This is a genomic window from Stappia indica, assembly GCF_009789575.1.
Classification (GTDB): domain Bacteria; phylum Pseudomonadota; class Alphaproteobacteria; order Rhizobiales; family Stappiaceae; genus Stappia; species Stappia indica_A.
On the sequence record NZ_CP046908.1, the window covers coordinates 793,013 to 848,326 of the forward strand.

The following is a 55,314-nucleotide window of genomic DNA, read 5'->3' on the forward strand; positions in this document are numbered from 1 at the left end:
CGCCGCTTCTTCTCGCTGCTCGGCGAGAGGCTGGGCGAGCGGGTGCTGCTGGTGATGGCCCGGCGCGAGGGACGCTACATCGCCGGCGCGCTGAACCTCGTCGGCTCGCATGCGCTGTTCGGGCGCAACTGGGGCTGCATCGAGGAGCACCCGTTCCTGCATTTCGAGGTCTGCTACTACCAGGCCATCGACCATGCCATCGAGCACGGCCTGCCCCGCGTGGAGGCCGGCGCACAAGGAGCCCACAAGCTCGCGCGCGGCTATCTGCCGAGCCTGACGCGCTCTGCCCACCACATCGCCCACCCCGGACTGCGGGACGCGGTCGCCGACTATCTGGAGCGCGAGCGCCGGGCGGTGGAGCAGGAAGGCGCCTATATCCGCGACGAGCATTCGCCCTTCAGGAAAGCCTGAAGACCTCCCGCCATCCGATTCTTTCGACTCGTCTTTTCGCCCTCGTTGAATCGGGACGCGAGGCGGCCCGGACTGCCCCCGGGCCGCACCCCGAGCCACCGTTGAATCGTTTTCTCAGCTTGAATCTGATTCTGAACTTGAACGCAGGCGGCGGCTGTGCTGCCAAGAAGGCAACGCGTTCGCCCGCCAGGGCCCTACCGGAGACCACCATGCCGATCGAAGCTGCTGCCTATGACGACCAGAATGTCTTCGCCAAGATCCTGCGCGGCGAGCTGCCCGCCCAGAAAGTGTACGAGGACGACAAGACCCTCGTCATCATGGACATCATGCCGCGCGGCGACGGCCATGTGCTGGTGATCCCGAAGACCCCCTCGCGCAACATCCTCGACATTGCCGAGGACGATCTCAACGCGGTGATGAAGACCGTGCAGAAGATGGCGCATGCGGTGGTGCGCGCCTTCGACGCCGACGGCACCACCATCCAGCAGTTCTCCGAAAGCGCGGGCGGACAGGTGGTGTTCCACACCCATGTCCATGTCATCCCGCGCTTTGCCGGCGTCGCGATGCGCCCGCATACCGGCGAGATGGCCGACCAGGCGGTGCTGGCGGCCAATGCCGACAAGATCCGCGCTGCCCTCGCCTGAGCGAAGGCGCGGAACCTCAGTTGCCGCCGCTCGCCTTCGCAGCGGCGGCCTCATGCGCCGCATCCAGCCGGCCTTCGTCCTGGAAGACGCGCTGGAAGCTCGGCCGGGACGTGATGCGCTCGGCATAGTCGGTGAAGACCGGCAGGTCCGGCACCAGCTTGAACATCAGCGTCCAGCGCAGCGTCGAGCCCCAATGGATGTCGGCAACGGTGATCTCGTCGCCCAGAAGATAGGGCGCCTTGCCGAGCTGCTCGGCCAGGGTCTCCATCACCTGGTCATAGGTGCCATAGGGCGACTGCGGGCCGGGATCGTGGCCGAGCGCCTTGTCCACCACCGCCGGTTCGAAACTGGCGGCATAGAACACCATCCAGCGCAGATAGGCGCCGCGGCGCGGATCGCCGATGGCCGGGGTCATCCCCGCCTGCGGGAAGAGATCGCCGGCATAAAGGGCGATGGCGACGGACTCGGTCACCACCGTGTCGCCATGGGTCAGCGCCGGCACCTTGCCGAGCGGATTGATCGCCAGGTAGTCGGGCAACTTGTGCTCGCCGGCGCGCATGTTCAGCACATGAAGGTCGTAGGGCGCGCCGAGCTCGTCGAGCAGCACGCGGGTGGTGCTGGCACGGCTGCGGGGCGCGTAATGCAGCGTCAGCTTGTCGGCGGAACCTGTGTCGGACATGGGATCTCTCCTTGGGGCCGGACCGGCGGCGCGCCATCGCGCCGTCGCTGGTGTGGACTACCAGCCCCCTGCTGACAGCCTCGTGTCAGCAGTCCATCCTGCCAGGCCCGTTGTCCTCAGCCAAGATCCAGCAGCAGCCAGCCGCCGATCAGCACCACCTCGCCGACCGCAACGCCCACCACCACCTTCTGCCGCGAGGCGAAGAAGGCGGCAAAGCCGCAGGCGGCCGCGACAATGCGCAGCGCCACCGGCGCGCTCTGCAGGGCGCCGGCGGGAAACAGGATCAGCTTGGCGATCACACCGGCGACCAGCGCGGTCGCGATGGAGCGCACGAAGATCATCACCTCGCTGTCCTCGCGCAGCTTGCCGCTGGCGAAGACGCCGAGCCAGCGCCAGATGTCGGTGGCGAGCCAGCCCGCCACCACGATCATCACATAGGGCCACCACCAGGCATCGGCAGCACTCATCGCAGCCCCCTTCGCGCGATCCGCGTGCCGACATAGGCGAGCGTGCCGCCGACCAGCCCGGTCCACAACAGGTCGAGCCCCGGCATGTAGAGATGGAACAGCGGCCCGAGCAGCAGGCCGATGGCCATCGCCGCCTTGTCGGCGGAAATGCGTGCCGCACCCCACAGCGAGCACAGGAAATAGACCGGCGTCAGCATGAACAGCGCTGCCGAGGGCAGCAGCGGCATGTCGTCCACCAGCACATAGGCAATGCCGGTCATGCAGAAGACGAAAACGGTCAGGCTGGCGCCGAAGCCGAGGAAGAACGGCAGCCGCGCCTCGCGCGGGTGGTCCTCCAGGTAGCGCATGGCCCAGACCCAGGCGGTGACGGCGACGAAATGCGAGGCGATCAGCAGCTGCCAGCGCCGCGTCCGGCCCTCCACCCGCAAGACCGGCATCAGGGCCATGGTCATCGGCATCAGGCGCACCGAGGCGAGCGCAACGGCAATGGCGGCCGGCACCAACCCCATGCCGGCGGTGATCGCGCCGGTGAGCACCACGACGCTCGGCAGCGCCCAGACGAAGCCGACCATGGCCAGCGTCTCGCCGAGGGTGAAGCCGCTTTCGCGGGCAAGGCCGGCATAGCCGACAAAGGCGGCGGCAAGGATGAGCGCGGGAATGGAAACCGCCGCCCGGACCCCGCGCAGGACCCACGCGCGCGCGGGCAGCGGGTCGCCGCCGTCCGGGTGGTGGCCGGGCAAAGGTTCGGGCGATGCGGACGGGGGCGTCGGCATGAAACGAGACCGCAAGACTTGGCGCCGGCTCCGGGAGGGGGAGCGGCAAGGAGAATATCCTACCTAGCAGGTTGGCGCAGAAATGCAAAACGGCGCCGCAGGGGCGCCGTTCCGCGAGGCCGCACGCAAGCGCGGCGATGATCGTCCGCCGCCCTCAGTCGGCCAGCGGCACCTTCGGGACGAGGCTCTTCTTGGCCGAACCGCCCTTCTTCGGCGGAGCGGCGGCCTCGGTCTTCTTGGCCGCCGGCTTGCGGCGACGCTTCGGCCGGGCGGCCTTGGGCTTTTCCGCCTTCGGCTTGACCGGGGCGTCCTCGACCGTCTCCAGCAGCAGGCCGGCGGCATCTTCCGACACCGAAACCTTGACCGTGCCGCCCTTCTTGAGCTTGCCGAACAGCACCTCGTCGGCCAGCGGCCGCTTGATGTGCTCCTGGATCACCCGGGCGAGCGGCCGGGCGCCCATGCGCTCGTCGTAGCCCTTGTCGGCCAGCCAGGCGATGGCATTCTCGGTCAGCTCGAACGTCACGCCGCGGTCGGCCAGCTGCGCCTCCAGCTGCATGACGAACTTCTCGACGATGCGGTGCACGACCTCCATCGGCAGGCTGCCGAAGGCGACGACCGCGTCGAGACGGTTGCGGAACTCCGGCGTGAACAGGCGGTTGATCGCCTCCTGGTCCTCGCCTTCGCGCTTGACCCGGTTGAAGCCGATGGGCGGCTTGGCCATGTCCGAGGCGCCCGCATTGGTCGTCATGATCAGGATGACATTGCGGAAGTCGACCTGCTTGCCGTTGTGGTCGGTCAGCCGGCCGTGGTCCATCACCTGCAGCAGGATGTTGAACAGGTCCGGATGCGCCTTCTCGATCTCGTCCAGAAGCAGCACGCAATGCGGATGCTGGTCGACGCCATCGGTGAGCAAGCCGCCCTGGTCGAAGCCGACATAGCCGGGAGGTGCGCCGATCAGCCGCGAGACCGTGTGGCGCTCCATGTATTCCGACATGTCGAAGCGCAGCAGCTCGACGCCGAGCGAGGAGGCAAGCTGGCGGGCCACCTCGGTCTTGCCGACGCCGGTCGGGCCGGAGAACAGGTAGTTGCCGATCGGCTTGTCCGGCTCGCGCAGGCCCGCACGGGCCAGCTTGATGGCGCTCGCCAGCGTCTCGATGGCATCGTTCTGGCCGTAGACCATGCGCTTCAACGTGGCGTTCAGGTTCGACAGCACCTCCTCGTCGGACTTGGAGACCGACTTCGGCGGGATGCGCGCCATCGAGGCGACCGTGGTCTCGATCTCCTTGACGCCGATGGTCTTGCGGCGGCGCGCCTCGGGAACGAGCTTTTGCGAGGCGCCGGACTCGTCGATCACATCGATGGCCTTGTCCGGCAGCTTGCGGTCGTTGATGTAGCGGGCCGACAACTCCACCGCGGTCTTGATCGCCTCGTTGGTGTAGCGGACCTTGTGGAAGGTCTCGAAATAGGGCTTGAGGCCCTTGAGGATCTCCACCGTGTCCGAGATGGTCGGCTCGTTGACGTCGATCTTCTGGAACCGGCGCAGCAGGGCGCGGTCCTTCTCGAAGAACTGGCGATACTCCTTGTAGGTGGTCGAGCCGACGCAGCGGATCGAACCGGAGGCGAGCGCCGGCTTGAGCAGGTTCGAGGCGTCCATCGCCCCACCCGAGGTGGCGCCGGCTCCGATCACCGTGTGGATCTCGTCGATGAACATCACGGCGCCCGGATATTCCTCGATCTCCTTGACCACCTGCTTGAGGCGCTCCTCGAAGTCGCCGCGATAGCGGGTGCCGGCGAGCAGCGCGCCCATGTCGAGCGAGAAGATCGTGGCGTCCATCAGGACGTCCGGCACGTCGCCGTCGACGATGCGCTTGGCGAGACCTTCCGCAATGGCGGTCTTGCCGACGCCCGGGTCGCCGACGAAGAGCGGATTGTTCTTCGAGCGGCGGCACAGGATCTGGATGGTGCGCGAGATCTCGGCATCGCGGCCGATCAGCGGATCGATGCGGCCGGACTTCGCCTTCTCGTTGAGATTGACGCAGTAGGCCTCAAGCGCATCCGTCTTCTGCTTGGGCTTTTCCACGCCCTCCTCCGTCGCAGCTTCCTCGTCGGCGCCGCGAACGGGACGTGCTTCGGACATGCCGGCGCGCTTGGCAATGCCATGGGAGATGTAGTTGACCGCGTCGTAGCGGGTCATGTCCTGTTCCTGCAGGAAATAGGCCGCGTGGCTTTCCCGCTCGGCGAAGATGGCGACGAGCACGTTGGCGCCCGTCACTTCTTCCCGGCCCGACGACTGGACATGGATCACGGCGCGCTGGATGACGCGCTGGAACCCGGCCGTCGGCTTTGAATCGTCATCGCCGTCGATGACGAGGTTCTCGAGTTCGGTGTCGATATATTCGACGAGATTGCGCTTGAGGACGTCGAGATCGACGTTGCAGGCGCGCATGACGGCGGCCGCGTCCTGATCGTCGATCAGCGCGAGGAGCAGGTGCTCCAAGGTCGCGTATTCCTGCTGTCGCTCGTTCGCGAACGAGAGCGCCTGGTGCAGGGCCTTTTCGAGGCTTCGGGAAAATGACGGCACGGGCGACCCCTATTTCTTTTCCATCACGCACTGCAGAGGATGCTGGTGTTTGCGGGCAAAGTCCATGACCTGAGTGACCTTGGTCTCTGCCACCTCGTAGGTGAAAACACCGCATTCCCCGACGCCGTGGTGATGGACGTGCAACATGATGCGCGTGGCTTCTTCGCGGTTCTTCTGGAAGAACCGCTCCACCACGTGCACGACGAATTCCATCGGCGTGTAGTCGTCGTTCAGCAACAAAACGCGATACAGGTTCGGCCGTTTGGCGACGGTCCGCGTCTTGGTGACGAGCTCGTTGCCCGTGTCGTCACCATTGCCGCGCTGAGGTCCGTTGGTCATTGGCTCTCCATCGCCCTCTGCGGGCCCCTGTCTGGCGCCCTATCCGGCAACGGGTTTCCGTCCATGAGCGGCCCGGACCCCCGTGTTGTTCTTGCGGTCACGCTCTGCGCCTTTCTCGCTTCCAAACCTCGCCGCGGCGGGCCCGCGGGCTCAGCCCGCCCGGAAAGCCGAGGAAAACCGGCGCCGTCGGCGCCGACCGGACCCTCGCCTTCCGGCTGCCGGTCCTACCAGCATGGGCGGAGTCGGAGCGTGTGTCCTGTCCGCCGTTGCGGCAAGCCGGAGATGGCAGCGTTCTGCATCCCTGTTCGGGAAATCCGTGCCGCGACCGCGACGCGAACGGTCTTGCCCCAGTTAGCCGGCCCCTTGCGGCGGCCGCTTGGGCAATCGTGCCCGCGCGCTTCGTTAATGTATGGCATCCTGCGCCAAGCTCAATGGCACGCTTGCGCATTCGCAAAAGGGTCACGCGGAATTGTCGGCAGGCAGGAGATAAGACGCTGCGCAAAACGGCGCGCTTGTGCGATTGGCGCGAAGCAGCGCGCCAAAACGAAAAAGACCCGCAGGTTTTGCCTGCGGGTCAAAAGTCCGGCGGCGAACCGCCGGGATCGTCCTGGGAGACGTAAAGCTTACTTGGCGACCTTCGAGAAGGCGCTCTCGTACGGCTTGTACGCGTCCTTGGCCAGGTCGCTGTACATCTCGCCGATCTTGGTGACTTCGCCGACGAAGCCCTCATAGGCGGTCTTCACGTACTCGCTCTGGGCCTCGAAGGCCTTGTCGAGCGACTTCGCGGACACCAGCTTCTCGACGGCGGCGGAGCCGGTCTCGAAGGACTTCTTCTGGTAGTCGGCAACTTCCGAGGCAATCGCCTGGAAGCCCTTGGTCATGGCGCCGAAGCTCTGCATCATGACGTCCATGTTGTCCTTGCCGAGCTTCTGCATGTCGTCGAAATTGTTCATCATTGGTGACCTCTGAGCGTTTGTCGTGCAGGCCTAACGGCCTTGTGAATTGCCCCGGTTTTCCGGTCCGGTCCGGCCTCGCCGGTTCCGGCACGCGATGTGCCCGAATGTCCGGACGTCAGCGGAAAATCCTCTTCGGACCTTCCCCAAGCACGCCTCAGCGTCGAGCCTTGCGATAACAGTTTCAGATATATGCAATGCACAAATTTTGTCAAGAGTTCTTTCGCACTGCAACATAGCCGGCACAGGAAGGTTTCCTTGGGGTTTTCCCCTCACCTCGCCTGCCCCTTCCCGTCCAAGTCACGGGGATCGCTGGCCTTTTCCACCGCACTTGCACAAGGGCGACGCATTGGGCACGGTTTCGCCCGTCCGGGAGAGCGTCCGGTAACGGCGCATTAACTGCCTTTTGCGAGTCTCGGCAGCATCGGAGCCGACGACAAGTCGGCCAAAAATCTCGAAAACCGGTTTCGTGCAATGGTCGTGTTTGGACATTCGTAACCGTATTTCGGGCATGATGAGGCAAGACGCGGGGCATCCGGCCGGGGCTGGCGGGGATCCGGATCGCAACGCAAACGAAACACCTGGACCCGAGTGGGGTAAAATTGTGCTGAGTAAAGGTGTGCGGCGCGTCGGACGCGCATTTGCAATGGGAACCCGGGGAGCGCTTCTGGCCGCAGTGGCTCTGGCCCTCACCGCGATGCTTTCCGCTCCCGCCTTCGCCAACTCGAAATATTCGGGGATCGTCGTCGACGTGAAGTCGGGACGGACCCTGTACAGCTACAAGGCCGACACGGCCCGCTATCCGGCCTCGCTGACCAAGATCATGACGCTCTATGTCCTGTTCGAGGAGCTTGAGGCCGGCCGCATGTCGCTGCAGACGCCGCTGAAGGTGTCCAAGCACGCCGCCAGCCGTCCGCCGTCCAAGCTGGGCCTGAAGCCGGGCAGCACCATCAAGGTCAAGGACGCGATCATGGCGCTGGTGACGAAGTCGGCCAACGACGTTGCCGTCGTCGTCGCCGAGAATGTCGGCGGTTCCGTGCCGGCCTTCGCGCAGCGCATGACCCGCACCGCCCGCCAGATCGGCATGAAGCGCACCACGTTCCACAACCCGTCGGGCCTGCCGGACAACCGGCAGAAGACCACGGCCCGCGACATGGCCCTGCTCGGCCGCGCGATCCAGGAGCGTTTCCCGAAGTATTACAAGTACTTCAACACCCGCGTTTACACCTACAAGGGTCGTCGCTACGGCAACCACAACCGCCTGCTCGGCCGTGTGAAGGGTGTCGACGGCATCAAGACCGGCTACATCCGCGCCTCGGGCTTCAACCTGGTCACCAACGTCAACACCGGCGGCCGGCACGTCGTCGCCGTGGTGATGGGCGGACGCACCGGCGCCTCGCGCAATGCCCAGATGGAAAAGCTGATCGCGCAATACCTGCCGAAGGCGACCCGCGGCAAGCGCACCGCGCCGATGCTGGTTGCCCGCGCCGAGACCCCGGCCGACACGCCGAAGGTGACGCCGAAGCCGCTGGCCTTCGCCGAGCTGCGCAACGTGCCCGTGCCCGGCCTCAAGCCGCAGGAACAGCTGATGCGCGTCGCAGCTCTCAGCCAGCCGGCAACCGCCATTCCGGTCGCCGCGCCTGCGGTCCCTGCCGCCCCGGCAGCCCGCGCAACCGAAAGCGCCTCCGACATCGTCACCGGCTCCATCGCACCGGTGCCGCAGAAGCCGGACCTGAAGGCCATCCTGCGCCGCAAGGCAATGCAGGTCGCCGCTGCCGACCTGGCGCCGCAGCCGGTCGCCGCGCCGCGCTCGCCGGCCGTGCGCTCCGTGCGCACCCAGACCATCCGCGTTGCCGCGCTCGGCGACGAGGTGGTGGCCACCGCCCTGCCCGATCCGGCGCAGGCGCAGGCACACGTGACCGCCGATCTGCCGGACGCACCGGCCAACGCCTCGGTCACCGTTGCTGCCAACAACGCCGCCGACCCGATGCCGGGCTGGCAGGTGCAGATCGCCGCTGCCGAAAGCGAGGACGCGGCCGTCAGCATGCTCAAGAAGGCGCAGGGTGCGCTCGGCTCCAAGCTGCGCGGCTACGACCCCTATACCGAGCCGGTCGATTCCGGCGGCGCCACCCTCTATCGCGCCCGCTTCGTCGGGTTCGAGACCAAGACCGCGGCTTGGAACGCCTGCCGCGACCTGAAGCAGAAGCGGTTCAACTGCTACGCAGTGTATCAGTAGGACGTCAGCCCATCACCCAGATCAACTTGTCACGCGTACTGGTGAGTTCAATGACGATCGAGAAGCAGGTCCTTCGCCTCGTTGAGTTTGGCGGCGAGAAATCCGCTCCCTCCCTGGTCGGGATGGACGCGTTTCATAAGGCGGCGGTGCGCCGCCCGGATTTCCGCCTCGCCGGCGCCGGGAGAAAGCCCCAGAACCTCGTAGGCCTCCTGCTCGGTCATGGCGCCCGTGCCCGGCGGGCTTCCATGCCCCGCTGCGGCATCCGCCTCGAAGTCTACACGCCAACCGGGCTCCCGGCGGTCGAGATAAGCCTCAAATAGGGCGCGGCTGTCCGGATCCCCGGACAGCTCGCCATAAAGAGCCGAAAGCTCCTCGCGCGACAGGCTGTCGAGGGTTCGCCCCTCGAAGCGACCGACCAGAACCTCGCCCGCCATGGCACCGCTGTCATGGTCGAGACGCATCTCCAGGAAAGCGGAGCGCACCGTCGAGGTCGCTCCGCTTTCGCCGTTCTGGCCCTCGCCTGCCGGCCGGAACCCGCGGGCGCGCCGCAGGCCCAGCAGCGTCAGGCCGAAGCCGCCGGCCAGCATCGCCAGATCGATGCGCCGGAAGAACAGCATCGCCGCCGCCGCGACGAGAAGGACGATGCCGCCCGCCGTCTTCATCTGGCGGACGAGATCGGACGGATTGGCCCGTGTCGTGTAATGCGCAAGCGTCAGCAGCAGGGCCAGAAGCCCGATGCCGAGCAGGAAAAATCCCATGCCTGTCCTCGTCTTTCGGAATCTTGCAGGTGCCGGCACTATAGTGTCTGTCGCGCCCCTGCGGGAACGCCCGCTCGCGGCAGCTTGCCACAGCCGGATCGCGCCTCAGCCAAGATGCTGCAGCAGCCGCTTCGCCCCGCCATCGCCCCCGCGCGTCAGCCGCTCCAGCCCCTCGCGCCCGGCCGCCGCATAGACCGCCGCCGCCTTGAGCAGCTCGGCAAGCTCGCGCGCCGAAGAGCCGTCGAGGCGGAAATGCGCGCCTCGCGTCAGCCGGGCGATCTCGCGAAAGGCGGTCTCGGCATGGGCGTCCGCCCCGTCCTGGAAGATGAAGGCCGGCACGCCGAGCAGGCCGAGTTCCCCGGCCCTTGCGCACAGCGCGTCGACATCCTCCTCCACGCAGTCGCCGATATAGACGAGCGCCTGCACCTTGCGCCGGCGGGTCTCGTCGATGGTGTGGCGGAGCACCTTGCGGATCTGGGTCTGGCCGCCGCGGCAGTCGATGCGGGTCATCAGCCGGGCGAGCGCCTCGCCGTCGCCCACCCATTTGGAGGCGGCGCACTCGCCGAAGCCGCGGAAATAGACGAGCTGCATGGCAAGCCGGCCGACCTTGCCGGCGGCGGCAAACATCTCGCCCTGGATCGTGCAGGCCCGGTCCCAGGTCGGCTGGCGGCTCATCGTCGCGTCGAGCGCGATCACCAGACGCCCGGCCGTCGCGACATCGCGGGTCGCCTGGGCCGCGCCGATGAAGGCGGAAATCTCGCTTCTGGCGGAGGGCGCAGGCGCCTTGCCCCCGCTGGTCCCGGCCGGGGCGCGGCTGCGCGTCTTCTCCATCCTGCGGTCGTCGTCCACCATCCCTCCTCGCCGTTCCAACACGCTCTGCAGTCAGTCGTCTTTGATATGGCGCCCATTGCGGAAAAATCCAAACCGCGACCGCAAAAGGCGTTAAACACCGTACCCGGCGCCGGCACGGGAGCGGCGTCGCACACTGGAGGATACCGCAAGACATGACCAGGCCGAGGGTTCACGAGACCGTTGCAGACCTGCGCCAGCACATCGCCGCCGCACGCGCTGCCGGACACCGCATCGCCTTGGTGCCGACCATGGGCGCCCTGCACGAGGGCCACCTGTCGCTGGTGCGCGCAGCCCGCGAACAGGCCGGCCACGTCATCGTCTCGATCTTCGTCAATCCCGCCCAGTTCGCCCCGACCGAGGATTTCGACGCCTATCCCCGCGACAACGAAGCCGACATCCGCATGCTGGAGGACCTGTCGGTCGAGGGCGTGTTCCTGCCCTCGGTCGCCGAGATGTACCCGCATGGCTTTGCCACCGGCATCACCGTCGGCGGCCCGTCGGCAGGGTTGGAGAGCATCACCCGCCCGCATTTCTTCAACGGCATGGCCATCGTCGTTGCCAAGCTGCTGCTCGCCGCCCTGCCCGATATCGCCGTGTTCGGCGAGAAGGACTACCAGCAGCTTGCCGTCGTGCGCCGCTTCGTCGCCGATCTCGGCATCCCGACGGATATCCTCGGCGCCCCGACCGTGCGCGAGGCGGACGGCCTCGCCATGTCCTCGCGCAACCGCTATCTCGACGCCGATGCCCGCCGGACGGCCGCGCTGATCCCGCAGGTGTTGAGGCAGGCGATCGCCCGCATCGAGGCCGGCGAGCCGGTGGCGACGGTGCTGGCGGACGGCACTGCGCAGCTCGCCAAGGGAGGCTTTTCGGTCGACTATCTGGAACTGTGCGATGCCGTAACGCTGGCGCCGGTCGGACCGGACAGCACGAATGCCCGCCTGCTGGTCGCGGCAAAGCTGGGCAAGACGCGGCTGATCGACAACATGGCGGTCGCGCGTCCGACCGCCGGGTGGGCCTGAACCGGGAAAGAGCGCGTCAGATCAGGCAGAGTTCGGCGAGTTCCCGGCGCATCGTCTCGGGGATGTCGCCGCCGCCGGACAGCTTGCGAATATCGGGCGGCGCATCGTCCGGCGTGAGATAGCGCCAGCCCTGGAACGGACGGCGCGGCTGCGGCCGCGTCGGGTGCAGCACCGGCTCCAGCACCAATTGGCAGCGCTTGACGCCGGCCGCATCGGTGAAGGGGCGGATGTCGACGAGGTGCTGGCGCGCCTGGATCGTGCCCTTGATCACCCAGTAGAGCGAGCCGCCGTCCAGCAGCTCCTCGCGCCGGGTCGGGATCATCCTGGTGGTGTGATATTGCTCGGCCGCCTCGCCGCGCGCACGCTTCTCCTCCAGGCGGAAATCGATCCAGGCCTGGAGATCCTCGATGGCGTCGACGCCGACGCAGAGTTTGAGAAGATGAAGCGGCATGATCCCCTGTTATAGGGCTCCGCGCGCGCCGGCAAACCCGCAAGTCCCCGCCCTGCCCGCTATGCACAGGCGATGCACCCGACCGGTTCGACGAACGCCCCGCACGGGAGGAGGCCAAGATGTCTGGAAAAGAAGCAGGCTCCTGTCGAGTTATCGTTGAAATGGCATATTTCCGCCTCCAACATAGATGCGTATTGCCCACCCTGACATGTATTGCCTGAAGCGCATCGAACGGCTCTCACAATGCCCTATTTCAAGATAATACTGATCTTCGCAATCCTTGTTGTGGCATCTCTATTGCCAATCCCGAAATGGAATGAGCAGCCGCAGCCGCCAACTCCCAAGCAGGAAGAACAGCCGCAACCGGATTGCTCGATGAAAATCATCCTGTCGATGGTTGATGAATCCGTGCTTTACTGTGATCGGCGCCGGGCGAACTGCCGAAAGGAAAATATCCGCGCTGTTCTAACCGATCAAGGCAGCCAGGATCCCTTCAATGTCTTTGCCAGGGATGCCGAGACCGCCGTCATCGACGCCACCCAGAAAGCTTTTTGCACCCACGACACCGCAACACTTCCAGTGGTGGAACTGCATTTCATCAAACTCGGTCTCATCGGCAACGAAAGTCGGAAAGCTCAGTTCTACTCACTCATGAGCCCAATCAAAGGCTCGTATGCGGACATCCAGATCGACAACGAGCGCAATAGAATTGCGGCAACCATCATCTGGAATCCTGTTGTTATGCTGCGAGACCAGATGAGCGTGGAACGGCACGATCTCGGGAAAAAGAACCCGTACATTCAAGCATACTTCGGAGGCCACCCCTCCCCAATAGACGAAAAAAAACTAAAATATTATACGAATGTATTCATCGAAACTGTCATCTTGGCCAAAACCCAGGAAGAAAAAGATGCGGAAAGAACGAAATTTCGAAAAGGCGCTCCTCCATTCATCTACACGCTCATAGAAAAGAGCGAGGGGAGGATACGGAACTCCACGCTCGGCTCTCCCCGGCTGGGAAGTCACGACAGATCTCCAGAAGCGATGATCCGCCAAACCGCGGAAGAATTGATCTCCGCCTCCCGCCCCGGGTATTCCGCAATGGCAAGGGCTGCGATCGAACGACGGCTTGAGGACGACACGACGATCCCGCTGAAGAGCATCGACGAGATCGACCGCCCAGATATTCGGGAGCTCTATCGGGCGGGCAAGTGGGGCGCACCGTCTCGGTGAAAAACCGCTCGCCATAACGGGGGTGAAGATTTGCGATCAGTCGGCCATGGCAGTGCTTGCACGCGCGCCCGGCCGGCCTATCTCCTTGCGCATGAACATCTTTCTCACCGGCGGATCGGGCACGATCGGACGCGCCGTTCTCACCAGACTGATCGAACGCGGACACAAGGTCACGGCGCTGGCCCGTTCGCAGGCGAGCGCCGCGCTCCTGCAGGACGCCGGGGCGCAGCCGCTGCGGGGCGACATCGGCGACACCGCCACCTGGTGCGCGACCGCTCTGGCGGGCGATGCCCTCATCCACCTTGCCAACAGTTTCGACAGCGACGCAAAGGCGGCCGAAGAGGCCCTTGCGACGATCCTGGAGCGAACCCTGCCGGGACGCGGCTCTCCCTTCCGCTTCGTCTATACCGGCGGCATCTGGCTCTATCCGGATGCCCCACCGGCTCCGCTGCGCGAGAGCGTGCCCTTCTCGCCGATCCCCGCCTTCGACCATGTCGCCGAGACGATAGGCAGGCTGGAACGGATCGACGCCCTGTCGCTCGCGGTTGTACATCCCGCCCTCGTCTGCGCGCCCGGTGCCGGGCCGCTGGAGGCGATGGCCGAGGCGGCGAGGACTGGCCAGCCTTTTGTCACCCGCGCCGGATCCGGCACGTTGTGGCCATTGGTCGAGGCCGGCGACCTGGCCGACCTTTATGTGCGGGCCGTGGAATCGCAGGAGCAGTTGGCCGTCTTCGGTTGCGGGGTCGAGGCCGTTGCCGTCGGCCCCCTTGCCGCTCTCGTCGGCCGGCGCCTGGGCACGACGCTGTCGCTGGAGCGGGAGCCGGCGCCCACCGACTTGCCGCCGGACCTCGACATCTCCGCCGGCTATGCCCTGTCGCAACGGGTTTCGGGCGAAACGGCCAGGCAGCGGCTCGGTTGGCAGCCACGCTTCACCGACGCCGAAAGCCTCGTCCGCGCGCTTATCTCCGCATCGGACTGAGCCGGCCCGCACCGGACCGCGCCGGGATCAGTCCTCGTCCGCGAGCGCCACCACCGGCGCGCCCTGGTCGACCTGCGCGCCTTCCGTGACGAAGACCGTCTCGACGGTGCCGTCGCGCGGCGCGGTGATGGCGTGTTCCATCTTCATCGCCTCGACCACGGCCAGCCGCGCGCCCTTTTCCACCCGGTCGCCGGGCGCCACATCGACAGCGATCACCTTGCCGTGCATCGGCGCCTTGACGGCGGATGCGCCTTCCGCGTCCTCTGCGACACGGGCGAGATGATCGACGAGGGCCACGCGCACGGCACGCCCCGCCTCAACCGCGTAGGTGCCGCGGTCGCTGCGCACCACGCGGCACGCGCCGGAAGCTGCCCCGCCGGCGACGGAAGCGGTACCGCCCTGCCACTCGATGGCGACCTCGCGCGGCTCGCCATCCACCTCGACGCGAACGCCGGTCTGCCGGCGGCCGGTGAGCTCGAACGCATTTGTTGCCGCGAAGGGGTCCTGCCAGCCGGAGGTCTCGGCCGCGGCTTCCGGCAGCACCAGCGCGGCGACGGCCGCGGCGATGGTCTCCTCGCCCACCTCGCCGGCCGTCAGCCGGGCAAGGTCGCGGTCGATGAGCCCGGTATCGAAGCCGCCCCGGCGCACATCCTCATGCGCCACCAGCGCGGCCAGGAAGGCGAGATTGTTCTTCGGGCCGGCGATCAGCGAGCGTTCGAACTGCGCGGCCAGCCGGTCGAGCGCCGTCTGCCGGTCGGGTCCGTAGGCGATCAGCTTGGCGATCATCGGGTCGTAGAAGGCGGAGATTTCCGCCCCCGTCTCGACGCCGGTATCGATGCGAACGCCTTCGCAGTCAGGCAGTTCCAGCAGATCGAGCCGGCCGGTCGAGGGAAGAAATCCCGTGTCCGGGTCCTCCGCGTAGAGCCGCACCTCGACCGCATGGCCGCTGATGGCGATCTCGTCCTGCGACAGCGGCAGGCCTTCGCCGGAGGCGACGCGGAACTGCCACTCGACCAGGTCCTGGCCGGTGATCATCTCCGTCACCGGGTGCTCGACCTGCAGCCGGGTGTTCATTTCCATGAACCAGAATCCGTCCGGACGCAGGGTCCCCGAGCCATCGGCGATGAACTCGATGGTGCCGGCGCCCGCATAGTTGACGGCCTTGGCCGCCGCGACGGCGGCCGCGCCCATGGCAGCGCGCGTCTCCAGCGTCATGCCGGGAGCCGGCGCCTCCTCCAGCACCTTCTGGTGTCGGCGCTGTGCCGAGCAGTCGCGCTCGAACAGGTGCACGGCATTGCCCTTGCCGTCGCCGAAGACCTGGATCTCGATATGGCGCGGGTTGAGGACAAATTTCTCGATCAGCACGCGGGCATCGCCGAAGGCGGACTTCGCCTCGCGCTGCGCCGAGGCGAGCGCCGCCTCGAACTCGATCGCCTTGTCCACGCGGCGCATGCCCTTGCCGCCGCCGCCGGCAACCGCCTTGATCAGGACCGGATAGCCGATCTCATAGGCCTTCTGCTTGAGGAACTCGGCTTCCTGCCGCTCGCCGTGATAGCCCGGCACCACCGGCACGCCGGCCTTCTCCATCAGGGACTTTGCGCCATCCTTGAGCCCCATGGCGCGGATGGCAGAGGCCGAAGGACCGACGAAGACGATGCCGGCCGCCGCGCAAGCCTCTGCAAAGGCGGCATTTTCCGACAGGAAGCCGTAGCCGGGATGGATCGAGGCCGCGCCGGTCGCCCTGGCCGCCTCAAGGATGCGCTCTCCGACCAGATAGCTCTCCGAGCTCGGCGAGGGACCGATGGCGACCGCCTCGTCCGCCATGCGCACATGCAGCGCGTCGCGGTCGGCCTCGGAATAGACGGCGATGGTGCGCAGGCCGAGACGGCGCGCGGTCTTGATGATGCGGCAGGCGATTTCCCCGCGATTGGCAATCAGCACCGAGTCCAGCATGGGGTGGGTCCTCGTTGAAATGGGCAAGGCGAGCGGGGCCGCACATGCGCCCCGCGACGGGGATTACATGCGGAAGACGCCGAAGCGGGTCTCCGGCACCGGCGCGTTGAGCGTGGACGAGAAGGCAAGGCCCAGCACCGTGCGGGTCTCCTCCGGCAGGATGATGCCGTCGTCCCACATGCGCGCCGTGGCGTAGTAGGGATGGCCCTCCGCCTCGTATTTCTCGCGGATCGGCGCCTTGAAGGCCGCCTCCTCCTCCGGGCTCCAGCTGCCGCCGTCGGCCTCGATATTGTCGCGCCGGACGGTGGCCAGAACGCTGGCCGCCTGCTCGCCGCCCATCACGGATATCCTCGCGTTCGGCCACATGAACAGGTAGCGCGGAGCGTAGGCGCGCCCGCACATGCCGTAGTTGCCCGCGCCATAGGAACCGCCAACGATTACAGTGACCTTGGGCACCTTGGCGCAGGCAACGGCCGTGACCAGCTTCGCCCCGTCCTTGGCAATCCCGCCCGCTTCATATTCACGCCCCACCATGAAGCCTGTAATATTCTGCAGGAACAGCAGCGGAATGCGGCGCTGGCAGCACAGCTCGACGAAATGCGCGCCCTTCACGGCCGATTCCGAAAACAGGATGCCGTTGTTGGCGATGATGCCGACTGGAATACCGTGGATGCGGGCAAAGCCGGTCACCAGCGTGGTGCCGTAATTCGCCTTGAACTCGTCGAGCTCCGAGCCGTCGACGATGCGGGCGATGACCTCGCGGATATCGTACTGCTTCTTGAGGTCCACCGGCACGACCGCGTCGAGATCGCGCGGATCGACCGCCGGTGCGCGCACCGGAGCAAGTGCCAGGTCCGGCGCCTTGGTGCTGTTGAGATTGGCGACGATGCGGCGCGCCTGGGCCAGCGCCTGATCGTCGTCGACCGCGTAGTGGTCGGCAACGCCGGAGACGCGGGTATGCACCTCGGCACCGCCCAGGTCCTCGGCCGAAACCTCCTCGCCGGTCGCCGCCTTGACGAGCGGCGGGCCGGCCAGGAAGATCGTCCCCTGCTGCCGCACGATGATGGTTTCATCAGACATTGCAGGCACATAGGCACCGCCTGCAGTGCACGAGCCCATGACCACCGCGATCTGCGGGATGCCCATGGACGACATGTTGGCCTGGTTGAAGAAGATCCGGCCGAAATGGTCGCGGTCGGGAAAGACCTCGGTCTGGTTGGGCAGGTTGGCGCCGCCGGAATCGACCAGATAGATGCACGGCAGCCGGTTCTCCATCGCGATTTCCTGGGCCCGCAGATGCTTGCGCACGGTCATCGGATAGTAGGTGCCGCCCTTGATGGTGGCGTCGTTGCACACGATCATGCAGTCGCGGCCCGATACCCGGCCGATGCCGGTGATGAGCCCCGCCCCGTGAATGGCATCGTCATAGAGTCCGTGGGCGGCGAGCGCGCCGATTTCCAGGAAGGGGCTGCCGGGATCGAGCAGACGGGCGACGCGCTCGCGCGGAAGCAGCTTTCCGCGCGACAGATGCCGCTGGCGCGCCCGCTCGGGACCGCCGAGCGCGGCCGTGCGGCGCTTGTCGAGAAGGTCGGCGCGAAGTCCGGCCCAGGCGGCGCGGTTGGCCTCCACCTCCGGCCCGTGGGTCGTGGAATTGCTGCGCAGGATCGCCACCTGGTCGTCCCCCCGGTTGCTGCCGGGATGGGGCGGCGGGCGCCCCTCCCGAGCTTGTCGATTTCATGCTGCGACGGACAGTGAATGACGCTTACGTTTTAGTCAATACCATCCATATATGCGCGTTATTTCAATAGCTTGCTCGACATTCAATCAACCTCGTCCGCATCTACGACCCAGGTTTCGTTCGCCGCGCCCTCCCGCCACTCCACAAGGATGGGGTGGGCCATGACCGCCTCGGCATAGGCGCGCTCGACCTCGCCCATCGGCAGAAGGTAGGTGAGAAAGCGGCTGACGACGGGCGCGAAGAAGCAGTCGGCGGCAGAAAAGGCGCCGAACAGGAAATCCCCCTCGCCGGCATGGGCGGCGCGGCACTCCCGCCAGATCTCGCAAACCCGCGCGATGTCGCGCGCAGCGTCCGGCGAGCGCGGATGCGGCGAAGGCCTGCGCCGCAGGTTCATCGGGTAATGCCCGCGAAGGTCCGGAAAACCGGAATGGAATTCGGCGCAGATCGAGCGCGCCCGCGCCCGCGCCGCCCGGTCCTGCGGCCACAGCCGGCCGGCGGGGGCAAGTTCCGCCAGATACTCGATGATCGCCAGCGAATCCCATACGGCAAGGTCGCCGTCGACCAGCACCGGCACCCGCGCCGCCGGAGAGACTTCCCTGACCCGATTGGCGAATTCCGGCGTGTCCAGCGGCACCAGCACCTCCTCGAAGGCGAGCCCGGAAAGCTTCGCCGCCGCCCAGGCCCGCAGCGACCAGGAGGAGTAGGTCTTGTTGCCGATCACCAGTCTCATGCACTGTCTCCCGCACAATTCGGCGCAATAACGCCGGCATCACGCAATCCTTCGTAAATCTGACAGGGTTAGAGTGACAGCCTCAATCCCCGCTCCGGCAAGGTCCGATGATCCCGTTCGTGTTGCAAGCCTTCAGACTGGCGCTCGCTGCGAGCATGCCGCTTTTCGCCGTCATCGCCGGCACGGCTGTCCCCGCCGGTGCGGAAGGCCAGGCCTACCGCGTAGCCAACACCGCCGTGGTGCGCGGAAACGAGGCGCGCCTGGAGGTGCAGCCCGGAGAGCTCACCCAGCGCATCGTGTATATCGAACGTCGGGAGAACGACGAAGAGCTGCTGCTCGACATCGGTACCCCCTTGAAATTATGGCGAATTCCCGACGGACTGGCGCGGATCGCATGGCCGCACAGCGAGGGGATGTCGCTGTCGCGCGAAGACGCCATCGCCCTCGCGGGCCGCGAGAGCGCCGCCGACGTGCTCGCCTGGGGGGCGGATGTCAGCTGGCCGGGGATCGGCCCGGTGCTGCTTATCCTCTTCGAGGCCGGGCCGGAGAGCTATGGCGGGCTGCTGTCCAGCGCCCCGTCCGGCATCGCCGTGATGCGGCAGATGATGTTCCAGACGGTGGACCCGCGAGCGCGCCCGCGCAACACTGCCGCTACCGAGCGCCCCATCGGGGTCGAAACGCTACCCGACTGATCTTCAAGCCTTTTTCGGCGCACTTCCGGGCAGGTCGACGGGTCCGCCGGCCTCCCGCCAGGCAGAAAAGCCGCCGGCGACATGCGCGACCGGGGCAAGGCCCATCTGCTGCACGGCATGGGTCGCCAGCGCCGAACGCCAGCCGGCGGCGCAGAAGAAGACGAACCGCTTTTCCTCGCCGAAGACCGGCTTGAAATACGGGCTTTCCGGGTCGATCCAGAACTCCAGCATGCCGCGCGGCGCATGCACGGCACCGGGGACACGGCCCTCGCGCTCCAATTCGCGGATGTCGCGGATATCCACGAAGACGACACCGGGATCGCCATGCAGCACCACGGCCTCACCGACCTCCAGCGTTTCGACGGCGGCATTGGCCTCCTCGAGCAAGGCCTTGTATCCCTTGGTGATCTGTCCCGCCATCGCTCTCTCCCTGCACTCCGGCACGCGCCGCCCGGCTCCCGGGCGAGGCCGCCATGTTTGCCGAGCCGCTGCCGCAGGGCAAGCCCTGTCCCCGCCGGAAACGCCCCTGCACCCGGCCGAAAGACGCGAAAAGGGCGCGGATTTCTCCGCGCCCTCCGCAATTCCTGCAGTTCGATGACGTGACCGCCATGCGCCTCCGCTTTTCGCGGGCGCTCTATCGTCTAGTTGGCGATGGCCACGGTCGCGGGGGTGACATCCCCGCCGAACACATACATCAGCGCAAGCGCGCCACCCGCCAGGAGAACGACCCAAGCCGTTACACCCCAACAGGATTTCTGAACCTGTTCGTCCATGAAGATCCTTGTTGCCCGAGTGTGGCGGCGCGTGTTTTGCCCCCCGCGCCGCGTTCGGTCCGAAGCGGGATTTAACGATTTGGCAATTATTTCGCAAGCGCAAAAAATGTGCGAGCTGACCTGCACGTCACGCATGACAGTTCGATGACCCTCGCCAATCCTCTCGCGATTTTTGCGCGGAGGCGTCTCGAAATTTTGCGACGAGCTCTCGAAATTCGCCGAAATCCGTATCAATTTTTGCGAGATTTCGAGACTCGCCTCTCGAAATCGCCACCCGGCCTCTCCGCCGAAAACGGGGATAAGCGCCGCCGCAGACAAACAGTCAACCGGACACGCAGCCAACGGGGATAGCCGGCAAGCGTACTCCAATTATTTTTGCCGGGAGTTTGCGCGCGCGGGGCGCTGCTCGCCGGCTACGGGAGCATGGACACAGGGTCCTAAGCCAGATCGTGAGAACGAACCGGACCGGAGCCCGATCCGAAAGGTCTTGTCCGGCGGCTGCTGGCTCGCCCCAGCCGCCGGGCTTATACTCGATCAGCAAGGCTCGCAGGTCTCCTCACGCGATGGAGCGGGAGGCCTCGCGCACCTTCACCGTCGCCTGCTCGACCCGCTCGGTCTCCGCCGAAAGCGACTGCATGTTGCCGCTGATCGCGACGACGCCTGCATGGGCCTGCTGCATATTGCCGGAAATATCGCGGGTCACGGCGGACTGCTCCTCGATCGCCGCCGCGACGCTTGCCGAGATGTCGCTGATCTCCTGGATGATCTTCATGATCGCATGGATGGAGCCTTCCGCCTGGGACGAGGACTCCTGCACGGAGACGATGCGTGCGTTGATGTCTTCGGTCGCCTTCGAGGTCTGGGCCGCAAGGTTCTTGACCTCGCCGGCCACCACGGCAAAGCCCTTGCCGGCCTCGCCAGCACGCGCGGCCTCGATGGTGGCGTTGAGCGCCAGGAGATTGGTCTGCGAGGCAATGGTGTCGATCAGTTCCAGCACCTCGCCGATCTTGCGGGCGTTGGCGGCAAGCCCGGTCATGACGGCAGAGGAATTGCGCGCCTCCTCGACGGCGCGTCCGGCCACATGCATGGCCTGGTCGACCTGCCGGTTGATCTCGCCGATGGAGGCGACGAGTTCCTCGGTCGCCGAGGCGACCGCCTGCACATTGCCCGAAGCCTGCAGGGACGAGGCGGATGCGTCGGTCGCCTGGGCGCTCGCCAGGGTAATCGCGGCAACGACGGAGTCCAGATCGCCGTCGATCTGCTTCTGGACGGCTTCGCGGCGCCTGCGCAACTGCACCTGGGCCGTGCGATCGGTGGCGAACTTGACGACCTTAACCGGCTTGCCGTCCTCATCGAGGATCGGGTTGTAGCTGGCCTGGATCCAGACTTCCTTGCCGCCCTTGCCGAAGCGGAGAAACTCGTCCGCCTGGTAGCGGCCGGCGCGCAGCTCCTCCCAGAACCCGCGATACTCCGGGCTGCGAGCGTACTCCTCGCTGACGAACATGCGGTGGTTCTTGCCGACGATCTCATCGAGGCGATAGCCCATGGCCTGCAGGAAGTTGTCGTTGGCGTCCAGGATCGTGCCGTCCATGGCGAAGCTGATCACCGCCTGCGAGCGGCGGATCGCCTCGATCTCGCCGGCCACTTCCAGGTTGTGCCGCTTTGCATCGCTGATGTCCGAGGCGATCTTGACCACCTTCACCGTGCGCCCTGCCCGGTCGAAGACCGGCGTATAGGTCGCCTGCAGCCAGATATCCCGTCCGTCCTTGCCGATGCGGCGGAACTCGCCGGCGTATTTCTCGCCGCGCGCGAGCTGTGTCCAGAACGCACGATACTCGGCACTGTCGCGCTCGCTCGGCCGCACGAACATGCGATGATGCTTGCCGCGGATTTCCTCCAGCGCATAGCCGACCGCCTTCAGGAAATTCTCGTTCGCATCGATGATCGTGCCGTCCGGCTTGAATTCGATCAGCGCCTGCGACCTGCCGATCGCCTCGATGAACGCCGTCTTCCCGCTGTAAAACATGGAGTCATTCTCCCAAGAAAAAATCTATGGGAACGTAGCGTAAGACGAATGAAAAAAGTGCTAATCCAAAGTCCTAAGCAGAACGACACGTAATAATACTATAGAACTAGAAATATATAAAATCTTATCGAAATAACTTATGATATATAAGCAATAACCCCAAGGAAGGAAGGCGCTTCCTCGAGGAAAAAAGAGAAGGAAGTCATAAGTAGAATGCCGGAGCAAAAAATTCGCGCGGACCGTGGACCACCGCCGCAGGGTGGTTGATCCGCACCGCGCACGAGGCCAGACTTCGCAGGCAACGCAACGCAAGCGCGGGGACCCTGCATGATCGATCTGGCCGGAACGGATCTGGCGGCGCTGGCCTGGTTCATCGCCGCCTGGCTGTGCTTCAACGTGGTGGTCGAGCTGTCGCCGCTGAAGACGCGCACCCTCTCCCACCAGATGAACATGCATCGCCGCGGCTGGATGGAGATGATGAGCCGCCGGCCGGTGCGGATCATGGATGTGGGGATCGCCGCCGGCCTGCAGCAGGGCACCGGCTTCTTCGCCTCCACCTCGCTGCTGGCCATCGGCGGCTGTTTCGCCCTGCTCACCTCGACCGACTCGATCCTCAAGATGATGAGCGACCTCGGCCTGAAGGGCGGCGGCAACCCGGCGCTGTGGGAGCTGAAGGTGATCGGCCTGACGCTGATCTACGCTTATGCGTTCTTCAAGTTCGGCTGGGCCTACCGGCTGTTCAACTACGCCACGATCCTGATGGGCGCGATGCCGGAGGAGAACGCGCCCGAGCTGCATCGCCGTGTCTTTGCGGAGAAGGCGGCCGGGATCATGGTGCTCGCCGGAACCCACTTCAATCGCGGCCAGCGGGCGTTCTTCTTCTCGGTCGGCTATCTCGGCTGGTTCGCAGACCCGCGCCTGTTCATGGCGACCACGCTCTTCGTCGTCTGCGTGCTCGCCCGCCGTCAGTTCGCCTCGAGGGCGAGGGCGCTGGCCGAATCCTTGCACAAGCTGCCGTCGGCGCCGATCGAGCCGGACGGCGGCATGAAGACGGCGACCGGCTCCTCGAACCCCTTCACCCGGTAGCTGCCGAGCGCTCCGGCACGGCAGCCCATCAGGTCGGCAATGGCTTCCGAGACGAGAATGTCCTGCTCCAGGTCGCGGGTCAGCCCGGCGATGCGCGAGGCCAGGTTGACCACCGGCCCGACGACCGTGAAGTCGAGCCGCGCCTCGGCGCCGACATTGCCGAAGAAGACGTCGCCCGCATGCAGGGCGATGCCGACGCGCAGCGGTGGCTTTTCGGCGCAGCAGTCGCGGTTCATCTCGGCGAGCGAGGCGCTGGCCTGACGCGCGGCCAGCAGCGCCTGGCGTGCCGCGCCACGGGCGCTGTCCTCGCTGCCATAGGGGAAGACGGCCATCACCTCGTCGCCGATGAACTTCAGCACCTCGCCGTCATGCGCCTCCACCGCCCGGGTGACCACATCGAAATAGGCGTTGAGCAGCTTGATCAGCTTGTCGCCGGGGATGGCGTTGGAGAGCTCGGTGAAGCCGCGCAGGTCGAAGAAGCCGACCACGGCGGAAATCGTCTCGCCGTCGCCGCGGGTGACCGTGCCCGCCAGCACCCGCGCGCCCGCACGCCGGCCGACATAGGTGTCGAGCAGCGTGTGGCTCATGCGCTTCAGGGTGTAGAGTTCGCACAGGAGCGCCAGCGGCCGGGCGATGGTCTCCAGCAGCGAGATTTCCGAACCGGTGAAGCCGCCCTGGCGACGGGTGGCGAAGGTGACGCCCTTCACCGAACCGTCGGAAAACGGCAGCGGCAACGCGATATAGTCGGTGTATCCGGCCTCCAGCAGCTCCGGCACGATGCCGTAGGCCGGCAGATCGCCGCCGGCGCGCAGGCGAATGCGCACGCTGCGGCGCTCTGAAAACACCACCTTGAACGGGCTGTTGTCGTAAGCCTTGATGCTTTCCGGCGTTTCCATGTAGCGGCGAAGCTCGATGCCCCTCTCCGCCGTCCAGGTGATGCCTTCCGTGCGCACATTGGGATGCAGCACGGAAATGCCGGTAACGACCCGGTCGACCTGGATGCCGGCCTCGTTGAGCCGCATCGCCAGCGTCTCGACCAGCGTCGAGACCTCCTCCACCTGCACCGCGTCGCCATGGAGCCACTCCATGACCTCGGCGGCGACGAGACTTGCACTGATTGTCATGCGCGGCGCCCCTTCGGCATTGCTCCGCCGGCATCCGCAATACCGGCGGCCGGCCCGCGCCGCATAGGGCACGAGCGAACGGCTTGCGTGCAGGCCCGCCCCGCGCGCGTGGTGTCATGTGGTGCGCGAGGGCGCGGAAGGGAAGATGTGCAAGGCACCCTTCCCTTCACAAGATCCTGATCCCAGGCTCTGAGCCCTGGCCTGATCCTAGTGGATCTTGCGCTTTTTCGCCTTCGCCGCATAGGGGTTCTCGCCCTTGCGATAGCTGAGGCGGATCGGCGTGCCGGGCATGTTGAAGGTCTCGCGCAGGCCGTTGACCAGATAGCGCGTGTAGCTTTCCGGCAGCACCTCGGGGCGCGAGCAGAAGACGACGAAATGCGGCGGGCGCGCCTTCACCTGGGTGACGTAGCGCAGCTTGATGCGCCGGCCGGCCACCGCCGGGGGCGGATGGTGGACGAGAACGCCGTCGAGCCAGCGGTTGAGCCGCGAGGTCGACACGCGCCGGTTCCACATGTCGTAGGACTGGAAGGCGGCGTCCATCAGCCTGTCGAGACCGCGCCCGTGCAGGCCCGACAGGGTGACGATGCGCACGCCGCGGATCTGGTTGAGATAGCGTTCGGACGCATCGGAGATGCGCTGCATCGCCTCGGCGTGGTCCTCGATCAGGTCCCACTTGTTGATGGCGATCACCAGGGCGCGACCCTCGCGGGCGACGAGATCGATGATCTGCAGATCCTGCTTCTCGAAGGGAATGGTCGCGTCCAGCGTGACGATGACCACCTCGGCGAACTTGATCGCGCGCAGCGCATCGGCGACGGAGAGCTTTTCCAGCTTCTCCTGCACCCGCGCCTTGCGGCGAATGCCGGCGGTGTCGAACATCTTCACGTGCCGGTCGCGCCAGACCCAGTCGACGGAGATGGAATCGCGCGTGATGCCGGCCTCCGGGCCGGTGAGCAGGCGCTCTTCGCCCAGGAACCGGTTGATCAGCGTCGACTTGCCCGCATTGGGGCGGCCGACGACGGCCACGCGCAAGGGACGCTGGGCACTGCCGGCGGGCGGGCCCTTGTCCTCTTCCTCCACGACCTCGCCATCCTCGTCGGTGGCAAGCTCCACGTCGGTCTCGGCGATCTCGCCCGGCGGCAGCGCCGCTTCCGCGGCCCGCGCCTCGGCGGCGATCAGGGCTTCCTCGCGCTCCTCCACCGCGTCGACCACCGGCCGCAGCGCCTGGTAGAGATCGGCAAGGCCCTCGCCATGCTCGGCGGACATGGCCACCGGCTCGCCGAAGCCGAGGCTGTAGGCCTCGTAGAGCCCGCTCTCGCCCGAGCGCCCTTCCGCCTTGTTGGCGACCAGGATGACGGTCTTGTCGCTCCGCCGCAGCACGTTGGCGAAATGGCTGTCGCTCGGCGTGATGCCGGCGCGCGCATCGATCACGAAGAGCACCGCATCGGCATCGGCGATGGCCTCGTCGGTCTGGGCGCGCATCCGCCCCTCGAGGCTGGCGGCGTCCGCCTCCTCGAGGCCCGCGGTGTCGAGGATGGTGAAGCGCAGGTCGCCGAGGCGGGCGTCGCCCGGACGGCGGTCGCGGGTCACGCCCGGCGTGTCGTCCACCAAGGCCAGCCGCTTGCCCACGAGACGGTTGAAAAGGGTGGACTTGCCGACGTTCGGGCGTCCGATGATGGCGATCTTGGCAGGCACTGTCCTGTAACCCCGGAAATGGCGAAAGCCCCCGGCGGAATACACCCGCCGCGGGCCTGGATCAAATGAAGCATCCCGCGCCGGCATTGGCGCGGGATGCGGGAAACGAAGGAGCCGGCCGGGCGATGCGCGCCCGCGCCCCGTCAGTTGAACGCGACGACGTCGCCCTTGGAGGTGATGGTCACCATCCGCCCCCCGGCGATGATCGGCGTCACATAGATGTCTTCCGATGTCTGCGACACCCCGAGCACGCGGCCCGAGGCGGCATCCACCCGCACCAGGCGGCCATCGCTGGAGGCGGCGACGAGCACGCCGTTGGCGAGCACCGGGCCGGCCCAGTTGATGCGGCTCTTCTTCTTGCCCTCGACATTCGGCAGCACGGTGCGCCACAGCGGGTTGCCGGTGGAGCGCTCCAGCGCGACCATACGGTCCTCGATATCGATCAGGAACACGCTGCCGCCGGAGACGATCGGCGTGTGCAGCGAGCCGACATCCTGCTCCCACACGCGCTCGCCGTTGCGCAGCCGCGAGGCGACGAGACGGCCGGACACGCCGGAGGAGAAGACCATGTCGCCGTTGACGACGGGGCTGGCCGAAACATCGGTGAAGCCGGACACCGCACGGGTGCGGTAAGAGCGGGTCACGCCCTCGACCCATTTCGGCTCGCCGCTCTTCATGTCGAGCGCCATCACCTCGCCGGAGGTGAAGGGAACGATGACGGTGCCGCCGGAAATCGCCGGATTGGCGAAGGCGAGCAAGCCGCTGCTTTCGGCGATGCCGGCATAGGTCCAGCGCTCGGCGCCGTCGTCCTGCGCGGCCGCATGGACCTCGCCGGTCTGGGTGACGGCGACGACCGTGCCGCCGGCCGCGGCCGGAGCCTGACGGGCCGGTGCGTTGATGCTCTTGGTCCACAGCACCGCGCCGGAGGACGCATCCAGCGCCACGAGCTGGCTGTAGCCGGTGGCGACGAAGACGCGGCCGCCATCGACGGCGACGCCGCCGCCGGAGGCGACACCGCTCTCGCCCTCGGGACGCAGCGAACGGCGCCACAGGCGGCCGCCATTGGTCGACAGCGCGGTCACGTCGCCGTTCTGGTTGTAGACGAAGATGCGGCCATTGTCGGAAACGGGACGCGCGGCGATGCGCACGGTGCCGGAGAACACGCCGCCGCCGCTGCCGCCGACAGAGGCGCGCCAGGCGCGGCCGCCGGAGATCGAGGCCGAGACATTGCCGGAATTGTTGCCGGCATCACCCCCGCCCTGCCGCCATACGACGGAGCTGGCCGAGCCGATGCTGGCCGCCTTGTTGCCGCCCTCGGCGACCGGGACGGTATTGTCGAACAGCGCTTCGCGCTCGCCCGGCAGCACCGTCTCCTTGGAGAAGGGATTGAGATCGGAAAGGGACGAGCAGCCGACCAGCGCCAGCGCCGCCAGCGACAGGGTCGCGGCGCGAAGGAGGGGGCGGGATCCGCTGCGGTCGAGCGCGTGAATGTTCGGGCGCATGGTCATCAGGAGCCCTCCCCGGCCGGCTTGCCTTCGGCGGCATCGATCAGGTCCAGCAGGGTGCGGGCGCGCGAGGCGACGTCGCCGGGGGCTCCCTCCTGGTCGAGAATGCCGCCGAGCCAGCGGCGCGCGGCGGCAGGGTCGTTCTGCTTCCAGGCGGACAGGGCCAGCGCTTCGCGGGCGAGGAAGCGCCAGGCATTGTCGTCGCCCGACAGCGCCTCGAGACGCTGCGAGGCGCCCTGGTAATCCTCAAGGTCGAGCGACAGGTAGCCCGCGCGCAGGCGGGCAATGTCGCGAAGCAGCGGCGCAGCGCTGTTGTCTGCGGCAACCGCGTCGAAGGCCGCGATGGCACCGGCCTTGTCGTCCGCCTGCGCCTTCAGCGCGGCGGCGCGCATGCCGGCCAGCTGCGGATAGCCGCCGGGGCCGTCCGCCAGGTCCGCCAGCCGCGCCTCGGCCTCTGCAAAATTGCCCTGATCGGCAAGCCGGGCGGCGCTCACGTAGATATCGCCGGCCTCGCGGCCCACGCTCTCCTGCCAGTAGAGCCAGCCGCGCCAGCCGGCCGTGCCGGCAACGATGAGGACGGCAACGGCGATCAGGTAGGTCCCGAAACGGTTCCACAGGCGCTTGTAGCGCTCGTGCCTGATCTCCTCGTCGACCTCGCGAAAAATGTCGGACATACGCTGCGAATTCCCGATACTTGAGAAATGCGCCGCCCGGTCTGCCGGTGCGGCGCGGCGCCACCATATCCATTTGACCTTTCACTGGCAAACGGCAGTGTCCGCTCCGAAAAGCGGCAGGCACCGAAATGAACGCGCGCCTCTCCCCTTGCGCGTCTTCGTGGCGCAAGTGAGGCAGGCGCGCGCCGCGTCTCGTTACACGACCGGCACGCCGATCAGCAGTTCGTGCAGGTAGAAGACGAAGGCGAGATAGAGGCCGAGGCCGACGACGAGCGAGACGATGTCGCCCGCGGCCGACGGCGCGCCGGTCGCGACCCCGTCCAGCGTCGCGGGGCGGCGCTTCAGCGAGATCCGGTCGGCGACGGCCCAGGCGAGGAAGGCCGCGAACAGCAGCACCGAGGCCAGATCGCCATTGGCCAGCAGATGCGCCAGGGCCCAGATCTTCACCGCCAGCACCATCGGGTGCTTCACCGCCTTCTTGATCCGACCGGCCGGCGCGCCGGAGGCGACCAGCAGCACGAAGACCGGCAGCATCAGGAGCAGGGTGACATGGCGCATCCACACCGGCGGATCGTAAAGGATCGGCGGGCCGTCCGCGCGGGCGGCGCCATAGCCGTAGACCAGCAGCGCGAAGCCGGCGAGCGAGGCGACCGTGAAAAGAATGCGGTAGCCGCCGGCGCCGAGCCGCGCCCTCAGGCTGTCGCGCAGGCCGGTCATCATCGGGACGGCATGGATGCCGATGAAAACGATGAGTCCCAGGACGAGCAGGGTCATGGCGATGGTGTCTCCCTCTGTGAGCGGTCAGGGTTGACCTGCCGCAGCGCCAGGGTCAAGCCGCGCGAGGTGCAGGCCCGGCAGACCCGCGACGAGCCTGCGGCAGTGTTGCAGGAAAGCGACGGGCCGCCCCCCGCAATTCCGCCACCGCGGTCAATCCGCAAAAAACCCGATTATCGGCCTATTGCAGCCGCATCCCACTTGGAGAATCACTGCAAGTGGGGCCATAGTTCGCGCGAGTTTGGAGGCGGGATGAGATGACGATTCGCGACAGGCGGAGCAGTCCGCGCCACCGAACGCTGAAAAGCGGGCGGATCGTCGTGGATGGCGGGGCAAAGATCCACGAATGCCGTGTCCGCAACCTGTCCGATGACGGCGCCCTGTTGAAACTGCCGAGCACCGCCGAAGTCCCCGACCGTTTCGAGCTGCGCATCTTCAACGAGGACATGGCCGTCACCGCCATGGTGCGCTGGCGCACCGCCACGGAACTCGGCATCCAGTTCGAGACCGAGGACGGCGAGACGGCAGGCTGAGCCCCCGTCCCGCAAAGTTCGTCCCGCAACGTTCGTCCCGAAACGTTTCCCCTTCAGGATCCGACCGAGGCCGGTTTCGGCGCCCGGCGCACGGCCACCTGCGCGGCCCACACGCCGGCAAGCACCAGCACCACGCCGGCGATCTGCGCCGGGGCGAGCGCCTGGCCGAGCAGACCCCAGCCGAGCAGCACGGCGGTGGTGGGGCTGAGGAAGCCGAGCGAGGCGACAGCCGAGGGCTCCAGCCGCGAGATGCCGCGGAACCACAGCACATAGGTCAGCGCGCTGGACAGGCTCATGTAGAGGAAGCCCGCCATGTTGCGCGCGCTCGGCGCGGGCGGCAGCGGCTCCAGCACGACTGCCATCGCCACCAAGAGCACCCCGCCGGCGAGCAGCTGCCAGGCGGCAAAGACCAGCGGCGAGACCGGCGGCTGCCAGCGGCGGGTCAGCACCGTGCCGAAGGCCATGGAGACCGCCCCGCCAAGTGCCGCGGCAATGCCGATCGCATCGAGCGCGGCCTCGTTGCGCAGCACCAGCAGGGCCACCCCGCACAGCCCGGCAAGGGCGGCGAGAACCGCGAGCGGGCGAATGACGCTGCCGAGCAGCATGGCCGCGACGAAGATGACGATGAGCGGCTGCACCGCGCCGACCGTGGCGGCGATGCCGCCGGGCAGCCGGTAGGCGGAGATGAACAGCAGCACCATGAAGATGGCGAAGTTCAACGCGCCCAGCACGAAGGACCGCCAGATCCACTGCCCGCGCGGCAGCTGGCGCACGATCAGCAGTAGCAGCAGGCCGGCGGGCAGGACGCGGGCGGCCGCGACGAACACCGGATGGCCGGGAGGTAGCAGCTCGGTCGTGACGATATAGGTGCTGCCCCAGACCACCGGCGCGAGCGCGGTGGCCAGAAGATCGGAAGCGCGGAACATGACGGGCCTCGTTTGAGGAAGGGCGGGAACGGGCCGGGCGACAGGCGCGCCGCCCGGCGATCTTGGCGGGAGCGAGACGGGCAGACAAGCCCCCTCGCCCATCTGCAGGCTCAGGCGTGCGACAGCACCTCGCGGAGCGGACGGCGCGGCTTTTGCGGCCAGTTGCCGGGCGCGGCACGGCCGACGGCCAGCAGCATCACCGGCACTTCGCCCTCAGTGAGATCGAACTCGGCTGCGACCTTGGCCGGATCGAAGCCGACCATCGGCCCGCTGGCGAGCCCCCGGGCCGCGGCGGCAACCATCATGAAGGAGGCGGCGAGCGTCGCCGAACGCACCGCCTCGTCGCGCGCGGCAACCGGGTCCGCGCCATAGGCCGCGGCGACCGCATCGACCCAGCCCCCGACCATGTCGGCGGGCATGAACCCGGCCTCGACGGAAGGACGCAGCCGCGCGCCGAGAGTTGCCGCCTCGGGATGGCTGCCGACGACGATGAAGGTGACGGCGGCCTCCGACACCTTGGCCTGACCATAAGCCGCCTCGCGCAGCCGCGCCTTGGCCTCCGGCGACGTCACGGCGACGAAGCGCCAGTTCTGCAGGTTGTAGGCGCTGGGAGCCCGGGTCGCGAGATGGACGAGTTCCTCGACCTCGGCGGCGGCAAGACGGGCTGCAGGGTCGAACAGGTTGGCCGAGACGCGGCCTTCCAGAAGGGTGGCGATATCGGTAGCGACGTCAGGGGCGGTCATGATGCAGATCTCTCCGTGGAACTGTGCCGGGAGCCCGTGCTCCCTCTGCCTCAAGAGATATTCCCGTTCCATCCGCGCGATAATCCGGCTATTCATCCGATCACTCGCAACTGAAAGTGAACAGTCATGGAACAGCTCACCGCGCTTCGCGTCTTTCGCCGGGTGGTCGACGAGGGCTCCTTCGCCGGCGCCGCGCGTAGCCTCTCGCTGTCGCAAAGTAAGAGGTCTTGCATATTTGCCGCCGCTCGGCGGTGACACGTCCACAGCCGGGGCAAATAGTCTTGATCGCCAAATCAGTTTCAGCGAAGGTCCCCCAACCGCTAGCGCTTTTCGCCGCCACAGAATTCTCAGTGACGAGGCCTTGATATTATGCAATGGAATCTTGACGCATTTTGCCTGGATGAAGCTCGAAGCAACCGGCAAATAAGTGCCAATGATTTGATTGAAAGAAGCCGCCTACCTAAAGACAAGCAATTCAAGAATCCCGTATCACGCAGGCGGCACGATTACTTCGCCTATTGCAGCGTACCTTTTATATGCCGAGGCGCAAACAAAAATAAATTCAAAAATGTACTCGAGGTCGGCTGCGGGCAGGGCGCAAAGATCTACGGCCTAAGCAGGCTCTCCGAAAATTACACCGGCATCGACATCGACAAAAAATCGCTCGATGAAGCGAACTCTCTCGTTCAAGATCTTGGCTTGAAGAATGTTCGCCTTATTCAGACAAACGGCGATGACCTTGAAAAAATATGGGACAGCCACGGCCCGTTCGACCTTGTGATATTCTATGCTGTACTCGAGCATATGACGTTCGCGGAAAGAATGTCGGCTTTGAATTCAGCTAAATCGTTTTTGGAGCGCGGCGCAGCAGTTTATATCGGAGAGGGACCCAACCGGCTGAATCCGATCGACCTGCACACTTCCGAAATACCTCATTTTGACGCGCTCCCCGATGACATCGCTGCGGCGTACGCAACCGCTTTCCCGAGCCGGCAGTCTTTTAAGGACCTCGTCCTGAAGACGGAAGGTTTCGACCTCATGCGCACAAGGGCAGGACGGGGCTTTTCCTATCATGAATTCAATCTCATCTTCGAAGCCACGAGATTGCAGAATGCCGTCAAACGTGACGGCTGGGCCATCGAGAAACTGAACCAGTATCCGCTGTTTGCATTCGAGGGATACAATCTGGAATCTTTTCCCCTTGTCAGGAATTGGAGCGGAGCCTCCAGCCCTCCTGTCCATCCGGCTTTCGCCAGATCGTGGATCGACCTGATACTGGTCGAAGGACAACAGCAACCGGAAGCAAGTCAATCCGTCGTTTTCTCGTCGCATGCAGGGGCCCAGGCCATAGATTATTTCGGGAACAAAACACTGGACCTGGATGGAAAGCAGAATAACGCCGAGTATGTGACGGACAGCAAAACTACAAAGTTCATTTTGAACGTGAAGAGATCTGCTGGATCAATGATCATCCAGAGCGGATCTGTCGAGCGAACAATCGACTTTTCGGAACTGCCTCAGTGGAGCCCCCTCCCTCATGCATATCGTTGCTTTGAGATCAGCGGCATTGGGAAGACGGTCCGTTTCACTCCAATCGGCGATGATTCCAGGGTCTCATTAGGACCGATTATCAAGGCTTACTGACCGCCCTCAGGACCGACGCATAATAGGACGCATAATAGTCTGTGCGTTGCCAAGTGACGTTCACAAGGAATGAGGCAACGCCGGAATGGAACAGCTCACCGCGCTTCGCGTCTTTCGCCGGGTGGTCGACGAGGGCTCCTTCGCCGGCGCCGCGCGTAGCCTCTCGCTGTCGCCGGCGGCGATCAGCAAGAATATCGGCGAGCTGGAAGCCCATCTCGGCGTGCGCCTGCTCAACCGGACGACGCGGCGGATGAGCCTGACCGAGCCGGGCCGGCTCTACTACGAGCAGGTGGCGCGCATCCTCGATGACCTGACCGAGGCGGACGGGTCAATGCAGCCGCTGCGCCACCGGCCGAGCGGCCTGCTGCGGGTCGCGGCACCGATCTCGCTCACGGTCACCCGGTTGTCGCGCACGATCACCGCCTTCATGCTGGCCTATCCCGAAGTGGAGATCGACCTGCACCTGGACGACCGGCAGGTGGACCTGGTCAAGGACGGCTTCGATATCGCCATCCGCGGCACGTCGAAGCTGGAGGATTCCAGTCTCGTCGCCCGCCGGCTGACGAGCATGCGCCATGTGATCTGCGGCGCGCCCGCCTATCTCGACAAGGCCGGCCGGCCGCGCCATCCGGAGGAACTCGCATCGCACCGGATCGTCCAGTTTTCGCTGTCCGGCAATGCCACGGAATGGGCGCTGGAGCGCGAGGGCGAACGCGCGAGCGTGCCGGTCGCCAGCCGCTACCGGGTGTCGACCAGCCTTGCCGTGCGCGAGGCGCTGCTGGCCGGCTACGGCCTGTCGCTGATCCCCGCACCTTACGTGCGCGAGGACCTTGCCGCCGGGCGGCTGGAGACGGTGCTGGAGGGCTGGGCACCGGAGGACACGCAGATCTATGCGGTCTATCCCTCGCGCCGCTACCTGCTGCCGAAGGTGCGCGCGCTGATCGACTTCCTGGCCGAGGACCTGCAGGACGAGGCGTGAGCGCCGGGCTTCAGCACAGGGTCTTTCAACGCGAAGCCTTCAGCGCGGCGAACCAGAACCCCAGGCAGAGGAACAGCGCGCCGACGAAGATCGCAGCCAGCACCGCACCGTAGCCGCCCGAGGCCTGCCACAGCAGCGCGGCGGCGAGCGGGGCGACCGCCTGCATCAGGTTCATCGGCCCGGTGAGCGAGCCGCTGACCGCGCCATAGGCCTCGCGGCTGACCATCTCCGGCACGGCAAGCCCGCGCACGATGGTGATCATGCCGTTGGCCGCGCCGTAGACGGCGGCAATGGCGCCGATCACCAGCACCGAGGGCGGGGCGAAGGCGAGCGCTGCGGCGGCGAGCGGAAAGACGATGACGACGGCCGAGCCGATGACCCGCACGGGCGCGGCCGGCGCCAGCATGCGGATGGCGATGCGCCCGGCGACCTGGGCCGGGCCGATCACCGCCATCACCGCGACGACGCCGGCCGCATCCAGCCCCCGCTCCAGCAGCAGCGGATAGAGGTGATAGGTCAGCGAGGAAAACGCCGCCGCATAGGAGACCCAGGCCAGCATCAGCCCCCAATAGGCCGGCCGGCGCATGGCCGCGGCCACCGCGCGGCGGCCCGACAGCGGCGCGCTGCCGTCCTCTCGCACCGGCACGGGCGCATCGCGCGCGGGATCGATCGCCGCGAAATACAGCGAAGCGCACAGAAGACCATTGACGCCGGCCATCACCACCAGCGCGCCGCGCCAGCCCTGCGTCTCGATGAGGATCTGGATGATCGGAATGAAGACGGTGCTGGCGAAGCCGCCCCACAGGGTGAGCGCGGTGATGCCACTGCGCGCCCGCAAGGCTCCGACCCGGCGAGCGATGACGGCGAAGGCCGGCTCGTAGAGCGTCGCGGCCTGCAGCATGCCGAGCCCGGCCAGCACCACATAGAAGGCGGCGACATCCTCCACTTGCGACCAGGCGAGAAGCAGCAGGCCGGCCAGCACGGAGGCGCCGGCCATCAGGTAGCGCCCGCGCCCCCGGTCGATCGCCGCCCCCACCGGATAGGCGGCGATGCTGGCCAGCACCACACCGAGGGTCGCCGCGCCGTAGAGCACCGGCTTGGACCAGCCGAGGTCGCCGCGCATCGCCTCGGCGATCAGCGGAAAGCCGTAGAACAGCGTACCCCAGGAACAGATCTGGGCGATGCCGAGCGCGGTGATGAACCAGCCGGTCCCGGCCGGCGGCGCATCCACGCCAAGGGGGCGCTGCGACATGAACGTGATCCTCGTGAAAGCGCGCCGGACGGTGGCCGGACGATGGCAGGGCCGGGTGGCGGGGTCAGGTGGCGGGGTCGGGAACGGATGCGCCCCGGCAGGAGGGAGGCGCATCGGCAAGATCGGAAGGGCGGGTGCCGTCGGCGCAGCACTCCTCGGCGAGATAGCCGAGCAGCGCCCGCATGGCCGGATAATGGGCGCGGCAGATCAGCGTCGTCGCCTGGCGCTCGCGCGTGACGAGCCCGGCATCGACAAGCTGCTTGCAGTGATGGGACAGCGTCGAGGCCGGGATCTCCAGTTGCTCCTGGATGCGGCCGACGGGAAGGCCCTCGGCGCCCGCACGCACCAGGATGCGGTAGATCCGCAGCCTGAGCGGATTGCCCAGCGCCAGCAACTGGGCTGCCGTCTGCTCGAGCCGCGCGGTCATGTGCCGTAACCCTTGTTCGAAAAAACTCGAACAAGGGTTACGGCAGGCGGGCAGGCCCGGCAAGTGCTTTCGTCGAAAGGTGTCGGGACGCAGGCGTCAGTCTGTGCTGCCCGCGACGCGCGATCCGCGCTCGTACCAGCCCCGCGACCGGTTGACGATCCAGACCACCGACAGCATCACCGGCACCTCGACGAGGACGCCGACAACGGTGGCCAGCGCGGCACCGGAATTCAGCCCGAACAGGGCGATGGCGGCGGCAACGGCGAGTTCGAAGAAGTTCGAAGCGCCGATCAGGGCGGAGGGACCGGCGACGCAGTGCCGCTCGCCGGACATCCGGTTGAGCAGATAGGCGAGACCGGAATTGAAGTAGACCTGGATCAGGATCGGCACGGCGATCAGCGCGATGATCAGCGGCTGGGCGATGATGTGCTCGCCCTGGAAGCCGAAGAGCAGCACCAGGGTGGCGAGCAGCGACACCAGCGAGACCGGCTGCAACACCCCGACCAGCCGGTCGAGCGCCAGCTGACCGCCCTTTGCCAGCAGCCGCCGGCGCAGCACCTGCGCGACGATCACCGGCAGCACGATGTAGAGCAGCACCGAGATCAGCAGCGTGTCCCAGGGCACCGTGATGGCGGACAGGCCGAGCAGCAGGCCGACGATGGGCGCGAAGGCGACGATCATGATCGCATCGTTGAGCGCCACCTGCGACAAGGTGAAGTTGGGCTCGCCGCGCGTCAGGTTGGACCAGACGAAGACCATCGCCGTGCACGGCGCCGCCGCCAGGATGATCAGGCCGGCGATATAGGAATCGATCTGGCTTTCCGGCAGCCAGGGCCGGAACAGGTAGCCGATGAACAGCCAGCCGAGCAGCGCCATCGAGAAGGGCTTGACCGCCCAGTTGATGAACAGCGTCACGCCGATGCCGCGCCAGAACGTGCCGACCTGCGCAAGGGCGGCGAAGTCGACCCGCAGCAGCATCGGCACGATCATCAGCCAGATCAGCACGGCAACCGGCAGGTTGACCTGCGCCACCTCGGCGGAGGCGATGACCCTGAACAGCCCCGGAAGCATGTGGCCGAGGCCGATCCCCGCGATGATGCACAGCGCCACCCAGAGAGTCAGGTACTTCTCGAAAAACCCGATGGCCGGGGCGGCGCCGTCGCCGTCCCCGATAGCATGATCCGTCATGATGATATCCTGGATTGGTCAGCCGGCCCGGGGCAGGTCGCGGCCGATCTCGCCGAGGCGCGACTGCAGCGTCATGCGGTCGAGCGAGGCGAGCGGAAGGGCGGTGAAGATGGAGATGCGGTTGGCCAGCATCCGGTAGGTGTCGGCGAAGGCCAGCGCCACCTCGCTCGCCGTCCCCTCGACGGCGGCCGGGTCCGGCACGCCCCAATGGGCGGTCATCGGCTGGCCGGGCCACACGGGGCAGGCCTCGCCGGCAGCGTTGTCGCAGACGGTGAAGACGAAATCCATCACCGGCGCGCCGGGCTGCGCGAACTCTTCCCAGTTCTTGGAACGGGCAAAACCGGTGTCGTGGTTGAGCTTGGCGAGCAGGGCAAGCGCCTGCGGATGCACCTCGCCCTTGGGCTGCGAGCCGGCGGAAAAGGCCTTGAACCGCCCCTGTCCGTCACGGTTGAGGATCGCCTCGGCCAGGATCGAACGGGCGGAATTGCCGGTGCACAGGAACAGCACATTATAGACGCGATCGGTCATTTACCCCTCCATTTCCCGCCTGGCGGGAGATCAGCAATTGCAGGTCACCGCCTCGATCACCGGGCGGCAGAGCTCCGGTGCACCGTTGCAGCAGTCTTCCATCAGGAAGGCGAGAAGATCGCGGAAGCCGGTCATGTCGGCGGTGTAGCGCACGCTGCGCCCGTCCCGCTCGGCCTGGACCAGGCCGGCCTGGGCGAGCGTCTTGAGATGCGCCGACACGGTGTTCTGGACCGCGCCGAGGCGCGTCGAGATCTCGCCGGCGGCAACGCCCTGCGGTCCGGCCTTCACCAGCAGGCGGAAGATGTCCAGCCGGGTGTCCTGACCGAGCGCCGCCAGCGCCATGAGCGCGGATGACTTATCCATTTATCTCTCCTTCTGGATATATGGATACATCGGGACGCCGCCGCGCGCAACCGCCTTGACGCGCGCCTCCTCATTCGCCAATCTTGAAACGTTATTACATAACAAATCAGGATCCCCACCATGCGCCTCTTCGTCAATCCGTTCGCACCGCGCGACCGGCGTCCCTCCCCCGCCGAGACGGCCGGAAGCCACACGGAGGGCGACCGGCAGGCCCTGCGCGAGCGGGTCAAGCAGGGCGTGCGCAAGGTGCTGGCGCCGGGCGAGGACGCGGTGATCTCGGTCAGCGAGCTGGCCTGCGGCGAGGACGGCTGCCCGGATGTGGAGACGGTGATCGGCATCCACGAGGCGGGCGCGCCCGCACGCCGGCTGCGCCTGCACATGCCGCTTGCCGCGGTGGGCCTTGCGGATATCGCGGCAGCCGCCGAGGATGCCCGCCGCACCGCAGACAAGGACCGTTCCGCATGAGCCCGAACCCCGTCGACCTGATGACCGAGCGCCTGCTGGACGAGGCGGGAATCGCCCCCGGCTGGACGGTGGTCGATATCGGCTGCGGCACCGGCGCGGTGACGCGGATGATCGCCCGCCGCGTCGGCCCTGGGGGCCGGGTGCTGGCCGTCGACCGCGATCCCGCCATGCTGGAGGCGACCCGGCGGATGGCGGCGGACGAAGGCCTTGCCAATGTGAGCGTCATCGAGGGCGGCTTCGACGCGGAGCTTCCCGGTCACGGAATGATCGACGCCGTCGTCGGCCGCAGGGTGCTGATGTACCAAGAGGACCCGGTCGCGGCGGTCGAAGCGCTCGGCACCGCGCTCAAGCCCGGCGGGGTCTTCGCCTTTCACGAGCATGACGCCTCGAAGCTGGTGCCCGGACGCCATCCCCTGCCCCTGCATGACGAGGTGCGCGACTGGCTGGCGCAAATGCTGCGCCGGGAGGGCGCGCGGCTCGACATGGGGCTGACGCTGCACGAGGTGATGAGCGCGGCGGGCCTTGCCGTCGAGAGCGTGCGGGCGGAGGCGAACCTCCTGACGCCGGACAGCAGCTATCCCGTCGGCATGATCGTGCGCGCGGTGATGCCGCGGCTGGAGGGCTTCGGCATCACCGACATGGCCAGCGCCGATCCGGACACGCTGGACGCGCGGCTGCGGCAGGAGCGGCAGGCGAGCGGCGCCACCTGCCTGTGGGAGCTTGTGTTCCGCGCTGTCGCCCGGAAGGTGTGAGCGCGGATCCGCCCCGTCCGGTTGACCGGAAAGATCGTTCGATATAATGAACAAATGTCCGGAACGATGGATGGAGCGCGGAAATGGCACGGCATGTCGGCATCATCGCCTGTTCGGCGGAAGGGGCGGCGGAGTGCTACCGCATCCTTTGCGCGGAAGCCGAAGCCCTGCTCGGGGCGCATGGCAATCCGCCGGTCAGCCTGCACATGCAGCCGCTCATCGACTACGTCCGCCATCTGGAGGCGGGGCGCGCCGATCTTGTCGGCGAACTGATGCTGGACAGCGCCAGGCGGCTGCAGGCTTCCGGCGCGCAGCTGCTGATCTGCCCGGACAACACCATCCACCAGGGCCTGCCGCATGTGGCGGACCGCATGCCCCTGCCTTTTCTCCATATCGCCGAGGTGGTGGCGCAGGAGGCCGCGCGCCGAGGCTTTCGCCGGCTGGCTCTGACCGGCACGGTGTGGCTGACCGAAAGCGATGTCTACCCGCAGGCGCTCGGCAGGCAGGGCATCGAGACCGTGCTGCCGACGAAGGCGGAGCGGACCGAGATCGGCCGCATCATCATGGACGAGCTGGTGCGCGGAAGGCTGGAAGTCTCGGCGGAGGCGTATTTCCAGCAGGTCATCGGCCGCATGGCGCGCGAGGACGGGTGCGATGCCGTGGTGCTCGGCTGCACGGAGATCCCGCTCCTGATGAACGACGGCAACTCGCCGCTGCCGACGCTCGATTCGACGCGGCTGCTGGCGCTCGCCGCCCTGCGGCACGCGGTAGAGGCGTAAAGCGGTTTCAGCCGTGCTCGATGATCAGCACGGCGCGGGTGTCCGGCTCCAAGGCCTCGAAGGTGTGAGGGGTGTCCGCCGGATAGGCGGCATAGTCGCCGGCGGCAAGCTCGACCTCCCGTCCTTCCGGCCCCAGACGCGCGCGGCCGCGCATCACGACCACATGCTCGCGCGTGCCCGGCCCATGACCGGGCGAGAGATGTGCCGCGGAAAGATGCGGCGAGCCGGGCTCGGCCTCGATCACGTAGAGATCGCGCCTTGTGCCCGGTCCCGCCGCCGACAAAAGCCGGGCGAGATAATCGGCATGGTCGGAACGGGTCGACGGCCCCTCGCCGGCACGGATCACCTCGATCTCGCCGCGCGGGGCCTCCAGCAGCGCGGCGACGCTGACGCCCAGCGCATTGGCAAGCAGCCACAGGGTCTCGATGGCGGGATTGCCGCTCCCCGATTCCAGCTGCGACAGGGTCGACTTGGCAAGGCCGGCCGCGCGTGCAAGCTCGCTTGCCGACAGGCCGGCGCGCAGGCGTTCGCGGCGCACCGCAGCGCCGACGAGCGCGCCGATGCCGGTTGGTCCCTTGATGCCCTCGCTGGCGTCCACCTGCCCGCCTTTCGCACATGCCGGCCAGGTGCCGGCGCTCATGCGATCACTATAAAAGCGGTCGTCCCGGAGAGCCATCTGCCCCGCGACGATTTCCCCCCGTGACAGATGCGCGCGGCGGCGCTAGAGACGATCCATGCACAGCATGAGGGAACTCCTGAAGGACCGGTTGCTGACGTGGTCGATGGCCGCGACGATCGTCCTTGCCATGCTGCTGCAGGGGGTCGTCGCCGCCAATGCGCGCACGGTGATGGCCGCCGACGGCACCAGCCCGGCCTATGTGCTGTGCTCGCCGACGGCGATTGCCGATCCGGACGACAACCATCCGCTCAAGGACCTGGCCCGCGACTGCTGCTCGACGCTGTGCAAGCTCGCCTGCGCCGGCGGCACGCTGGCGGCCCCTGTCGCGATCGTCCTGCCCGCTCCCGAGCCGGCCGAGACCGCCGCCTGGGTGCCGGTTCCCGCCCCGACCGCGGCTGAGCGCGCGGAAGGGCCGCCGCCACCGGCCCGCGCGCCGCCGCCTCTCTCCATCTGACGCAAACCAACACCCAAAGGACCGGCCATGCCCGATGGCCGCCGGTCAGCATATTTGCGACTTATGGAGCCTATCCCATGCGTACTCTTCAGTTTGTCTTCGCGGCAGCCCTGACGCTCGTCGCCATCGTCGGTGCCCAGGCCCACAGCTACCGGGTCGGCGAGATCCAGATCGGCCATCCCTGGACCCGCGCGACGCCGCCCGCCGCCAAGGTGGCCGGCGCCTTCATGAGCTTCACCAACGAGGGCGGCACGGCCGACCGGCTGGTCGGCGGCTCCTCGCCGATTGCCGAGAAGGTCGAGATCCACACGATGGAAATGACCGGCGGCATCATGAAGATGCGTCCGCTCGCCGATGGTCTCGAAGTGCCGGCCGGCGCCAAGGTGGAGCTGGCTCCCGGCGGCTTCCACGTCATGCTGATCGGCCTGAAGCAGCCGATCGTCGAAGGCGACAAGGTGCCGCTGACCCTCACCTTCGAGAAGGGCGGCGACATCGAGGTCGAGCTGGCGGCCGACAAGATGGGCGCCGGCGGCAAGGCGGCCGACCATGGCAGCCATGGTCACGGCGAGACGAAGAAGACCGACCACAGCACGCACTAAGCAGGGCTGCCCCTGCGGTTACGCGGGGGCGCCACGCTTCACCCCGAATAACGGCAACTTGGCCGTCCGCCCGCCGCAGCAATACGCGCGGCGAAGGACGCCCTGTGCCCGGAGATCCATCCATGACCGATACCACCGCGCAGGACGCCGGAACGGGGGCGCTCGCCTCCCCCGCTTCCAGCTCCGACCTCTACCGTGCCGTCTGGCGCTGGCACTTCTATGCGGGCCTTCTGGTCCTGCCCTTCATGATCACGCTCGCCGTCACCGGCGCGCTCTATCTCTTCCGCGACGAGCTGGACGCGATCCTGCACGCGGACCTGAAGCGGGTGGAAATCCGCGAAAACGCCGCCAGGGCCACCCCGTCCGCCATCATTGCTGCCGCGCTCGACGCCCATCCCGGCCGGGCGGTGAAATATACCGATCCGCCGACCGCCAACGCCTCGGCCGAGATCACCGTCAGCGCCGACACGGGCGAGCGCCTGGCCGTCTATGTCGATCCCTACGACGCCACGGTGCTGGGCGCCCTGCCCGACCGCGGCACGGTGATGTGGACCGTGCGCTACCTGCACAGCTTGCGCTATTTCGGACCCACCGTACGCAGCGTGATCGAGATCGTCGGCGGCTGGTCGATCCTGCTGGTCGGCACCGGCATCTATCTGTGGTGGCCGCGCAGACGCGGACGCGGCGGCGTCACCAGCGTGCGCGGCACACCGAAGAACCGGATGTTCTGGCGCGACACACACGCGGTGACGGGCATCTTCGTCGGCTTCTTCATCGTGTTCCTGGCGATCACCGGAATGCCGTGGTCCGGCAACTGGGGCGCCAAGGTCAACGAATGGGCCAACGGCACCAATTTCGGCTATCCGTCCGGCGTGCGCGTCGAGGTGCCGATGTCGGACGCAAAGCTGGCCGAGATCGCACCGACCACCTGGTCGCTGGAACAGGCGCAGATCCCGCAATCGACCGACGCCGCGCCGCAGGCACGCGATATGGGCATCGACCGGGCGGTGGAGATCGTCGACGGGCTGGGCCTGCACCGGGGCTACACCATCGGCCTGCCGTCCTCGCCGACCGGCGTCTACTCGGCCTCGGTCTATCCGGACGACCTGGCGCAGCAGCGCGTCGTGCATCTCGACCAGTACAGCGGCAAGCCGCTGGTCGACATGAGCTATGCCGATTACGGCCCGCTCGGCAGGTGGCTGGAATTCGGCATCAACACGCATATGGGCCAGCAGTTCGGCCTGGCGAACCAGATCCTGCTGGTCGTCGTGTGCCTGGCCATCGTGATGCTGGCCGTCTCCGCCGGCGTGATGTGGTGGAAGCGGCGGCCGGCGGGAAGCCTCGGCGTGCCGCCGATGCCGGCGGACAGGAAGGTGTTCCGCGGATTGCTGGCGATCCTTGCGGTCGGCGGGATCGTCTTCCCGCTGGTCGGCCTGTCGCTGATCGCGATGCTGGCCATCGACCTCCTGGTGATCCGCCCGCTCGGTGCGCGCCTCGCCGCGCGCTGAAGGCGGATCGGAAACGGCTCGCGGCGGCGACAGCTGCCGCGAGCCCGAAGGACATCGGCTCAGGCCGTATCGGTACCGGCTTCGCGCGCGGCACGGGCCTGCGCCGGTTCGGCGAAGAGGATCCAGTCCGGGATCAGCGAGAGGAGCCGCGCCAGCACCGCCGTCGCGACCACCGCGAAGAGCAGCCGGCCGAAGAAGACGCTGGCGAAATCCGCACCCACCGCGACGACGATCAGCGTGTCCTCGATGAGGCTGTGGGCAAAGCCCATGAAGGCGCTGGCGAGGAACACCTGGCGCGGGTCGACCCGCGATTCCCGCGCCTCGCGGATCAGCAGGCCGCCGCCGTAGGAAATGCCGAGCAGCAGGCCGACGGAGGCGAAAGGCACGGCCGGCGGGGCGATGCCGGCGAGACGGAACAGCGGCACCAGCGCGCGGATCAGCCGGTCCATGATGCCGGTGACCTTGAGGATGTCCATCAGCCAGCACAGGCCGAACAGGATCACCAGCATCATCAGCAGCGTCTTGCCGAGGCCGATGGCAAAGCCGATCCAGGTCGAGGTCTCCTCCATCGGCATCCAGACCGGCGACAGCGGCGTGGAGAGCCAGCCGGTCGCGGAATAGAGCTGGTGGAGGAACGCGGCGCAGGCGAGGCCACCGACGATGCGCAGCACCGTGGTGATCCAGAAGCCCGGCCCGGCGCGCTGGATGATGCGCTGCTCGATGGGCAGCGCATGGGCGAAGAGCAGCAGGGTCGAGAAGACGGTCATGTCGGCGACGGTGAGTTCGGACACCGGCACCAGCGCGAAGACGATGACGATGGCGCCCCACAGGCCGATCAGCAGGCCGGTGAGCCAGGCGAGCGCGATCTCCGGCGGCAGGCCGTAGAGCTGCATCACCGGCTCGAAATAGGGCGACATGGCGCGGATGGCGCCGAGACGCGCCAGGATCTCCACGATCACCATGACCGGCACGATGATGCGCACCAGTTCCCAATAGATTCCAAAGGTTTCGCGGGTCCGCCGGATCAGCTGCGCACGCACAGACATTCGAGTCACTCCAACATTTTCGTGCCCTACCGATACCGCAGCCGCGCGGCATTTTTGGTCAGACTTTGCAAGTTCGTGCAATTTTATTGCATAGTGTCGCGACCGCCGGAGGGGCCATGGATCGCATCGACAGGAAGCTGCTGAACCTGCTGCAGGCGGACGCCGCGCGCACCAATGCCGACCTTGCCGAGGAGGTCGGCCTGTCGCCGTCGAGCTGCCTGCGCCGCATCCGCAGGCTGAAGGCGACCGGCGTCATCGACCGCACGGTCGCCATCCTCAACCCGGCGCGCGCCGGCAAGGGCCTGAAGGCGGTGGTGACGGTGGAGCTGGAGCGCCACGGCGAGCAGCAGACCCGCCGCTTCCTGGCGCTGGTGGAGAACGAGCCGGCCGTGGTGCAGGCCTACAGCGTCAGCGGCGAGACCGACGTGGTCCTGATGCTGCGGCTGTCGGGCATGGAGGAATTCGACGGGTTGTGCGAACGTCTGTTCCGCAACGAGACCAATGTGGCACGCTTTTACACGATGTTCGTGATCCGCACCGGCAAGGAAACCACGGCGATCAGGCTGACGCCGTGAGGCGGGCAAGACGGGAGGACGCAGCGTGATGGAAACACTGGTCTCCAATCCCGGCGCCTTCGTGCATGTGCGGGTGTTCATCGGCATCATCACCGGCCTGTGCGTGGCGCGGCTGCTGAACGGGCTCGCCAACATGGTGCAGCACCCGCGGCGCGAGCATCTCTACAGCGTCCATATCGGCTGGGCGCTGTTCCTGCTGCTGGCGGTGATGCATTTCTGGTGGTTCGAGATCGGCCTTGCCCGCATCGAGCGCTGGACCTTCGGCCTCTACTTCCTGGTGGTGGCCTACGCCTCGTGCTTCTTCTTCACCTGCGCCATCCTGTTTCCGGACAAGGTCGGCGAGAATTCAAGCTACCGGGACTATTTCCACACCCGCCAGAAGTGGTTCTACGGGCTGCTGGCGACGCTGTTCTGCCTCGACATGCTGGACACGGCGATGAAGGGAGCGGAACATTTCCGTTCGTTCGGGACGTTCTACCCGTTGCGGCAGACGGGGCTCGCCGCCCTGGCCGTTGCGGCGATGTGGATACGCGCGCCGCGCTTCCACATCGCCTTTCTGGTGCTGGCGCTGGCCGCGGAGGTCTTCTGGATCCTCGACCAGTTCGCCGTTCTGGACTGAGCCGGAAGGTCAGGCCGCCTCGAAGCGGATGTCCTGCGCGCCTTCCCACAGGACCTTGCGGCCGAGCTCGGGCAGCTTGTCGAGGTTCGAGGTCAGCGTGACGAAGTGGTTGCCGGCGAGCTGGCCCATCTTCGAGGAGAAGTCGACGCCGCCATAGGCGAGCAGGATCTCCGTCTCGCTGATGCCGCCGGGATAGAGCAGGATGTGGCCCGGCGCCGGGTGGCTGGTGTGATTCTCGTAGCCGACGCCGAAGGAGAAGTCGCCGAGCGGGATCCACACGCCCTCGCCCGACCAGCGCACATGCACGATCTGCCCGGCAAAGGGCATGCGCGCCAGGAACGCCTTGCAGGTCTCAGGCGCCTTCTCGGTCTCCAGCACCGCATCGAAGGTGAAGGGGCCGGCGGTGATCTTGATCTTCATGTCGTTTCCTCCTTTGGGATTTCAGAGCGGTGCGGCACTGCGGGTGCGGGCCGACCGGTAGATGCCGTCGCCCTTGGCGCCGACGAGCATGTTGTCGCGGACCATCACCCGGCCGCCGAGGATGACCGTGGTCGGCCAACCGGTGACCTCCAGCCCCTCGTAGGGCGAATAATCGGCCCCGTCATGCAGGTCCGCATGGCGGATGGTGCGCTTTTCCGCAGGGTCCCAGATCGCCAGGTCGGCATGCGAGCCGATGGCGATGGTGCCCTTTTCCGGATAGAGGCCGTAGGTGCGGGCATGGGCGGTCGCGGCCAGCGAGACGAAGCGCGGCAGGTCGATCCGCCCCTTCATCACGCCTTCGGAAAACAGGATCGGCAACCGCGTCTCGACCCCGGGAATGCCGTTGGGAATGTGCCGGAAGCTGGTCAGCCCCTTCGGATTGCGCTTGCCGCGCTCGTCGTCGTAGCGGAACGGGCAATGGTCGGAGGAGAACAGGTCGAAGACGCCCGTCTCGATGCCGCGCCAGCACTCGGCCTGGGCCGCCTTGTCGCGCGGCGGCGGCGAGCAGACGAACTTCGCCCCCTCCCAGTCCATGCCGTCGAGATCCTCGGCGGTGAGCACCAGGTATTGCGGGCAGGTCTCGCCGACCACCTTGAGCCCGCGCGCGCGGGCCCGCGCGATCTCCTCCATCGCCTCGCCGTTGGAGACATGGACGATGACGATGGGCACGTCGGCGATCTCGGCGAGCGACAGCGCCCGGTGCGTCGCCTCGCGCTCAACCGCCACGGGACGGGTGGAGGCATGGGCGCGCGGGACGACGTCGCCGGCCGCCTCGTGCCGGGCGATGAGGAAGCGGATCGCGTCCTCGTTCTCGCAATGGACCATGACGGTGGCGCCGGTCGAGCGGGCGACGTCCAGCGTCTTGAGGATCTCCGCATCGCTGAGCCGCAGGTCCTCGTAGGTCATGAAGACCTTGAACGAGGAATAGCCGTCGGCGGCGAGCGCCGGCAGCTCCTGGCCGAGCAGACTGTCCGTCGGGTCCGAGACGATCAGGTGGAAGCTGACATCGGTGTAGCAGTTGCCCTCGGCCAGCTTGTGATAGGCGGTCAGCGCCTCGCGCATCGGCCGCCCCTTCTCCTGCAGGCAGAAGGGCATGATGGTGGTGTTGCCGCCGAACAGGGCCGAGAGCGTGCCGCTCTCGAAATCGTCGGCCATGACGATGCCCTCGCCCGAGGGCTGCGAGACGTGGACATGGCTGTCGATGCCGCCGGGCAGCACATATTTGCCGCTCGCGTCGATCACCTCGCACTCGCCCGTCAGCGCCTCGCCGATCTGGGCGATGCGCCCCTCGCGGATGCCGATATCGGCGCGGAACACGTCCGAGGCGGTGGCGATGGTGCCGCCGCGCACGATCAGGTCGAAACGCTCCATGGTCGGCCCCTTAGTGATGCAGGATCTTGCCGAGGAAGGCCTCGGTGCGCGGATTGTGGCGGGCGGTGAAGAACTCCTCGGTCGGGCGGTCCTCGACGATCTCGCCCTGGTCGATGAACACCATGCGGGTGGCGACGCGCCGGGCAAAGCCCATCTCGTGGGTGACCACCATCATCGTCATGCCCTCGCGCGCCAGAGAGGTCATCACGTCCAGCACCTCGGAGATCATCTCCGGGTCGAGCGCGGAGGTCGGCTCGTCGAACAGCATCGCCTTGGGGTTCATGGCGAGCGCCCGGGCGATCGCCACGCGCTGCTGCTGGCCACCGGAGAGTTGGCCCGGATACTTGTGCGCGTGTCCGCTCATGCCGACGCGCTCCAGGAGCTCCATCGTCCTGGTGCGGGCAACCTTCTGGTTGCGGTTCAGCACGATGCGCTGCGCCAGCATGATGTTGTTCTCGATGGTGAGATGCGGGAACAGCTCGAAATTCTGGAACACCATGCCGACCAGCGAGCGCAGCTCGGGAAGGTTGGTGCGCGGATCGTTGACCTCGACGCCGTCGACCCGGATCGAGCCTTCCTGGATCGGCTCCAGCGCATTGACGCATTTGATGAGGGTGGACTTGCCCGAACCGGACGGTCCGCAGACGACGACGACCTCGCCCTTGGCGACGCTGGTCGAGCAGTTCTTCAGGACGGGGAACTTGCCGTAGTACTTCGTCACTCCGGTGATCTCGATCATGGTCACCCTCCTTGGAACCGGGAAATGGAAAAGGCCGTGAGGTCGCGGCCGGGATCGCGGCCGCGCACCAGCGCCGCCGTCAGCTGCCCGACGATGGGGCCGAGCGTGTAGCCGTTCGACGTCACGGCGTTGAAGAAGCCGGGCATCGCCGGGTGCTGCCCGAGGATCGGCGCGCCGTCGATGTTGATGTTCATCGCTGCCCAACTGCGGATCACATGCAGCTTGCGCAGGCCCGGCACCACATGCTGGGCGACCCAGAGATTGCCTTCCAGGCTGGAAAACAGCGGGCGCGGATGGCTGTGCACGGGGTCGAGGCCGGCCGTCCAGCCGCCGCCGATCAGGAAGTTGCCGTTGGCCGCCTGCTTCAATGTCAGGTGCCGGTCGGCATGGGCGACGAGATGGGAAACGGCGGGCGCCGCGGCCTCGGTCACCACCATCTGCAGCGGCGCGCCGAAGACCGGCACGTCGAGCCCGAGCATGGCGCCGATCCGGGCGGCGAAGGCACCGGCGGCATTGACGAGACGCCCGGCGCGCAAGGCGCCCCGCGAGGTATCCACGACGAAGCCCGAGCCCTCGCGCCGGATCGCCAGAACCTCGGTGCGGTCGAACACCCGGGCGCCGGCCGAGACGGCGGCGTCCAGCACATGGCGGGTGGCGACCAGCGGGTTGATCTTGCCCTCCTGCGGGCAATAGGCGGCGCCGATCATCGCCGGCGACAGGCCCGGCTCCAGCCGGGCGAGATCCTCGCGGCCGATCACCTGGCAGTCGATGCCGTGGCTGCGCTCGACGCGGGTCTTTTCCTCCAGGAAGCGCAGATGCGCCTCGCTCTCCGCGACCATCAGCCCGCCGGTGATCTTCATCTCGAAGTCGCGGCCGAGGCGGACTTCCAGCTCCCGCCACAGGTCGATGGATGCAAGCTGCAGCGGCAGGGTGCGGGCGGCGGCACCGCCGTCTCCTTCCGCCTTGGCGCCGTGGTCGAAGGAGAGCAACTGGGCGTGCAGGCTGCCGGCATTGCCGCCCGAGGCGAGCCCGCCGGGGAAGCCGCGCTCCAGGACCGCCACCTCCTCCCCCGCCTCGGCGAGGAAGAGCGCCGTCGACAGGCCTGCGATGCCGGCGCCGATGACGAGGGTTGCGACCTCACGGATCGGCAGCGGTCCCGGAGCCTCCAGCGGCGGGCGCTCGGGCAGCAAGGCCCGCTTGTGGCCGCCCCATTCGGGCTTCTCGACGGCAAGCGCTGCCAGCGGCACGGGCCGCAGCGGCATTTGCGGGGCGAGCAAGCCGTTCGTCTCGTTGGCCGGACGCCCCGCAAGCGCGGTCAGCGTGCGCCCGCAATAGCGGCCCTGGCAGCGGCCCATGCCGGCGCGCGTCAGGCGCTTCAAGCTGGCGATGTCCGGCGGGCCGCCGGCTGCCGTCTCGCGCAGCACGCTCAAACCGACGCTCTCGCAGCGGCAGGACAGGGTGGTCCCGGCGTCGGTCTGCGCTTCCTCCGCCGGGCGGAACAGCTGCCACAGCGCCGCCTGAAAGCGGCGAGCGCGGGAAAGCCGGCGCAGCGCGGCCGGATCGGTCTCGGCGGCAAACCCGAGCTTGCGCGCGATGGCGAGGCCGGCCAGACGGCCGGCGGCCATGGCGACATGGGCCCCGCCGAAGCGCGCGGCCTCGCCGACGATATGCACCTGCGGGTCGGAGCTTTCGCCGGTCTCCTCGCACTGGGCGACCAGCGTGCCGTCGCCGGCAACCACATGGGCAAGGCCGAGCAGGCGCGACAGCTCGTTGGACGGGGCGAAGTCGCCGCCGACCAATACCGTATCGACCTCGAGCACCTCTTCGCCGGACGGACCTTCGAGGCGCACGGCTTCGGCGCGGCTCTCGCCCAGCACCTCGACGGCGCGGGTCTGCCAGCGAATGGAAACGCCGGCGCGCTGCAGGGCGGCGATCTCGCCCATGCCCTTCAGCGCCAGCGCCGGATCGGCCTGCAGAATGGCGATGGCATCGCGCGGGCTCGACCAGGGCGCGCGGGCCCTGTCGGCCAGGCACACGACCTCGCCGCCATGGCGCAGGATCTCGCCGGCCACCTGGATGTTGAGCGGGCCATTGCCGGTGATGGCGAAGCGGCGGCCGGGAAGACTGGCATAGCTGCGCAGGAGGGTCTGCGCCGCGCCCGTGGTCATGACGCCCGGCAGCGTCCAGCCGGGAAGCGCGGCCGGCCGCTCGAACGCGCCGGTGGCGATGACCAGCATGCGCGGGCGCAGGTAGAAGGCGCCGTCCGGGCCGAGGCAGCCGAGGACGGGGGCGCCGTCCGCCGGGCGCTCGGCGCCCCAGACGGTAACGCCGGAGAGAAGCTCCGCGCCGCAGGCACGGGCCTCGGCGACAAGGCCGGCACCGTCCTGCGCCTGCCGGTCGCGGGCAAGCGCTGCCCGCGCGTCCCCGGTTGCCGGCTGCTTATAGAACTGGCCGCCGGCAGCGGGCCGCTCGTCGACAAGGGTGACGCCGGCGCCGGCACGCGCCGCGGCAATGGCAGCGGAGAGACCGCCCGGCCCTGCGCCGACGACGAGGACATCGACGGCACGCGAGGGCAGCTCCGCCGGCACGGGTGCAAGATCGGCGAGCGCCGGCGAGAGAATGTCGGGACGGGCGGCCTGCCGCTCGACCCGCATGCCGTCCTGCACCTTGGTCATGCAGGCGCGCTGGCTGGTGCGCCCGTTGATGGTGACCAGGCAATCGTGGCAGACGCCCATGCCGCAGAAGAGCCCGCGCGGACGGCCCGCAGCATCGCGCGAGAAGGACGCCCGCCCGCTGGCCGCAAGGGCTGCGGCGACGGACGTGCCTGCATCGACACGGTGCGCCTCGCCGTCCAGATGGACGGTGAGGACATTCAGGGCCGGCCTGGCGTCGTGCGGGGCCGCAGCGGACATGGGTCTGTCTCCGGTCAGGTCTCGAAACGCAGGCCGAACTGCTCGACCAATGCCTTCATCTGCGCGTCCTGTGCGGGCGGCAGCGGCAGGCGCGGCGGCAGCGGCGCGCCGGTCGCAAAGCCCATATGCGAGAGCAGCGACTTGGTGCCGGCGACATAGGCCTGCCCACCGACCGCCTGGATGATCGGCAGCCACTCCAGATAGAGCGCGCGGGCCGCATCGTAGTCCTTGTCGTCGGCAGCGAGCGTGAAGATGCGCGACATCGGCCCCGGCGCGACGTTGGAGGCGACCGCCACCCAGCCTTGCGCGCCCATCACGAAAGACTCGAAGCCGAGGATGCCGCCGAACGGCACCATGCGATCGCCGGCGAGGCGAACGATGTCGCGGATGCGCGTCACCTCGAGGGTGGATTCCTTGACGTAGTCGCAGCCGTCGATCTGCGCGATGCGGGCCAGCAGCTCCGGCTTCATGTCGACATTCGACGTCGCCGGGTTGTTGTAGACCATGATCGGGATCGAGATGGCGGCGGCGATGGTGCGGTAGTGCTCGACCAGCTCGTCATCGGTCGGGGTGGAGTAGAACGGCGGGATGATCATCACGCCGTCGGCGCCCATCTCCTGCGCCTTGCGGGCGAGCCGGACGCATTCGCGCGTGTCCTCCGCACCGGTGCCGATCAGCACCGGCACCCGGCCGGCGGCGGTGTCGATCACCGTGCGCGCCACCGCCTCCTTGTCATCCTCGGACAGCGACAGGAACTCGCCGGTGGAACCGAGCGGGATGAGGCCGTGCACGCCCTCGCGGATCTGCCAGTCGGTAAAGGCCGCGAGCGCTGCGAGATCGGGCCTGCCGTTGCCGTCGACCGGCGTGATCATCACGGTGAAGACGCCGCGAAATTTCGTGGACATTTGAAGGTACCCTTATGGAGATTCAGCGCTTTTCCGTGAGACCCACGGCGGCGGTCGACTGGCCGAACCGGCGTTCGATGCGTCGCTGGACGAAGTCCCAGAGCGTTGTCAGGATGAGGTAGTAGAGGGCCGCGACCGCGAAGAGCTCCAGCACCATGAACTTTTCCTGGATGAGCACCTGCGTGCGGCGCAGCAGCTCTTCCATGGAAATGACCGAGGTGACGGAAGTGGTCTTCAACAGGCCGTTCACCGAGTTGCCGAGCGGCGGGATGATGACCTTGAAGGCCTGCGGCATGATGATGTAGCGCATGATCTGGCGCTCGGTCATGCCCAGCGCCCTCGCCGCCCGCGACTGGCCTTCCGGCACCGCCTCGATGCCCGCGCGGATGATCTCGGCAAGATAGGCCGCCTCGTTGAGGGCAAGGCCGATCAGCGCCGCCTCCACCACCGAAAAGCGGATGCCGAGCTGCGGCAGCGCGGTGTAGATGACGATGAGCTGCACCAGGAGCGGCGTGCCGCGGAACAGCCAGATGTAGAACCAGGCGATGGCGCGCAGCACCTGCAGCTTCGACCGCCGCATCAGGGCGATGAGGAAGCCGAGGAACAGGCCGCACAGCAGCGAGACGCAGGTCAGCCAGATCGTCGTCAAGACGCCTTCGAGAATGTAGGCGTTGGTGAGATAGTTGAAGAAACCTGACCAGTTCCAGACTGACATGGCGGGCCTTTCTATCGGGTGCGGCAGGAGGCGGCCGGCACCGCCTCCCCGAGGGGAGCAGACCGGGGACCGGCTGCAGGCTTTCGGGGACGGAACGGGTCGAACGACATGCAAGCGCCAGCGACAGGATCGCGCCCTTCCAAAAGGGAAGAGACAGCGGGGTGAGATGGGGCCACGGGTTGGTTTGCTTTTCCCGCATTCATTTGGTATACCGATTTAATACACAGCAACAGGACATGCGCAAGTCCCTTTGTCGGACCTGTGCACGCCTCTCCCGCAAGGCCTCCCCAGGCCGTTTCCGAAAGGCACAGATGGCGCCCGTCTCGTCCCGCCCGGCGGCGATCTCAGTAGGTGGAAAGAACCCGCTGGCGCACCTTTTCCAGGTGCTGCGCCATGCTCTGGCGTGCGCCTTCAGGATCGCGCGCGGCCAGCGCGGCGAGGATCTCGCGGTGGTCCTCGAGGCCCGGCTTGCGCTGCGCCAGCCGCCGCTGCCGCTCGAAGATCGTCGTGTAGCGGCGCATCTGGACGATGGTCTCGGCCATGAACGGATTGCCGCTCGCCTCGCCCAGCCCCTGGTGCAGCGCATCGTCGAAGCGCCAGATCATCGCCGGATCGGGGTCGGGGTCGTCCTCGATGGCGCGCAGCATGGCGGCAAGCTCGGCGAGCTTGCTCTCAGCGATCTCGGGACAGGCGAGCGCAGCGGCCGTCGGCTCGACCAAGAGGCGCATGGTCAGGCTGTTGAGATAGTCCTTCAGGGTGATGACGCGCACGGTGAGCATGCTCTTGCCGTTGCGCACCAGGAGCCCCTGCCCTTCCAGCCGGCCGAGCGCATCGCGCATCGGCGAGCGCGACACGCCGAGGCGGGCGGCGAGCCGCCGCTCCTGAATGACGACGCCTCCGGCCAGCTGCGCCGACAGGATCTCCTCCAGCAGGGCGCGATAGGTCTCGTCCGCGAGACTTGTCTCCGTGCCGGTTTCCTGCTCGGCCATGTGCCGTCTCCACTTCACCATTTGACGATCAGGACTGCTATGCCGCATGCCTCTTGCCAAGGAAAGCATTTCGCATGAGGTCGGGCCCGCGCAATACCAAGCCTTCGGAGGGGCATGCCAAGTGAGCGTTACGGAGGAAAACGGCGGCGGCGCGTCCGCCCGCGGAAGCCACAGCCTGGCCTCGCTGGCCTACAACGCCGTGTCGGACATGATTCGCCACCGCAAGCTCGGCGGCGGCCATGTCATCGTCGAGGCCCGGCTTGCCGAGACGCTCGGCGTCTCGCGCACGCCCTTGCGCGAGGCCCTGCAACGGCTGGAAGGCGAAGGCCTCGTCCACAAGGGCGACGGGCGCAACTACGTGGTGCGGCACGTCGATATCGGCGAGTACATCCAGAGCCTGAAGCTGCGCCTGCTGATCGAGCCGGAGGCGGCGGTGCAGGCGATGGGGAGCATCCCCAGCCGCAAGCTGATCGAGGTCCGCCACGAGATCGACGACCTGATGGGCACGACCAGCTATCACACGGATGCGCACTGGTTTTCCGACGACCACCTGCACGGGCTGATCATCGACCATTGCGGCAACGACGTGATGGCCCAGGTGCTGCGCAACCTGCGCGCCACCACAAGGCTGTTCGAGATCGGCCGGCTGAAGGATCGCCTGACACCCGATTCGACCGAGCACCTGATGATCATCGACGCGCTTCAGCGGCAGGAGGCCGACGACGTACGCCGGACGGTCGCCAACCACATCGCCAGCCTGATCGACTTCGCCCGCAAGCACCTCAACATGACGGACTGAGGCGCACTCAAACGAGCGTCAGCAACCGCGCCGGCGTCTCTTTCAGCAGCAGGTCGATCTCGGATTGCGCAAAGCCGCGGTCGCGCATCAGGGGAATGACGTTGCGCAGCATGTGCGCATAGCCGTGGCCGCCATGGCACTGCAGGCGCGAGCGGGTGCAGATGTCGTGCGACAGGACGACATTGCCACTGAGCCCCTCCTCGAACAGCCGCCGCACCGCATGGATGCGCATGTAGTCGGTCGGCAGGTCGGCGACCGCCATCCAGTATTGCGACTGCTCGATGCCGAAGAAGTCGTATTCGACGACGCAGCCGCGCCGCGCCAGCGCGACCACCTGCTCGACGCTGTCATAGGTGCGGTCCATGTGGTCGATGATGACGCGGGAGAGGTCGGCGCCTGCGGCCTGAAGGACGTCGAGGATCTCGTGCGGGGCGTCGGGATGGCGCCCCGGATGCACCGTGATCGCCGCGCCGGTGCGCTGCTGGGCGATGGCGCCGGCGGCAAGCGAGCGCCGCTCGAACGGGGTCAGCGGCCAGGAACACCCGATCTCGCCGATGATGCCGCAGCGGATATCGGTGCCCCAGGCGCCCTCCTCGACCTGCGCCGTGACGATATCGGCCAGCGCCTCGACAGACAGCGCCAGCGTCGCCTCGTCCTGATAGCCTTCCGTGTAGAAACCCGCGCCGAGCACCACATGCACGCCGGTCTCGGCCGAGATCGCCGCCAGCCCTTCCGGGTCCGGACACAGCCCGCCGGTGGTCATCTCGACGATGGTGCCGCCGCCCGCCTGCGCGAAGCGGCGGGTCTCGGACGTTGCGATGCCGAGGTCCTGGAGCCGGTGATTGCCGTGATAGTCGTTCGGCCGGTAGGTGACGTCGAAGACGTTCTCCAGCGTGATCTCGACCTCGGGCAGGCCACTGCCGCGCCGCGCCGGCGGGGTCAGGTCGCACAGCAGGTGCTCGTGCATCAACGCATAGCCGAGCGTCTCCGGCGCGACCGGCCCGCACACCGTCTGAACCGTCCCTGCACGCGCCATGCTGCCTCCCCGATTTGCTTGATTTTGACCGCTTGCAGACCGCATATAAATGGTATACCGTCTTAATACAATATAAAAACAGGCCTCATCAAACCAACCAGAGCGGAAGATAACCTCATGAAAAACAACGGATTCGATCGCATCCTCGGCGCAGGCCTCTCGCG

The 55,314-nt window shown here is 67.0% G+C and carries 57 protein-coding genes and 1 pseudogene (2 of these 58 only partly in view); 22 read left to right on the plus strand and 36 right to left on the minus strand.

Going from position 1 to position 55,314, the window contains the following annotated elements:
* Both GH266_RS03670 and GH266_RS03675 read left to right on the plus strand, forming a co-directional pair.
* Positions 1-411, plus strand: the 3' end of a protein-coding gene (locus GH266_RS03670; RefSeq protein ID WP_158192687.1) for a GNAT family N-acetyltransferase. It extends 849 nt beyond the left edge of the window; only the last 411 of its 1,260 coding nucleotides appear in the window; the start codon falls outside the window, past its left edge; the stop codon is at positions 409-411.
* Between the two features lie 215 nt (positions 412-626).
* A complete protein-coding gene (locus GH266_RS03675) occupies positions 627-1,055 on the plus strand; it encodes an HIT family protein (RefSeq protein ID WP_244953870.1) in 429 nt (142 codons plus the stop codon).
* A gap of 16 nt (positions 1,056-1,071) precedes the next feature.
* Here the strand turns inward: GH266_RS03675 and GH266_RS03680 are convergent, their stop codons facing one another.
* The 6 genes from GH266_RS03680 to GH266_RS03705 all read right to left on the minus strand — a co-directional run bounded on the left by GH266_RS03680 (position 1,072) and on the right by GH266_RS03705 (position 6,847).
* Complete coding sequence (locus GH266_RS03680; RefSeq protein WP_158192689.1) at positions 1,072-1,734, minus strand: glutathione S-transferase family protein; 663 nt, start codon at positions 1,732-1,734, stop codon at positions 1,072-1,074.
* 116 nt (positions 1,735-1,850) lie between these two features.
* Entirely contained in the window at positions 1,851-2,201 is a 351-nt protein-coding gene (locus GH266_RS03685) for an AzlD domain-containing protein (RefSeq protein ID WP_158192690.1), read from the minus strand.
* Positions 2,198-2,974, minus strand: coding sequence for an AzlC family ABC transporter permease (locus GH266_RS03690; RefSeq protein ID WP_158192691.1), 777 nt, complete (start codon positions 2,972-2,974; stop codon positions 2,198-2,200). The genes GH266_RS03685 and GH266_RS03690 overlap by 4 nt, the downstream gene beginning before the upstream one ends.
* A gap of 154 nt (positions 2,975-3,128) precedes the next feature.
* On the minus strand, positions 3,129-5,555 hold the full coding sequence (gene clpA, locus GH266_RS03695) for an ATP-dependent Clp protease ATP-binding subunit ClpA (protein WP_158192692.1): 2,427 nt from the start codon (positions 5,553-5,555) through the stop codon (positions 3,129-3,131).
* Between the two features lie 9 nt (positions 5,556-5,564).
* The gene (clpS, locus tag GH266_RS03700; RefSeq protein ID WP_158192693.1) at positions 5,565-5,894 is read right to left on the minus strand and encodes an ATP-dependent Clp protease adapter ClpS; all 330 of its coding nucleotides are present in this window, start codon (positions 5,892-5,894) and stop codon (positions 5,565-5,567) included.
* A gap of 623 nt (positions 5,895-6,517) precedes the next feature.
* A complete protein-coding gene (locus GH266_RS03705; protein ID WP_209001614.1) occupies positions 6,518-6,847 on the minus strand; it encodes a phasin family protein in 330 nt (109 codons plus the stop codon).
* Between the two features lie 646 nt (positions 6,848-7,493).
* Here GH266_RS03705 and GH266_RS03710 point away from each other — a divergent pair.
* A complete protein-coding gene (locus tag GH266_RS03710; RefSeq protein WP_158192695.1) occupies positions 7,494-9,083 on the plus strand; it encodes a serine hydrolase in 1,590 nt (529 codons plus the stop codon).
* Positions 9,084-9,130: 47 nt separating this feature from the next.
* Here GH266_RS03710 and GH266_RS03715 read toward each other — a convergent pair whose 3' ends face one another.
* Positions 9,131-9,841 (minus strand): DnaJ domain-containing protein, encoded by a 711-nt coding sequence (locus GH266_RS03715; protein WP_158192696.1) that lies wholly within the window; start codon positions 9,839-9,841, stop codon positions 9,131-9,133.
* A 105-nt stretch (positions 9,842-9,946) separates the two neighbouring features.
* A complete protein-coding gene (locus tag GH266_RS03720; protein WP_199270434.1) occupies positions 9,947-10,693 on the minus strand; it encodes a vWA domain-containing protein in 747 nt (248 codons plus the stop codon).
* 152 nt (positions 10,694-10,845) lie between these two features.
* On the opposite strand from GH266_RS03720, the gene panC reads away from it, so the two are divergent.
* Positions 10,846-11,712, plus strand: coding sequence for a pantoate--beta-alanine ligase (panC, locus tag GH266_RS03725; protein ID WP_158192697.1), 867 nt, complete (start codon positions 10,846-10,848; stop codon positions 11,710-11,712).
* Positions 11,713-11,728: 16 nt separating this feature from the next.
* Here panC and GH266_RS03730 read toward each other — a convergent pair whose 3' ends face one another.
* Positions 11,729-12,163, minus strand: a complete 435-nt coding sequence (locus GH266_RS03730) for a DUF1489 family protein (RefSeq protein ID WP_158192698.1) — start codon at positions 12,161-12,163, stop codon at positions 11,729-11,731.
* A gap of 243 nt (positions 12,164-12,406) precedes the next feature.
* On the opposite strand from GH266_RS03730, the gene GH266_RS03735 reads away from it, so the two are divergent.
* Together GH266_RS03735 and GH266_RS03740 are read left to right on the plus strand one after the other, a co-directional pair.
* Positions 12,407-13,396, plus strand: a complete 990-nt coding sequence (locus GH266_RS03735) for a hypothetical protein (RefSeq protein WP_158192699.1) — start codon at positions 12,407-12,409, stop codon at positions 13,394-13,396.
* A 46-nt stretch (positions 13,397-13,442) separates the two neighbouring features.
* A complete protein-coding gene (locus GH266_RS03740) occupies positions 13,443-14,375 on the plus strand; it encodes an NAD-dependent epimerase/dehydratase family protein (protein ID WP_158192700.1) in 933 nt (310 codons plus the stop codon).
* A gap of 27 nt (positions 14,376-14,402) precedes the next feature.
* Here the strand turns inward: GH266_RS03740 and GH266_RS03745 are convergent, their stop codons facing one another.
* The 3 genes from GH266_RS03745 to GH266_RS03755 form a co-directional block, all read right to left on the minus strand.
* Positions 14,403-16,328 carry an ATP-binding protein gene (locus GH266_RS03745; RefSeq protein ID WP_158192701.1) on the minus strand — a complete coding sequence of 642 codons (1,926 nt, stop codon included), beginning with the start codon at positions 16,326-16,328 and terminating at the stop codon, positions 14,403-14,405.
* A gap of 63 nt (positions 16,329-16,391) precedes the next feature.
* Complete coding sequence (locus GH266_RS03750) at positions 16,392-17,999, minus strand: carboxyl transferase domain-containing protein (protein ID WP_158192702.1); 1,608 nt, start codon at positions 17,997-17,999, stop codon at positions 16,392-16,394.
* A gap of 149 nt (positions 18,000-18,148) precedes the next feature.
* A complete protein-coding gene (locus tag GH266_RS03755; protein WP_158192703.1) occupies positions 18,149-18,796 on the minus strand; it encodes a glutathione S-transferase family protein in 648 nt (215 codons plus the stop codon).
* Positions 18,797-18,903: 107 nt separating this feature from the next.
* Here GH266_RS03755 and GH266_RS03760 point away from each other — a divergent pair, with 107 nt between their 5' ends.
* On the plus strand, positions 18,904-19,488 hold the full coding sequence (locus GH266_RS03760) for a hypothetical protein (protein WP_158192704.1): 585 nt from the start codon (positions 18,904-18,906) through the stop codon (positions 19,486-19,488).
* A gap of 3 nt (positions 19,489-19,491) precedes the next feature.
* Here the strand turns inward: GH266_RS03760 and GH266_RS03765 are convergent, their stop codons facing one another.
* Together GH266_RS03765 and GH266_RS03770 are read right to left on the minus strand one after the other, a co-directional pair.
* Positions 19,492-19,908: a rhodanese-like domain-containing protein gene (locus tag GH266_RS03765; protein ID WP_158192705.1), complete on the minus strand. Its 417-nt coding sequence runs from the start codon at positions 19,906-19,908 to the stop codon at positions 19,492-19,494.
* Between the two features lie 909 nt (positions 19,909-20,817).
* Positions 20,818-22,287, minus strand: a complete 1,470-nt coding sequence (locus tag GH266_RS03770; RefSeq protein WP_158192706.1) for a methyl-accepting chemotaxis protein — start codon at positions 22,285-22,287, stop codon at positions 20,818-20,820.
* A gap of 327 nt (positions 22,288-22,614) precedes the next feature.
* Between GH266_RS03770 and GH266_RS03775 the strand changes: the two genes are divergently transcribed.
* Positions 22,615-23,373, plus strand: coding sequence for a DUF599 domain-containing protein (locus tag GH266_RS03775; RefSeq protein ID WP_158192707.1), 759 nt, complete (start codon positions 22,615-22,617; stop codon positions 23,371-23,373).
* A gap of 44 nt (positions 23,374-23,417) precedes the next feature.
* Here the strand turns inward: GH266_RS03775 and GH266_RS23655 are convergent.
* The 5 genes and pseudogenes from GH266_RS23655 to GH266_RS03800 all read right to left on the minus strand — a co-directional run.
* A pseudogene (locus GH266_RS23655) lies at positions 23,418-24,497 on the minus strand (adenylate/guanylate cyclase domain-containing protein); the annotation flags it as partial.
* A 207-nt stretch (positions 24,498-24,704) separates the two neighbouring features.
* Positions 24,705-26,192, minus strand: a complete 1,488-nt coding sequence (der, locus tag GH266_RS03785; RefSeq protein ID WP_158192709.1) for a ribosome biogenesis GTPase Der — start codon at positions 26,190-26,192, stop codon at positions 24,705-24,707.
* A gap of 143 nt (positions 26,193-26,335) precedes the next feature.
* Positions 26,336-27,700 (minus strand): outer membrane protein assembly factor BamB family protein, encoded by a 1,365-nt coding sequence (locus GH266_RS03790; RefSeq protein ID WP_209001536.1) that lies wholly within the window; start codon positions 27,698-27,700, stop codon positions 26,336-26,338.
* A complete protein-coding gene (locus tag GH266_RS03795; RefSeq protein WP_158192710.1) occupies positions 27,700-28,371 on the minus strand; it encodes a tetratricopeptide repeat protein in 672 nt (223 codons plus the stop codon). Before GH266_RS03795 ends, GH266_RS03790 begins: the two co-directional genes overlap by 1 nt.
* A gap of 195 nt (positions 28,372-28,566) precedes the next feature.
* Entirely contained in the window at positions 28,567-29,145 is a 579-nt protein-coding gene (locus GH266_RS03800) for an NnrU family protein (protein ID WP_158192711.1), read from the minus strand.
* 257 nt (positions 29,146-29,402) lie between these two features.
* On the opposite strand from GH266_RS03800, the gene GH266_RS03805 reads away from it, so the two are divergent.
* Positions 29,403-29,678 (plus strand): PilZ domain-containing protein, encoded by a 276-nt coding sequence (locus GH266_RS03805; protein WP_158192712.1) that lies wholly within the window; start codon positions 29,403-29,405, stop codon positions 29,676-29,678.
* Positions 29,679-29,731: 53 nt separating this feature from the next.
* Here the strand turns inward: GH266_RS03805 and GH266_RS03810 are convergent, their stop codons facing one another.
* Entirely contained in the window at positions 29,732-30,604 is an 873-nt protein-coding gene (locus GH266_RS03810) for an EamA family transporter (protein ID WP_158192713.1), read from the minus strand.
* Positions 30,605-30,714: 110 nt separating this feature from the next.
* Entirely contained in the window at positions 30,715-31,347 is a 633-nt protein-coding gene (locus tag GH266_RS03815; RefSeq protein ID WP_158192714.1) for a nitroreductase family protein, read from the minus strand.
* A gap of 126 nt (positions 31,348-31,473) precedes the next feature.
* Between GH266_RS03815 and GH266_RS23690 the strand changes: the two genes are divergently transcribed.
* The 3 genes from GH266_RS23690 (at position 31,474) to GH266_RS03830 (ending at position 33,970) form a co-directional block, all read left to right on the plus strand.
* Positions 31,474-31,602, plus strand: coding sequence for a LysR family transcriptional regulator (locus GH266_RS23690; RefSeq protein ID WP_158192715.1), 129 nt, complete (start codon positions 31,474-31,476; stop codon positions 31,600-31,602).
* 114 nt (positions 31,603-31,716) lie between these two features.
* On the plus strand, positions 31,717-32,991 hold the full coding sequence (locus GH266_RS03825; protein ID WP_158192716.1) for a class I SAM-dependent methyltransferase: 1,275 nt from the start codon (positions 31,717-31,719) through the stop codon (positions 32,989-32,991).
* Between the two features lie 85 nt (positions 32,992-33,076).
* Positions 33,077-33,970 carry a LysR family transcriptional regulator gene (locus GH266_RS03830; protein ID WP_158192717.1) on the plus strand — a complete coding sequence of 298 codons (894 nt, stop codon included), beginning with the start codon at positions 33,077-33,079 and terminating at the stop codon, positions 33,968-33,970.
* A gap of 25 nt (positions 33,971-33,995) precedes the next feature.
* Here GH266_RS03830 and GH266_RS03835 read toward each other — a convergent pair whose 3' ends face one another.
* From GH266_RS03835 to GH266_RS03855, 5 genes are all read right to left on the minus strand, one after another.
* On the minus strand, positions 33,996-35,222 hold the full coding sequence (locus GH266_RS03835; RefSeq protein WP_158192718.1) for an MFS transporter: 1,227 nt from the start codon (positions 35,220-35,222) through the stop codon (positions 33,996-33,998).
* 64 nt (positions 35,223-35,286) lie between these two features.
* Positions 35,287-35,649 (minus strand): ArsR/SmtB family transcription factor, encoded by a 363-nt coding sequence (locus GH266_RS03840; RefSeq protein ID WP_158192719.1) that lies wholly within the window; start codon positions 35,647-35,649, stop codon positions 35,287-35,289.
* Positions 35,650-35,745: 96 nt separating this feature from the next.
* Positions 35,746-36,837 carry an ACR3 family arsenite efflux transporter gene (gene arsB, locus GH266_RS03845; RefSeq protein ID WP_158192720.1) on the minus strand — a complete coding sequence of 364 codons (1,092 nt, stop codon included), beginning with the start codon at positions 36,835-36,837 and terminating at the stop codon, positions 35,746-35,748.
* Positions 36,838-36,855: 18 nt separating this feature from the next.
* On the minus strand, positions 36,856-37,365 hold the full coding sequence (locus tag GH266_RS03850; protein ID WP_158192721.1) for an arsenate reductase ArsC: 510 nt from the start codon (positions 37,363-37,365) through the stop codon (positions 36,856-36,858).
* A 30-nt stretch (positions 37,366-37,395) separates the two neighbouring features.
* Positions 37,396-37,728, minus strand: a complete 333-nt coding sequence (locus GH266_RS03855) for an ArsR/SmtB family transcription factor (protein ID WP_158192722.1) — start codon at positions 37,726-37,728, stop codon at positions 37,396-37,398.
* Between the two features lie 120 nt (positions 37,729-37,848).
* Between GH266_RS03855 and GH266_RS03860 the strand changes: the two genes are divergently transcribed.
* The 3 genes from GH266_RS03860 to GH266_RS03870 all read left to right on the plus strand — a co-directional run bounded on the left by GH266_RS03860 (position 37,849) and on the right by GH266_RS03870 (position 39,724).
* Positions 37,849-38,193, plus strand: a complete 345-nt coding sequence (locus tag GH266_RS03860; protein WP_158192723.1) for a nitrate reductase — start codon at positions 37,849-37,851, stop codon at positions 38,191-38,193.
* On the plus strand, positions 38,190-38,945 hold the full coding sequence (locus tag GH266_RS03865; protein WP_158192724.1) for a class I SAM-dependent methyltransferase: 756 nt from the start codon (positions 38,190-38,192) through the stop codon (positions 38,943-38,945). The genes GH266_RS03860 and GH266_RS03865 overlap by 4 nt, the downstream gene beginning before the upstream one ends.
* Before the next feature lie 83 nt (positions 38,946-39,028).
* On the plus strand, positions 39,029-39,724 hold the full coding sequence (locus GH266_RS03870) for an aspartate/glutamate racemase family protein (protein WP_158192725.1): 696 nt from the start codon (positions 39,029-39,031) through the stop codon (positions 39,722-39,724).
* Positions 39,725-39,731: 7 nt separating this feature from the next.
* On the opposite strand, the gene GH266_RS03875 is transcribed toward GH266_RS03870, so the two are convergent.
* Positions 39,732-40,322, minus strand: a complete 591-nt coding sequence (locus GH266_RS03875; protein ID WP_209001537.1) for a helix-turn-helix domain-containing protein — start codon at positions 40,320-40,322, stop codon at positions 39,732-39,734.
* A 136-nt stretch (positions 40,323-40,458) separates the two neighbouring features.
* On the opposite strand from GH266_RS03875, the gene GH266_RS03880 reads away from it, so the two are divergent.
* The 3 genes from GH266_RS03880 (at position 40,459) to GH266_RS03890 (ending at position 42,964) form a co-directional block, all read left to right on the plus strand.
* Positions 40,459-40,857 (plus strand): hypothetical protein, encoded by a 399-nt coding sequence (locus GH266_RS03880; RefSeq protein WP_158192727.1) that lies wholly within the window; start codon positions 40,459-40,461, stop codon positions 40,855-40,857.
* Between the two features lie 77 nt (positions 40,858-40,934).
* Positions 40,935-41,456 (plus strand): copper chaperone PCu(A)C, encoded by a 522-nt coding sequence (locus GH266_RS03885; RefSeq protein ID WP_158192728.1) that lies wholly within the window; start codon positions 40,935-40,937, stop codon positions 41,454-41,456.
* A gap of 122 nt (positions 41,457-41,578) precedes the next feature.
* Positions 41,579-42,964: a PepSY-associated TM helix domain-containing protein gene (locus GH266_RS03890; protein WP_158192729.1), complete on the plus strand. Its 1,386-nt coding sequence runs from the start codon at positions 41,579-41,581 to the stop codon at positions 42,962-42,964.
* Positions 42,965-43,023: 59 nt separating this feature from the next.
* On the opposite strand, the gene GH266_RS03895 is transcribed toward GH266_RS03890, so the two are convergent.
* Positions 43,024-44,010: a nucleoside recognition domain-containing protein gene (locus tag GH266_RS03895; RefSeq protein WP_158192730.1), complete on the minus strand. Its 987-nt coding sequence runs from the start codon at positions 44,008-44,010 to the stop codon at positions 43,024-43,026.
* Between the two features lie 116 nt (positions 44,011-44,126).
* Between GH266_RS03895 and GH266_RS03900 the strand changes: the two genes are divergently transcribed.
* Both GH266_RS03900 and GH266_RS03905 read left to right on the plus strand, forming a co-directional pair.
* Complete coding sequence (locus GH266_RS03900; protein ID WP_158192731.1) at positions 44,127-44,585, plus strand: Lrp/AsnC family transcriptional regulator; 459 nt, start codon at positions 44,127-44,129, stop codon at positions 44,583-44,585.
* Positions 44,586-44,613: 28 nt separating this feature from the next.
* The gene (locus GH266_RS03905; protein WP_158196033.1) at positions 44,614-45,204 is read left to right on the plus strand and encodes a hypothetical protein; all 591 of its coding nucleotides are present in this window, start codon (positions 44,614-44,616) and stop codon (positions 45,202-45,204) included.
* A gap of 9 nt (positions 45,205-45,213) precedes the next feature.
* Here the strand turns inward: GH266_RS03905 and GH266_RS03910 are convergent, their stop codons facing one another.
* From GH266_RS03910 to GH266_RS03940, 7 genes are all read right to left on the minus strand, one after another.
* The gene (locus GH266_RS03910; protein WP_158192732.1) at positions 45,214-45,624 is read right to left on the minus strand and encodes a DUF3830 family protein; all 411 of its coding nucleotides are present in this window, start codon (positions 45,622-45,624) and stop codon (positions 45,214-45,216) included.
* A gap of 21 nt (positions 45,625-45,645) precedes the next feature.
* On the minus strand, positions 45,646-47,055 hold the full coding sequence (hydA, locus tag GH266_RS03915) for a dihydropyrimidinase (protein WP_158192733.1): 1,410 nt from the start codon (positions 47,053-47,055) through the stop codon (positions 45,646-45,648).
* A 10-nt stretch (positions 47,056-47,065) separates the two neighbouring features.
* Positions 47,066-47,794 (minus strand): amino acid ABC transporter ATP-binding protein, encoded by a 729-nt coding sequence (locus GH266_RS03920; RefSeq protein ID WP_158192734.1) that lies wholly within the window; start codon positions 47,792-47,794, stop codon positions 47,066-47,068.
* Between the two features lie 2 nt (positions 47,795-47,796).
* On the minus strand, positions 47,797-50,706 hold the full coding sequence (locus GH266_RS03925) for an FAD-dependent oxidoreductase (RefSeq protein WP_158192735.1): 2,910 nt from the start codon (positions 50,704-50,706) through the stop codon (positions 47,797-47,799).
* 14 nt (positions 50,707-50,720) lie between these two features.
* Positions 50,721-51,611, minus strand: coding sequence for a dihydrodipicolinate synthase family protein (locus GH266_RS03930; RefSeq protein WP_158192736.1), 891 nt, complete (start codon positions 51,609-51,611; stop codon positions 50,721-50,723).
* Between the two features lie 22 nt (positions 51,612-51,633).
* Complete coding sequence (locus tag GH266_RS03935) at positions 51,634-52,326, minus strand: amino acid ABC transporter permease (protein WP_158192737.1); 693 nt, start codon at positions 52,324-52,326, stop codon at positions 51,634-51,636.
* Between the two features lie 344 nt (positions 52,327-52,670).
* Entirely contained in the window at positions 52,671-53,315 is a 645-nt protein-coding gene (locus GH266_RS03940; protein WP_158192738.1) for a GntR family transcriptional regulator, read from the minus strand.
* 121 nt (positions 53,316-53,436) lie between these two features.
* Here GH266_RS03940 and GH266_RS03945 point away from each other — a divergent pair, with 121 nt between their 5' ends.
* Entirely contained in the window at positions 53,437-54,114 is a 678-nt protein-coding gene (locus GH266_RS03945; RefSeq protein ID WP_199270436.1) for a GntR family transcriptional regulator, read from the plus strand.
* Between the two features lie 7 nt (positions 54,115-54,121).
* On the opposite strand, the gene GH266_RS03950 is transcribed toward GH266_RS03945, so the two are convergent.
* The gene (locus GH266_RS03950; protein WP_158192740.1) at positions 54,122-55,150 is read right to left on the minus strand and encodes a phosphotriesterase family protein; all 1,029 of its coding nucleotides are present in this window, start codon (positions 55,148-55,150) and stop codon (positions 54,122-54,124) included.
* Positions 55,151-55,267: 117 nt separating this feature from the next.
* On the opposite strand from GH266_RS03950, the gene GH266_RS03955 reads away from it, so the two are divergent.
* A protein-coding gene (locus tag GH266_RS03955; protein ID WP_158192741.1) for an ABC transporter substrate-binding protein crosses the window boundary here: on the plus strand, positions 55,268-55,314 show its start. It continues 829 nt past the right edge of the window; only the first 47 of its 876 coding nucleotides appear in the window; its start codon is at positions 55,268-55,270; the stop codon falls past the right edge of the window.

Bases quoted from the DNA above. Each gene is read 5' to 3' on its own strand.
- GH266_RS03680 (WP_158192689.1), bottom strand. From the start codon at position 1,734: ATGTCCGACACAGGTTCCGCCGACAAGCTGACGCTGCATTACGCGCCC.
- GH266_RS03685 (WP_158192690.1), bottom strand. From the start codon at position 2,201: ATGAGTGCTGCCGATGCCTGGTGGTGGCCCTATGTGATGATCGTGGTG.
- GH266_RS03690 (WP_158192691.1), bottom strand. From the start codon at position 2,974: ATGCCGACGCCCCCGTCCGCATCGCCCGAACCTTTGCCCGGCCACCAC.
- clpS (WP_158192693.1), bottom strand. From the start codon at position 5,894: ATGACCAACGGACCTCAGCGCGGCAATGGTGACGACACGGGCAACGAG.
- GH266_RS03705 (WP_209001614.1), bottom strand. From the start codon at position 6,847: ATGAACAATTTCGACGACATGCAGAAGCTCGGCAAGGACAACATGGAC.
- GH266_RS03710 (WP_158192695.1), top strand. From the start codon at position 7,494: ATGGGAACCCGGGGAGCGCTTCTGGCCGCAGTGGCTCTGGCCCTCACC.
- GH266_RS03715 (WP_158192696.1), bottom strand. From the start codon at position 9,841: ATGGGATTTTTCCTGCTCGGCATCGGGCTTCTGGCCCTGCTGCTGACG.
- GH266_RS03720 (WP_199270434.1), bottom strand. From the start codon at position 10,693: ATGGTGGACGACGACCGCAGGATGGAGAAGACGCGCAGCCGCGCCCCG.
- panC (WP_158192697.1), top strand. From the start codon at position 10,846: ATGACCAGGCCGAGGGTTCACGAGACCGTTGCAGACCTGCGCCAGCAC.
- GH266_RS03730 (WP_158192698.1), bottom strand. From the start codon at position 12,163: ATGCCGCTTCATCTTCTCAAACTCTGCGTCGGCGTCGACGCCATCGAG.
- GH266_RS03735 (WP_158192699.1), top strand. From the start codon at position 12,407: ATGCCCTATTTCAAGATAATACTGATCTTCGCAATCCTTGTTGTGGCA.
- GH266_RS03740 (WP_158192700.1), top strand. From the start codon at position 13,443: ATGGCAGTGCTTGCACGCGCGCCCGGCCGGCCTATCTCCTTGCGCATG.
- GH266_RS03745 (WP_158192701.1), bottom strand. From the start codon at position 16,328: ATGCTGGACTCGGTGCTGATTGCCAATCGCGGGGAAATCGCCTGCCGC.
- GH266_RS03755 (WP_158192703.1), bottom strand. From the start codon at position 18,796: ATGAGACTGGTGATCGGCAACAAGACCTACTCCTCCTGGTCGCTGCGG.
- GH266_RS03760 (WP_158192704.1), top strand. From the start codon at position 18,904: ATGATCCCGTTCGTGTTGCAAGCCTTCAGACTGGCGCTCGCTGCGAGC.
- GH266_RS03765 (WP_158192705.1), bottom strand. From the start codon at position 19,908: ATGGCGGGACAGATCACCAAGGGATACAAGGCCTTGCTCGAGGAGGCC.
- GH266_RS03770 (WP_158192706.1), bottom strand. From the start codon at position 22,287: ATGTTTTACAGCGGGAAGACGGCGTTCATCGAGGCGATCGGCAGGTCG.
- GH266_RS03775 (WP_158192707.1), top strand. From the start codon at position 22,615: ATGATCGATCTGGCCGGAACGGATCTGGCGGCGCTGGCCTGGTTCATC.
- GH266_RS03790 (WP_209001536.1), bottom strand. From the start codon at position 27,700: ATGACCATGCGCCCGAACATTCACGCGCTCGACCGCAGCGGATCCCGC.
- GH266_RS03795 (WP_158192710.1), bottom strand. From the start codon at position 28,371: ATGTCCGACATTTTTCGCGAGGTCGACGAGGAGATCAGGCACGAGCGC.
- GH266_RS03800 (WP_158192711.1), bottom strand. From the start codon at position 29,145: ATGACCCTGCTCGTCCTGGGACTCATCGTTTTCATCGGCATCCATGCC.
- GH266_RS03805 (WP_158192712.1), top strand. From the start codon at position 29,403: ATGACGATTCGCGACAGGCGGAGCAGTCCGCGCCACCGAACGCTGAAA.
- GH266_RS03810 (WP_158192713.1), bottom strand. From the start codon at position 30,604: ATGTTCCGCGCTTCCGATCTTCTGGCCACCGCGCTCGCGCCGGTGGTC.
- GH266_RS03815 (WP_158192714.1), bottom strand. From the start codon at position 31,347: ATGACCGCCCCTGACGTCGCTACCGATATCGCCACCCTTCTGGAAGGC.
- GH266_RS23690 (WP_158192715.1), top strand. From the start codon at position 31,474: ATGGAACAGCTCACCGCGCTTCGCGTCTTTCGCCGGGTGGTCGACGAG.
- GH266_RS03825 (WP_158192716.1), top strand. From the start codon at position 31,717: ATGCAATGGAATCTTGACGCATTTTGCCTGGATGAAGCTCGAAGCAAC.
- GH266_RS03830 (WP_158192717.1), top strand. From the start codon at position 33,077: ATGGAACAGCTCACCGCGCTTCGCGTCTTTCGCCGGGTGGTCGACGAG.
- GH266_RS03835 (WP_158192718.1), bottom strand. From the start codon at position 35,222: ATGTCGCAGCGCCCCCTTGGCGTGGATGCGCCGCCGGCCGGGACCGGC.
- GH266_RS03840 (WP_158192719.1), bottom strand. From the start codon at position 35,649: ATGACCGCGCGGCTCGAGCAGACGGCAGCCCAGTTGCTGGCGCTGGGC.
- arsB (WP_158192720.1), bottom strand. From the start codon at position 36,837: ATGACGGATCATGCTATCGGGGACGGCGACGGCGCCGCCCCGGCCATC.
- GH266_RS03850 (WP_158192721.1), bottom strand. From the start codon at position 37,365: ATGACCGATCGCGTCTATAATGTGCTGTTCCTGTGCACCGGCAATTCC.
- GH266_RS03855 (WP_158192722.1), bottom strand. From the start codon at position 37,728: ATGGATAAGTCATCCGCGCTCATGGCGCTGGCGGCGCTCGGTCAGGAC.
- GH266_RS03860 (WP_158192723.1), top strand. From the start codon at position 37,849: ATGCGCCTCTTCGTCAATCCGTTCGCACCGCGCGACCGGCGTCCCTCC.
- GH266_RS03865 (WP_158192724.1), top strand. From the start codon at position 38,190: ATGAGCCCGAACCCCGTCGACCTGATGACCGAGCGCCTGCTGGACGAG.
- GH266_RS03870 (WP_158192725.1), top strand. From the start codon at position 39,029: ATGGCACGGCATGTCGGCATCATCGCCTGTTCGGCGGAAGGGGCGGCG.
- GH266_RS03880 (WP_158192727.1), top strand. From the start codon at position 40,459: ATGCACAGCATGAGGGAACTCCTGAAGGACCGGTTGCTGACGTGGTCG.
- GH266_RS03885 (WP_158192728.1), top strand. From the start codon at position 40,935: ATGCGTACTCTTCAGTTTGTCTTCGCGGCAGCCCTGACGCTCGTCGCC.
- GH266_RS03890 (WP_158192729.1), top strand. From the start codon at position 41,579: ATGACCGATACCACCGCGCAGGACGCCGGAACGGGGGCGCTCGCCTCC.
- GH266_RS03895 (WP_158192730.1), bottom strand. From the start codon at position 44,010: ATGTCTGTGCGTGCGCAGCTGATCCGGCGGACCCGCGAAACCTTTGGA.
- GH266_RS03900 (WP_158192731.1), top strand. From the start codon at position 44,127: ATGGATCGCATCGACAGGAAGCTGCTGAACCTGCTGCAGGCGGACGCC.
- GH266_RS03905 (WP_158196033.1), top strand. From the start codon at position 44,614: ATGGAAACACTGGTCTCCAATCCCGGCGCCTTCGTGCATGTGCGGGTG.
- GH266_RS03910 (WP_158192732.1), bottom strand. From the start codon at position 45,624: ATGAAGATCAAGATCACCGCCGGCCCCTTCACCTTCGATGCGGTGCTG.
- hydA (WP_158192733.1), bottom strand. From the start codon at position 47,055: ATGGAGCGTTTCGACCTGATCGTGCGCGGCGGCACCATCGCCACCGCC.
- GH266_RS03920 (WP_158192734.1), bottom strand. From the start codon at position 47,794: ATGATCGAGATCACCGGAGTGACGAAGTACTACGGCAAGTTCCCCGTC.
- GH266_RS03925 (WP_158192735.1), bottom strand. From the start codon at position 50,706: ATGTCCGCTGCGGCCCCGCACGACGCCAGGCCGGCCCTGAATGTCCTC.
- GH266_RS03930 (WP_158192736.1), bottom strand. From the start codon at position 51,611: ATGTCCACGAAATTTCGCGGCGTCTTCACCGTGATGATCACGCCGGTC.
- GH266_RS03935 (WP_158192737.1), bottom strand. From the start codon at position 52,326: ATGTCAGTCTGGAACTGGTCAGGTTTCTTCAACTATCTCACCAACGCC.
- GH266_RS03940 (WP_158192738.1), bottom strand. From the start codon at position 53,315: ATGGCCGAGCAGGAAACCGGCACGGAGACAAGTCTCGCGGACGAGACC.
- GH266_RS03950 (WP_158192740.1), bottom strand. From the start codon at position 55,150: ATGGCGCGTGCAGGGACGGTTCAGACGGTGTGCGGGCCGGTCGCGCCG.